At 71.5% G+C, this 57134-nt stretch carries 49 protein-coding genes and 2 pseudogenes (2 of these 51 cut by a window edge); 25 read left to right on the top strand and 26 right to left on the bottom strand.

Features of this window, described 5'->3' with window-relative positions; genetic code table 11:
- The 4 genes from AC067M_RS34825 to AC067M_RS34810 all read right to left on the bottom strand — a co-directional run.
- Positions 1-462: the start of a CitMHS family transporter gene (locus AC067M_RS34825; RefSeq protein WP_478701028.1), read on the bottom strand. It extends 990 nt beyond the left edge of the window; only the first 462 of its 1452 coding nucleotides appear in the window; its start codon is at positions 460-462; its stop codon lies off the left edge, out of view.
- 177 nt (positions 463-639) lie between these two features.
- The gene (locus AC067M_RS34820; protein ID WP_478701027.1) at positions 640-2871 is read right to left on the bottom strand and encodes a molybdopterin oxidoreductase family protein; all 2232 of its coding nucleotides are present in this window, start codon (positions 2869-2871) and stop codon (positions 640-642) included.
- Positions 2872-3028: 157 nt separating this feature from the next.
- Positions 3029-3682, bottom strand: a complete 654-nt coding sequence (locus AC067M_RS34815) for a TetR/AcrR family transcriptional regulator (protein WP_478701026.1) — start codon at positions 3680-3682, stop codon at positions 3029-3031.
- Positions 3679-4266, bottom strand: a complete 588-nt coding sequence (locus tag AC067M_RS34810) for a hypothetical protein (protein ID WP_478701025.1) — start codon at positions 4264-4266, stop codon at positions 3679-3681. The genes AC067M_RS34815 and AC067M_RS34810 overlap by 4 nt, the downstream gene beginning before the upstream one ends.
- Before the next feature lie 162 nt (positions 4267-4428).
- Between AC067M_RS34810 and hmgA the strand changes: the two genes are divergently transcribed.
- The 3 genes from hmgA to AC067M_RS34795 are packed head-to-tail and all read left to right on the top strand — an operon-like array spanning position 4429 to position 7703.
- Positions 4429-5757, top strand: a complete 1329-nt coding sequence (hmgA, locus tag AC067M_RS34805) for a homogentisate 1,2-dioxygenase (protein WP_478701024.1) — start codon at positions 4429-4431, stop codon at positions 5755-5757.
- A 28-nt stretch (positions 5758-5785) separates the two neighbouring features.
- On the top strand, positions 5786-6535 hold the full coding sequence (locus AC067M_RS34800) for a GntR family transcriptional regulator (RefSeq protein ID WP_478701023.1): 750 nt from the start codon (positions 5786-5788) through the stop codon (positions 6533-6535).
- A gap of 25 nt (positions 6536-6560) precedes the next feature.
- Positions 6561-7703 carry a type ISP restriction/modification enzyme gene (locus tag AC067M_RS34795; protein WP_478701022.1) on the top strand — a complete coding sequence of 381 codons (1143 nt, stop codon included), beginning with the start codon at positions 6561-6563 and terminating at the stop codon, positions 7701-7703.
- Between the two features lie 52 nt (positions 7704-7755).
- Here AC067M_RS34795 and AC067M_RS34790 read toward each other — a convergent pair whose 3' ends face one another.
- Positions 7756-8469 carry a TetR/AcrR family transcriptional regulator C-terminal domain-containing protein gene (locus tag AC067M_RS34790; RefSeq protein WP_478701021.1) on the bottom strand — a complete coding sequence of 238 codons (714 nt, stop codon included), beginning with the start codon at positions 8467-8469 and terminating at the stop codon, positions 7756-7758.
- 63 nt (positions 8470-8532) lie between these two features.
- Here AC067M_RS34790 and AC067M_RS34785 point away from each other — a divergent pair, with 63 nt between their 5' ends.
- From AC067M_RS34785 to AC067M_RS34775, 3 genes are read left to right on the top strand one after another with little or no spacing between them, the layout of a single operon-like run.
- Positions 8533-9477 carry an ATP-binding cassette domain-containing protein gene (locus AC067M_RS34785; protein WP_478701020.1) on the top strand — a complete coding sequence of 315 codons (945 nt, stop codon included), beginning with the start codon at positions 8533-8535 and terminating at the stop codon, positions 9475-9477.
- Positions 9474-10250, top strand: a complete 777-nt coding sequence (locus tag AC067M_RS34780; protein ID WP_478701019.1) for an ABC transporter permease — start codon at positions 9474-9476, stop codon at positions 10248-10250. Before AC067M_RS34785 ends, AC067M_RS34780 begins: the two co-directional genes overlap by 4 nt.
- A 55-nt stretch (positions 10251-10305) precedes the next feature.
- Positions 10306-11502, top strand: a complete 1197-nt coding sequence (locus AC067M_RS34775; protein ID WP_478701018.1) for a CaiB/BaiF CoA transferase family protein — start codon at positions 10306-10308, stop codon at positions 11500-11502.
- A 9-nt stretch (positions 11503-11511) separates the two neighbouring features.
- Here the strand turns inward: AC067M_RS34775 and AC067M_RS34770 are convergent, their stop codons facing one another.
- The 3 genes from AC067M_RS34770 to AC067M_RS34760 form a co-directional block, all read right to left on the bottom strand.
- Complete coding sequence (locus AC067M_RS34770; protein ID WP_478701017.1) at positions 11512-11778, bottom strand: hypothetical protein; 267 nt, start codon at positions 11776-11778, stop codon at positions 11512-11514.
- Between the two features lie 115 nt (positions 11779-11893).
- Positions 11894-12712: an anti-sigma factor gene (locus AC067M_RS34765; protein ID WP_478701016.1), complete on the bottom strand. Its 819-nt coding sequence runs from the start codon at positions 12710-12712 to the stop codon at positions 11894-11896.
- The gene (locus AC067M_RS34760; RefSeq protein WP_478701015.1) at positions 12709-13251 is read right to left on the bottom strand and encodes a sigma-70 family RNA polymerase sigma factor; all 543 of its coding nucleotides are present in this window, start codon (positions 13249-13251) and stop codon (positions 12709-12711) included. The genes AC067M_RS34765 and AC067M_RS34760 overlap by 4 nt, the downstream gene beginning before the upstream one ends.
- 205 nt (positions 13252-13456) lie before the next feature.
- Between AC067M_RS34760 and AC067M_RS34755 the strand changes: the two genes are divergently transcribed.
- From AC067M_RS34755 to AC067M_RS34740, 4 genes are all read left to right on the top strand, one after another.
- A complete protein-coding gene (locus tag AC067M_RS34755) occupies positions 13457-14971 on the top strand; it encodes a DUF4331 domain-containing protein (protein WP_478701014.1) in 1515 nt (504 codons plus the stop codon).
- Positions 14972-15101: 130 nt separating this feature from the next.
- Positions 15102-16895: a tetratricopeptide repeat protein gene (locus AC067M_RS34750; RefSeq protein WP_478701013.1), complete on the top strand. Its 1794-nt coding sequence runs from the start codon at positions 15102-15104 to the stop codon at positions 16893-16895.
- A complete protein-coding gene (locus AC067M_RS34745) occupies positions 16892-18622 on the top strand; it encodes an urease accessory protein UreH domain-containing protein (RefSeq protein ID WP_478701012.1) in 1731 nt (576 codons plus the stop codon). The genes AC067M_RS34750 and AC067M_RS34745 overlap by 4 nt, the downstream gene beginning before the upstream one ends.
- A 58-nt stretch (positions 18623-18680) precedes the next feature.
- Positions 18681-20273: a serine/threonine-protein kinase gene (locus tag AC067M_RS34740; RefSeq protein ID WP_478701011.1), complete on the top strand. Its 1593-nt coding sequence runs from the start codon at positions 18681-18683 to the stop codon at positions 20271-20273.
- A 3-nt stretch (positions 20274-20276) separates the two neighbouring features.
- Here the strand turns inward: AC067M_RS34740 and AC067M_RS34735 are convergent, their stop codons facing one another.
- Entirely contained in the window at positions 20277-21083 is an 807-nt protein-coding gene (locus tag AC067M_RS34735) for an SGNH/GDSL hydrolase family protein (RefSeq protein ID WP_478701010.1), read from the bottom strand.
- A 360-nt stretch (positions 21084-21443) separates the two neighbouring features.
- Between AC067M_RS34735 and AC067M_RS34730 the strand changes: the two genes are divergently transcribed.
- The 6 genes and pseudogenes from AC067M_RS34730 to AC067M_RS34705 all read left to right on the top strand — a co-directional run bounded on the left by AC067M_RS34730 (position 21444) and on the right by AC067M_RS34705 (position 29873).
- The gene (locus AC067M_RS34730) at positions 21444-21764 is read left to right on the top strand and encodes a hypothetical protein (RefSeq protein WP_478701009.1); all 321 of its coding nucleotides are present in this window, start codon (positions 21444-21446) and stop codon (positions 21762-21764) included.
- Position 21765: 1 nt separating this feature from the next.
- Positions 21766-22860, top strand: coding sequence for a GNAT family N-acetyltransferase (locus AC067M_RS34725; protein ID WP_478701008.1), 1095 nt, complete (start codon positions 21766-21768; stop codon positions 22858-22860).
- A 393-nt stretch (positions 22861-23253) separates the two neighbouring features.
- Positions 23254-24075, top strand: coding sequence for a glycosyltransferase family 2 protein (locus AC067M_RS34720; RefSeq protein ID WP_478701007.1), 822 nt, complete (start codon positions 23254-23256; stop codon positions 24073-24075).
- Positions 24072-25052 (top strand): annotated as a pseudogene (locus AC067M_RS34715) (glycosyltransferase family 2 protein); the annotation flags it as partial. The gene AC067M_RS34720 and the pseudogene AC067M_RS34715, both read left to right, overlap by 4 nt.
- Positions 25053-25378: 326 nt before the next feature.
- Positions 25379-26179 carry a polysaccharide deacetylase family protein gene (locus tag AC067M_RS34710; RefSeq protein ID WP_478701006.1) on the top strand — a complete coding sequence of 267 codons (801 nt, stop codon included), beginning with the start codon at positions 25379-25381 and terminating at the stop codon, positions 26177-26179.
- Complete coding sequence (locus AC067M_RS34705) at positions 26172-29873, top strand: lipopolysaccharide biosynthesis protein (protein ID WP_478701005.1); 3702 nt, start codon at positions 26172-26174, stop codon at positions 29871-29873. Before AC067M_RS34710 ends, AC067M_RS34705 begins: the two co-directional genes overlap by 8 nt.
- 25 nt (positions 29874-29898) lie before the next feature.
- Here AC067M_RS34705 and AC067M_RS34700 read toward each other — a convergent pair whose 3' ends face one another.
- Positions 29899-31314 (bottom strand): GH39 family glycosyl hydrolase, encoded by a 1416-nt coding sequence (locus AC067M_RS34700; protein WP_478701051.1) that lies wholly within the window; start codon positions 31312-31314, stop codon positions 29899-29901.
- 173 nt (positions 31315-31487) lie between these two features.
- Here AC067M_RS34700 and AC067M_RS34695 point away from each other — a divergent pair, with 173 nt between their 5' ends.
- Complete coding sequence (locus tag AC067M_RS34695; RefSeq protein ID WP_478701004.1) at positions 31488-32582, top strand: DUF5925 domain-containing protein; 1095 nt, start codon at positions 31488-31490, stop codon at positions 32580-32582.
- 29 nt (positions 32583-32611) lie between these two features.
- The gene (locus AC067M_RS34690; protein ID WP_478701003.1) at positions 32612-33385 is read left to right on the top strand and encodes a DUF72 domain-containing protein; all 774 of its coding nucleotides are present in this window, start codon (positions 32612-32614) and stop codon (positions 33383-33385) included.
- A gap of 92 nt (positions 33386-33477) precedes the next feature.
- Here AC067M_RS34690 and AC067M_RS34685 read toward each other — a convergent pair whose 3' ends face one another.
- Positions 33478-33849 carry a GntR family transcriptional regulator gene (locus tag AC067M_RS34685; RefSeq protein WP_478701002.1) on the bottom strand — a complete coding sequence of 124 codons (372 nt, stop codon included), beginning with the start codon at positions 33847-33849 and terminating at the stop codon, positions 33478-33480.
- Between the two features lie 71 nt (positions 33850-33920).
- Here AC067M_RS34685 and AC067M_RS34680 point away from each other — a divergent pair, with 71 nt between their 5' ends.
- Positions 33921-34850 (top strand): N-acetyltransferase family protein, encoded by a 930-nt coding sequence (locus AC067M_RS34680; RefSeq protein ID WP_478701001.1) that lies wholly within the window; start codon positions 33921-33923, stop codon positions 34848-34850.
- The gene (locus AC067M_RS34675) at positions 34831-35340 is read left to right on the top strand and encodes a ribonuclease FAU-1 family protein (RefSeq protein WP_478701000.1); all 510 of its coding nucleotides are present in this window, start codon (positions 34831-34833) and stop codon (positions 35338-35340) included. Before AC067M_RS34680 ends, AC067M_RS34675 begins: the two co-directional genes overlap by 20 nt.
- A gap of 22 nt (positions 35341-35362) precedes the next feature.
- On the opposite strand, the gene AC067M_RS34670 is transcribed toward AC067M_RS34675, so the two are convergent.
- On the bottom strand, positions 35363-35977 hold the full coding sequence (locus AC067M_RS34670) for a class I SAM-dependent methyltransferase (protein ID WP_478700999.1): 615 nt from the start codon (positions 35975-35977) through the stop codon (positions 35363-35365).
- Positions 35978-36140: 163 nt separating this feature from the next.
- On the opposite strand from AC067M_RS34670, the gene AC067M_RS34665 reads away from it, so the two are divergent.
- Positions 36141-36275: a hypothetical protein gene (locus AC067M_RS34665; protein ID WP_478700998.1), complete on the top strand. Its 135-nt coding sequence runs from the start codon at positions 36141-36143 to the stop codon at positions 36273-36275.
- A gap of 14 nt (positions 36276-36289) precedes the next feature.
- Here AC067M_RS34665 and AC067M_RS34660 read toward each other — a convergent pair whose 3' ends face one another.
- Positions 36290-36751 (bottom strand): GNAT family N-acetyltransferase, encoded by a 462-nt coding sequence (locus tag AC067M_RS34660; protein ID WP_478700997.1) that lies wholly within the window; start codon positions 36749-36751, stop codon positions 36290-36292.
- Positions 36752-36904: 153 nt separating this feature from the next.
- Here AC067M_RS34660 and AC067M_RS34655 point away from each other — a divergent pair, with 153 nt between their 5' ends.
- Positions 36905-37879, top strand: a complete 975-nt coding sequence (locus AC067M_RS34655) for a lytic polysaccharide monooxygenase auxiliary activity family 9 protein (RefSeq protein WP_478700996.1) — start codon at positions 36905-36907, stop codon at positions 37877-37879.
- A gap of 64 nt (positions 37880-37943) precedes the next feature.
- Here AC067M_RS34655 and AC067M_RS34650 read toward each other — a convergent pair whose 3' ends face one another.
- Together AC067M_RS34650 and AC067M_RS34645 are read right to left on the bottom strand one after the other, a co-directional pair.
- Positions 37944-38849: an esterase/lipase family protein gene (locus tag AC067M_RS34650; protein WP_478700995.1), complete on the bottom strand. Its 906-nt coding sequence runs from the start codon at positions 38847-38849 to the stop codon at positions 37944-37946.
- 173 nt (positions 38850-39022) lie between these two features.
- Complete coding sequence (locus AC067M_RS34645) at positions 39023-39466, bottom strand: MarR family winged helix-turn-helix transcriptional regulator (RefSeq protein WP_478700994.1); 444 nt, start codon at positions 39464-39466, stop codon at positions 39023-39025.
- A 91-nt stretch (positions 39467-39557) separates the two neighbouring features.
- On the opposite strand from AC067M_RS34645, the gene AC067M_RS34640 reads away from it, so the two are divergent.
- Positions 39558-39932: a cupin domain-containing protein gene (locus tag AC067M_RS34640; protein WP_478700993.1), complete on the top strand. Its 375-nt coding sequence runs from the start codon at positions 39558-39560 to the stop codon at positions 39930-39932.
- Here the strand turns inward: AC067M_RS34640 and AC067M_RS34635 are convergent.
- From AC067M_RS34635 to AC067M_RS34625, 3 genes are all read right to left on the bottom strand, one after another.
- Positions 39910-41055, bottom strand: a complete 1146-nt coding sequence (locus AC067M_RS34635; protein WP_478700992.1) for an NADAR family protein — start codon at positions 41053-41055, stop codon at positions 39910-39912. The two genes, AC067M_RS34640 and AC067M_RS34635, sit on opposite strands and share 23 nt — an antisense overlap.
- 134 nt (positions 41056-41189) lie before the next feature.
- On the bottom strand, positions 41190-42158 hold the full coding sequence (locus AC067M_RS34630) for a DNA polymerase Y family protein (RefSeq protein ID WP_478700991.1): 969 nt from the start codon (positions 42156-42158) through the stop codon (positions 41190-41192).
- Positions 42155-45589: a DNA polymerase III subunit alpha gene (locus AC067M_RS34625; protein WP_478701050.1), complete on the bottom strand. Its 3435-nt coding sequence runs from the start codon at positions 45587-45589 to the stop codon at positions 42155-42157. Before AC067M_RS34625 ends, AC067M_RS34630 begins: the two co-directional genes overlap by 4 nt.
- Before the next feature lie 153 nt (positions 45590-45742).
- On the opposite strand from AC067M_RS34625, the gene AC067M_RS34620 reads away from it, so the two are divergent.
- The gene (locus tag AC067M_RS34620) at positions 45743-46780 is read left to right on the top strand and encodes an ABC-2 transporter permease (protein ID WP_478700990.1); all 1038 of its coding nucleotides are present in this window, start codon (positions 45743-45745) and stop codon (positions 46778-46780) included.
- 49 nt (positions 46781-46829) lie between these two features.
- Here AC067M_RS34620 and AC067M_RS34615 read toward each other — a convergent pair whose 3' ends face one another.
- From AC067M_RS34615 to AC067M_RS34580, 8 genes and pseudogenes are all read right to left on the bottom strand, one after another.
- Positions 46830-47912 (bottom strand): S1 family peptidase, encoded by a 1083-nt coding sequence (locus AC067M_RS34615; RefSeq protein ID WP_478700989.1) that lies wholly within the window; start codon positions 47910-47912, stop codon positions 46830-46832.
- 244 nt (positions 47913-48156) lie between these two features.
- Positions 48157-48414 (bottom strand): annotated as a pseudogene (locus AC067M_RS34610) (slipin family protein); the annotation flags it as partial.
- Between the two features lie 136 nt (positions 48415-48550).
- Positions 48551-49456: a S1 family peptidase gene (locus AC067M_RS34605; RefSeq protein ID WP_478700988.1), complete on the bottom strand. Its 906-nt coding sequence runs from the start codon at positions 49454-49456 to the stop codon at positions 48551-48553.
- A 421-nt stretch (positions 49457-49877) separates the two neighbouring features.
- Positions 49878-51185, bottom strand: coding sequence for an NtaA/DmoA family FMN-dependent monooxygenase (locus AC067M_RS34600; protein WP_478700987.1), 1308 nt, complete (start codon positions 51183-51185; stop codon positions 49878-49880).
- On the bottom strand, positions 51182-52261 hold the full coding sequence (locus AC067M_RS34595; protein ID WP_478700986.1) for an LLM class flavin-dependent oxidoreductase: 1080 nt from the start codon (positions 52259-52261) through the stop codon (positions 51182-51184). The genes AC067M_RS34600 and AC067M_RS34595 overlap by 4 nt, the downstream gene beginning before the upstream one ends.
- An 85-nt stretch (positions 52262-52346) precedes the next feature.
- A complete protein-coding gene (locus AC067M_RS34590) occupies positions 52347-53108 on the bottom strand; it encodes an amino acid ABC transporter ATP-binding protein (protein WP_478700985.1) in 762 nt (253 codons plus the stop codon).
- 45 nt (positions 53109-53153) lie between these two features.
- Positions 53154-54908 (bottom strand): FAD/NAD(P)-binding protein, encoded by a 1755-nt coding sequence (locus AC067M_RS34585; protein ID WP_478700984.1) that lies wholly within the window; start codon positions 54906-54908, stop codon positions 53154-53156.
- Positions 54905-55759: an amino acid ABC transporter permease gene (locus tag AC067M_RS34580; protein WP_478700983.1), complete on the bottom strand. Its 855-nt coding sequence runs from the start codon at positions 55757-55759 to the stop codon at positions 54905-54907. The genes AC067M_RS34585 and AC067M_RS34580 overlap by 4 nt, the downstream gene beginning before the upstream one ends.
- 445 nt (positions 55760-56204) lie before the next feature.
- On the opposite strand from AC067M_RS34580, the gene AC067M_RS34575 reads away from it, so the two are divergent.
- A protein-coding gene (locus AC067M_RS34575; RefSeq protein WP_478700982.1) for an ABC transporter substrate-binding protein crosses the window boundary here: on the top strand, positions 56205-57134 show its 5' portion. It continues 21 nt past the right edge of the window; only the first 930 of its 951 coding nucleotides appear in the window; its start codon is at positions 56205-56207; its stop codon lies beyond the right edge, outside the window.

Genomic DNA, 57134 nt, shown 5'->3' with positions numbered 1-57134 from the left:
CGGCAGGGTGTTCATCACGCCGTTGGCCATGGCGGCGACACCGGTCATCACGACCAGGCTCATCTTCAGGCGCTTGTACAGCGGGTACATCGCCGAGACCGTGATCATGAAGGTGGTCGAGCCGTCGCCGTCGAGTGAGACGATCGACGCGAGCAGGGCCGTGCCGACGACGATGCGCAGCGGGTCGGCCTTGCAGAACTTGAGGATGCCCCGAACGATCGGATCGAAGAGGCCGACGTCGATCATCACACCGAAGTAGACGATCGCGAACATGAGCATCGCCGCGGTGGGGGCGAGGCTGGTGACGCCGTCGATGACGTAGTCACCGAGCTTGGCGCCCTTGCCGACGAACACGCAGAACAGCGCGGGGATCAGCACGAGCGCCGCGATCGGCGACATCTTCTTCAGCATGATCAGGACCAGGAAGGTCGCGATCATGGCGAAGCCGAGGATGGTCAACATGAGTGGATACCTAACGTTCGCCCTTGAACTCCCACCAGGGCCGGCGGTTCGACGACGTTAGGTCCGTTCGTTTGGCGTTAACAAGACGTTGACGTGCGAGCAATAAGCGCAAAACTGCTGGTCACGGCTTTGCTGAGGTCAGAGGCATGAGCATTTCGGCCATCGGAGCCGTATTTTTCACGTCACCGGGGCCAGTTCGACGGGTACGCCGTTGAGGACCGCGTTGCCCGAGAGGGGGTCGAGCAGGCTGCCGTCGAGGAGCTGGTTGACGTTGACGCCGGGGTCGGTGGCCGCGTGGCTCATCCGGGTGCCGGGCCGGTCGTGGCCCCAGCCGTGCGGCAGGCTCACCACGCCCCGGCGCACGCCGTCGGTGACCTCGGCCGGGGCGGTCACCTCTCCCCCGGCGCCCTTCACCCGGACCGGCGCCCCGTCGCGCACGCCGAGCCGTTCGGCGTCCTCGGGGTGGATGTGCAGGGTGCAGCGGTTGCTGCCGCCGGTCAGGGCGGGGACGTTGTGCATCCAGCTGTTGTTGGACCGCAGGTGCCGGCGCCCGACGAGGACGAGTCCGGCGGGGCGTTGCGCCAAGGCTTCACGCAGCCGCGGCAGGTCGTCCGCGATCGGCGACGGCAGCAACTCGACTTTGCCGCTACGGGTCTTGAGAGGCTGTGGCAGGCGGGGCCGCAGCGGACCGAGGTCGATGCCGTGCGGATGGGCCAGCAGCTTCTCCAGGCTCAGCCCGTCCGGTCGTACGCCGAAACCGTCGCCGTAGGGGCCGAGGCGCAGCATCATGTCGAGTCGCCGCTCGGGGCCGTCGTCGCCGGTGAGCAGGGACGCCAGCTCGCGGGGGTCGCGGCCGTGCACGGGTGAGTGGGGTTCCTTGACGGCCTTGCCGAGGGTCTGGTCGACGACCAGTGTGTCCACGGCGGACGGGTCGGCGCCGTGCATGCCGGTGACGGCCAGGATCAGCCGGGCGAAGATCTCCGTCTCCGCCATCCGGCCGGGCTCCAGCGGGAGGGCGGGGCGGGTGTAGCGGACCTGGTTGCGTACGGCGAGGGTGTTGAAGGCGAAGTCGTGGTGGGGGCTCTGCGAGGGCGGGGGCGGCGGCAGCACGACGTCCGCGTGGCGCGAGGTCTCGTTGAGGTACGGGTCGACGACGACCATGAAGTCGAGGGAGTCCAGCGCCTTGTCGAGGCGGTCGCCGTCGGGGGCCGACAGCACCGGGTTGGCGGCGACGGCGATCAGCGCCCGGATCGGCTCGCCCTCCTCGGTGGCGGTGTCGATCTCCTCGGCGAGTACGGAGAGCGGCAGTTCGCCCTTCGCCTCGGGGTGGCGGCCGACCCGGGAGTGCCAGCGCCCGAGCGCGAAGCCCCGGCCCGGTGCCGCGGGGCGGGGCGTCCGGTCCGTGGCGGCCAGCGGGAAGAGGGCGCCGCCGGGCCGGTCGAGGTTGCCGGTGAGGATGTTGAGGACGTCGACCAGCCAGCTGGCGAGGGTGCCGTGCGGGACGGTGCAGCTGCCGATGCGGCCGTATACGGCGGCCGTGGACGCGGCGGCCAGCTCGCGGGCCAGGGCACGGGTCACGGCGGCCTCGACGTCACAGGCCTCGGCGACGGCCTCGGGCGTGAACTCCCGTACGGCGGCGCGCACTTCTTCGACGCCCTGGACGTGTGGGCCCAGCTCGCCGAGGTCTACCAGGCCTTCCTCGAACAGCACGTAGGTCATCGCCGCGAGCAGCAGCGCGTCGGTGCCCGGCCGGATCGCGATGTGCCGGTCGGCGAGCTGCGCGGTGCGGGTGCGGCGCGGGTCGATGACGGTGAGGGTGCCGCCGCGGGCCTTGAGCGCCTTGAGCCGGCCGGGGAAGTCGGGCGCGGTGCACAGGCTCCCGTTGGACTCCAGGGGGTTGGCGCCGATGAGGAGGAGGTGGTCGGTGTGGTCCAGGTCCGGTACGGGGATGGCGTTCGCGTCGCCGAACAGCAGCCCGCTGGAGACGTGCTTGGGCATCTGGTCGAGCGTGGAGGCGGTGAACAGGCTGCGGGTGCCGAGGCCGGCGAGGAGCACCGCCGGGTAGAGGCCGCCGGCCACGGTGTGCACGTTGGGGTTGCCGAGGACGACCCCGACGGAGTGCGGACCGAACCGCTCGACGACCGGGCGGACGCCCGCCGCGACCGCCTCGAACGCCTCCTCCCAGCTCGCCTTCCGCAGCTCGCCGTCCCTGCGCACGAGTGGCGTGCGCAGCCGGTCGGGGTCACTGTCGACGGCCCCGAAGGAGGCTCCCTTGGGGCAGATGAATCCCCTGCTGAACACGTCGTCCCGGTCGCCGCGGGCGCCGGTGACCTTCGTGCCCTCAATGGTGAGTGTCAGCCCGCAGGTGGCCTCACACAGGGGACAGATACGCAGAGCGGTGCGGGACACGGGTCCTCCTGGGGGCAGCGGTGCCTCTTCCCGGATGAGCATACCGACCGGTATGCACGGAGGGGAGACCTCTCCCGGCCGAAACCGGGGGTTAGGCCTTCCGGTCGGCGCCGGTGCTTTCCTCCACCGTGATCGGCCGGACAGGTCCTGAGCGCTCTCAGTCCAGCACCCGCGCCAGATAAGCCCGCAACAGCTCCCGCGCCTCCCCGATGATCTTCTCGTCACCCTCCGGGTCCACCCGGAAGGAGAGGTGCACCAGGGTGTCCGCGGTTTCGACGGCGACGAGGAAGACGCGCTGCATGTCGTCGTCGGGTTCGCGGTCGAGATAGCCGGAGAGGAGCTCGGTGAGGCGCTCGGCGACGCGGTGGTTGGGTTCGCCGTCCCGGGCCCCGACCGGGATCTGATTGCCGAAGTCGACGAGGGAGAAGCCCGGCGCGGTGCGCTTCATCGCCAGGTACTCGTCGAGCACGGCGTCCATGGCGACCCGCCAGTCTCCCCCGCTCTCGGCTTCGCTCGAGCGGGAGGTACCCCCACGCCGGGCCTCCTTCAGCCGCTCGGTGACGCGTTCGGTGTAGCGCTCCAGGTTGCGCTGGGCGAGCGCGTCGGCCATCGCGCGCTTGTTGCCGAAGAAGCGGTACACCGAGCCGATCGGGACACCGGCGCGCAGTGCCACGGCCCGGGTGCTCAGGGCGTCGTAGCCGACCTCGTCGAGGAGGTCGGCGCAGGCGTCGAGGATCCTGGTCAGGCGTTCCGCGCTGCGCCGCTGCACGGGCGCGCGGCGGAGCGATGTCGCGTCGGGCACGGGCTTCATGATGCCTCTCCACCGCGGTCCGGTGAACCTCGCCCCCCGGTACGGGGCGAGGCGCTCCCGGTACTCACCGTGGACGTCGGCTCGGCAGCCGAGGCGGTGATGTCCGCCGTGCACTCGACCGGCTCGCCGTCCACGGCCCAGACCGTGCCGTCGTCGGCGTACAGGCGCGCGGTGACGTGGTGGGTGCCGTGCGGGAGATAGTCGGCCGCGAGGCGGTGGTCCGGGCCGCGCAGGGTGGCGACGGGGCGGCCGTCCACGAAGAGGCGGGCGATGCCCTGGCCGGCCACGGCCTGCGCCGCGGTACCGGCCGGTGAGAAGCGGAAGGCGGGGACGGTCAGCCGGACGTCCCAGCTGCCGTCGGCGTCGGGCTGGACCTCCATGGCGACCCGGGGTGCGCCCTTGTCGTCCACCTCCCGCAGGCGGTGCCCCTCCCCGTCGGTGTCGTCGAGGAGCTTGCCCACGGGCGGCGACGACTCTCCGGTCCCGCCCTGCCCGTAGGCATCACTGGAAGCGCAGCCCGCGGATCCGGTCAACATCAGGACACAGACGGCGAGCGCGGCGACGAACCCCCGCGTCCACGACATGCCGGGGAGCGTAGAACATTCGTCCGGCAGCTCGGATCCCCCTGTGGTCGGGTTCTCACCGCGCCCGCGTCGTCCTCCATGAGGAGATCACGTCGGCCTCTTGCGCCCGGGAAACCGCAATCCTACGGTGATACATAGGAATCGGACGGCAAGGGAGCGACCATGGGCAGCGGGGACGCACGCAAGACCGCCGAGGGGCTGACCTACCTCTCCGGTTTCGGCAACGAGCACAGCTCCGAGGCCGTCCCGGGCGCCCTCCCCGAGGGCCGCAACGCACCCCAGCGCGCTCCCCTCGGCCTGTACGCCGAGCAGCTCAGCGGTACGGCGTTCACCGAGCCCAGGGCCCACAACCGCCGCTCGTGGCTGTACCGGATCCGCCCGTCGGCCGCCCACCCGGCGTTCACGCACACGCACAACGGCCGGATCCGTACGGCACCCTTCACGGAGTCGGTGCCCGACCCGAACCGGCTGCGCTGGGACCCCCTGCCCGAGCCGCAGGACGGCACGGACTTCCTGGCCGGCCTGTGGACCCTGGGCGGCAACGGCGACGTCACCCAGCGCACCGGCATGGCCGTGCACGTGTACCACGCCGACTCCTCGATGGACCGCGTCTTCAGCGACGCCGACGGCGAGCTGCTGATCGTCCCCGAGCGCGGCGGTCTCCTGCTGCGCACGGAGTTCGGACTGCTGCACGCCGAGCCGGGCGAGGTGGCCCTGATCCCGCGCGGGGTCCGCTTCCGCGTCGATCTCCTGGACGCCACGGCCCGCGGCTACGTCTGCGAGAACTACGGCGCCCCCTTCCGTCTCCCCGACCTCGGCCCGATCGGCGCCAACGGCCTGGCCAACCCCCGCGACTTCCGTGCGCCGGTCGCCGCGTACGAGGACGTCGAGGGCCCGGTGGAGGTGGTGAACAAGTTCTGCGGCAACCTCTGGACTGCCCCTTACGACCACTCCCCGCTCGACGTCGTCGCCTGGCACGGCAACCACGTCCCCTACGTCTACGACCTGCGCCGCTTCAACGTGATCGGGACGATCTCCTACGACCATCCCGACCCGTCGATCTTCACGGTGCTGACGTCGCCGTCGGACACCCCCGGTCTGGCCGGCGTGGACTTCGTGGTCTTCGCGCCGCGCTGGCTGGTGGGCGAGGACACCTTCCGGCCGCCGTACTTCCACCGGAACGTGATGAGCGAGTACATGGGCCTGATCGAGGGCGCCTACGACGCGAAGACTGCCGGTAAGGGGGGCTTCGTGCCGGGCGGCGGCTCGCTGCACAACATGATGTCGGCGCACGGCCCCGACCGGGAGACCTTCGACCGGGCGAGCGCCGCCGAACTCCGGCCCCAGAAGGTCGACGACGGCCTCGCGTTCATGTTCGAGACCCGCTGGCCGATCACCCTCACCCCGCACGCGGCCCGCGCGGAGCACCTGCAACCGCACTACGACGACGTGTGGCAGGGCCTGGAGCGGCACTTCCGCCCCTTGCACTGAACCCTCCCTGCCGGTACGGATGACCCCCGTGACCTCCTTCGCCCCGGACTCGATCGTCCTCAACCGCAAGCTGCCGCTCTGGTACCAGGTGTCGCAGTCGCTGCGCGCCTCGATACTCGGCCGCTCGCCCCGGGACCCGCTGCGGCTGCCCACGGAGGAGCAGTTGGCGGGCCACTACGGGGTGAGCGTGCTGACCATGCGGCAGGCGCTGAAGGAGCTGGAGGGCGAGGGGCTGATCAGCCGCCATCGCAGGCGCGGCACATTCATCGAGCCGGGCGTGCAGCGGGGTGCGCCCGTGCGGCTGCTCGGCTCGGTCGACGCGATCGTGGCCCAGCAGTCCGGCATGGCGACGGAACTCCTCGGCCACGGGCGGGCTCCGGTGCCGGCCGAACTGGCCGAGTTCTTCCCGGACCTGGCCGAGGTGGCGACGTACCACCGGCTGCGCGGCGACGAGAAGACGGGCGAGCCGACCAACCACGCCCGCAACTACGTCCGTCCGGAGATCGCCGCCCGCATCGACCCGGACGACCTGCTGCGCTGGCCGATGACCAAGGTGCTGCGGGACGTCGTGGGCGCGGACATCAGCCGGATCACCGACACCGTGGAGGCCCGGCTCGCGGACCCGGAGACCGCCCAGCTCCTCCAGGTGCCACTGCTGAGCCCGATCCTGCACTACACCGGCGTGACCTACGACGGGGACGGGCGGGTCCTGGACGCCGCCGTCATCCACTACCGGGGCGACCGTTTCTCCTTCACGGTCACCCTCGACGCGACGTGACGTGCCGCGGGCAGTCCCACGTACCATGCCCAGCGTGACGCACGACGACGCTCCGCCGCTGGCGGACCTCATGCCGTGGTCCGTCGCACCGCCTCGGCTCGGCCGGGGCTGGCCGGCGGCCCCCGACCCGGTCTCCCTCAAGGCCCGCTGGGACGCCCTCATGAAAGCGGAGGGCCACGACCGCGAGGCCCTGTTCGAGCCGACGCGCGCACGCACCCCGCACACGGCGGTGGGGCAACTGCCTGGCCGGTCCGGCGCGGGCACGGAGAAACTGGCCCGCGCCTCGGGCCCCTGCCCGGATCCGGTGCGCGTCCTGACCGCGCCCTTCGACGAGCAGTGGCTCATCCCCGACCACCGCCTGATCGACGCGGCCCGCCCCGAACTGTGGCGGGTCGCGGACGAGCACCAGATCTTCGTGCTGGAGACCCCGGAGTCACCCCTCCTGGCGACCTCCCTGGTCCCCCTCCTGCGTCCCGGCCGCATCCGCCCGCTCTACCGCCGCCCCGGCGCCGAGGAGCCCAACCTGGCCCCGGGCCTGCTGGACGCGCTGGGCCACTCCCCCGATCCGGTGGACTTCCTGGCCTGGACCCTGACCGTCGCCCGCCCCGACCTCACCGTCCCGCTCACCCGGGACCCCGACCTCTGGTCGCGGGGCGTCGAGACGGGCCGCCGCGTCCTGTGGCTGCTGCGCCGCGACGGCGACCGCCCCAAACTCCCCGGCGGCCGCCGCCCCTACGTCCGTGCCCCGCTCCCCACCTTCCCTCTCGCCCTCCACTACGACCGCGACGAGGAGTCCCTCCACCTCGACGAGGGCCGCATCTCACCGGTGCCCCCGCAGGCGTGGGACTTCGAGGTGGGCGGAACCAGGGTCCTGGAGGCGTGGTTCACGGCGAGAACGGCCGAGACGGCCGCACCGGGCACCCTGTCCGCCATCCGCCCGACGACCTGGCCGCAGACCTGGACCTCGGAACTCCTGGAGTTGATCACGGTGTTGACCCTGCTGGCGGAACTGCGCCCACACCAGGAGGAGTGGGAGCTGACGGACCCGATCACGTCGGCGGAGTTGCGTGAGGCGGGCGTACTGCCGCCCCCGGACGCGGCCCGCAGGCCGGCGTCGGTGCTGGACCACCACGAGGAGGGCCCCGAGGGCCAGTTCACGTTGCTCTAGGGTCTTTCCTTTGGATCAGGCCCGCGAGCCCGGCATGATCCAACGAGAGGCCCTAGGTGCCGCGCTGGAAGCCGTCGAGCACCCGCTCCAGCATCCGTTCGAACACCGCCTCGAGATCGATCGGGCCCGCGTCCTCCGTGAACGCCGCCGCCATTCGCGGGTACGCCCCACTGGCGATCTGGCTGCCCAGATACGCGATCCGCACGGCGTTCTCCTGCTCCTCCGACCACGGCAGCGACCGCGTGCGCTCGGCGGTGGCCAGCTCGTTGCCGACGTACGCCGTCACGACCCCGTTCACCATCGCGATCAGCTCCATCTTGGTGCCGTAGGGCGCCTCCAGCGGATCGAGGCAGGTCAGGCAGTGCTCCAGATACCGCAGGGCATTGGGGCTGAACCCGTACACCGGTGACATCAGCCGGGGCAGCCAGGTGTGCTTGTACATCAACGCGCGTGTCTGGTGGGCGACGCGGACCATGTCCGCCCGCCAGTCCCCGCTCGGCTCCCACGGCTCGTGCTCGCCGCCGACCGCGTCCACCATCAGCTCGTACAGATCCTCCTTGCGGGGGACGTAGTTGTACAGGGACATCGTCCCGCACCCCAGCGCCGCCGCGACGTGCCGCATCGACACCGCGTCCAGCCCCTCCGCGTCGGCGATCCGCACCGCCGCCGCCGCGATGTCGGCCCGGGTGTACGCCGGCTTCGGCCCCCGGCCCGCCCGCTCGGGACGGGCCCAGATCACTTCGGGTACGGCCGCTCGGCCCGTCATCGATCATCACCTCGCCCACCATGCTAGTTACGTACAGCGTACGTAGTGCGCTATGGTCACCCCATGACTTCTACGTACGCTGTACTTAGTGAAGGTCTGGAGAAGCGTTTCGGCGATGTGCACGCGCTCCAGGGCCTCGACCTCGCCGTCCCCCAGGGCACCGTCTGCGGGCTGCTCGGACCGAATGGGGCGGGCAAGACCACGGCGGTACGACTGCTGACGACGCTGCTGCGGCCCGACGCGGGGTCGGCCCGGGTCGCCGGACACGACCTCGTCCGGGACGCGGCCGCCGTCCGCGGGGCCATCAGCGTGACGGGGCAGTACGCGTCGGTCGACGGCGACCTCACCGGCCGCCAGAATCTGCGCCTGTTCGCCCGGCTGCACCGGATGCACGACCCGGGCGGGAGGGCCGCCGAGCTGCTGGACCGCTTCGGGCTCACCGAGGCAGCCGACCGGCCGGCGTCCACCTACTCGGGCGGTATGCGGCGCCGCCTCGACCTCGCGGCGAGCCTGATCCGCCGCCCCGCGGTGCTCTTCCTCGACGAGCCCACGACCGGCCTCGACCCGGCCAGCCGCAACGACATCTGGGACGCCGTCCGCGAACTCAAGCAGGACGGCACCACGGTCGTGCTGACCACCCAGTACCTGGAGGAGGCGGACCAACTCGCCGATGACATCGCCCTGGTGAACCGGGGCCGGGTCGCCCACACCGGATCGCCCCGCGAACTCAAGGCGCTCATCGGCTCCTACGCGGAAGTGGTCGTCGCGGACCCGGACGTCCTGGCGAAGGCGGCAGGGGTCCTGGACCAATTGACCGGAACCGAGCCGACGTTCGACCACGAGCGCACGGCCGTCGGCGCGGTCACGCGGGACTCCACGCTGACGCTGCCCCGCCTGGTGCGCGAACTCGACGCGGCGGGTGTGCCGTTGCTGGACGCGACGCTGCGTCCCCCGACCCTCGACGAGGTGTTCCTGCGCCTCACCACCGACCAGGAGGTCGCCGCATGAGCACCCTCGCCTTCGACGGCACGGCCATGCTGGGCCGCCAGCTGCTGCGCGTGCGCAACAACCCGGCGCTGGTGATCCTCACCCAGACCATGCCGATCACCATGCTGCTGTTCTTCGGCTACGTCTTCGGCAGTGCCCTCGCGATGCCGGGCGCCGAGTACCGGTCGTTCCTGGTGCCGGGTCTGCTGGTCGCGACCGCCGCGAACGGGATCATGACCGGCATGTTCCAGGCGGCCCAGGACGTCCACCGCGGGGTGACGGACCGGCTGCGGACCCTGCCGGTGAGCCGGGCGGCCGTGCCGCTCGGGCAGGCGGTCGCCGACATCGTCGTCACGGCGGTCGGGACGGTGCCGTTCCTGCTGGTGGGCCTTGCGGTGGGCTGGCGTGTCGACGGTTCGGCCCCGGCGGCCGCGGGCGCCCTCGCCCTGTTGCTGCTGTTCCGGTTCGCCTGCACCTGGATCGGGATCTTCCTCGGGCTGCTGACCAAGAGCGAGGAGGCGGCCGGCCAGCTGGGCAGCGCGACCTTCATGCTGCCGCTGCTGTCCAACGCCTACATCCCCACGGACAACCTGCCCGGCTGGCTGCGAACGCTCGCCGAGTGGAACCCGCTCAGCGCGGTGTCCACGGCCCTGCGGGACCTCTTCGGCAACGCGCCCGTGCCCGACGGTGCCTCCTGGCCGGTCGCGCACCCGGTCGCCGGGTCGCTGGCCTGGAGCGCGGTTCTGCTCGCGGTGTTCGTGCCGCTCGCGGTGCGCAAGTACGCGCGGCCGTGACGGTCCGGTACGCGCGGCCATGACAGAAGGGGGCGGCGCGGGTCATGATCCACTCATGGATCAGCTCCCGCCGCCCCTTGAGGGCATCACCGTCGTCGCCGTCGAACAGGCCGTAGCGGCCCCCTTCGCCACCCGTCAGCTCGCCGACCTCGGTGCCCGGGTCATCAAGGTGGAGCGGATCGACGGCGGCGACTTCGCGCGCGGCTACGACACCGCCGCCCGGGGCCTGGCCTCGCACTTCGTGTGGTGCAACCGGGGCAAGGAGTCCATCGCGCTCGACCTGAAGGACCCGCGGGGCCTGGACGTCGTACGGCGGCTGGTCGCGGAGGCGGACGTTTTCGTGCAGAACCTCGCGCAGGGGGCCGCCGCCCGGCTCGGCCTGGACGCGGCCGGCCTGTGCGCGGCGCACCCGCGGCTGGTCGCCGTGGACATCTCCGGGTACGGGGCGACGGGGCCGTACGCGGACAAGCGGGCGTACGACATGCTCGTGCAGTGCGAGGCGGGTCTGGTGTCGGTCACCGGGACGCCCGAGCAGCCCGTCAAGGCGGGGATCCCGGCGGCCGACATCGCGGCCGCCATGTACGCGTTCTCGGGGGTGCTGGCGGCGCTGGTGCGGCGGGGGGCGACCGGGCGGGGCGGGCCGGTGGAGGTGTCGATGCTGGACGCGCTGGCGGAGTGGATGGGGCACCCGCTGCACCACGCGATGCACGACGGGACCGCCCCGGCCCGCACGGGTTTGGCGCACGCGGTGATCGCGCCGTACGACGCCTACGCGACGGCGGACGGTGGGCGCGTACTGCTGTCGGTGCAGAACGACCGGGAGTGGCGGAGGCTGGCGGAACAGGTCGTCGGTCGGCCCGAGTTGGGGACGGATCCGGCGTTCGCGACGAATGCCGCGCGGGTGGCCCACCGGGAGCGTACGGACGCGTATGTGGCCGAGGCACTGGGCGCGCTGGGCACCGGGGAGGCGCTGGCCCGGCTGGAGGGTGCGGGGCTCGCCTGCGCACGTCTGCGGGACGTGCACGAGGTGGCGGAGCATCCGCAGTTGGCGGCCCGGGAGCGGTGGCGGCAGGTGGGGACGCCGGTCGGGCCACTGCGGGCGCTCCTGCCGCCGATCACTCTGCCGGGCGGGGAGGAGGCGCGTATGGGGAACGTGCCCGCGCTCGGGGAGCACACCGAGGCCTTGCTGCGCGCCGTGGGGATGACGGACGACGAGGTCGCAGCACTGCGCCGGGACGGTGTGGTCGCCTGAGCGCGGACCTCAGTTCCCGCCGAACAGCGAACGGCGCAGCCGACGCAGGGGTGCGAAGAGGGAGACGCGGCGGACCCGCGCGCCCCTGTCACTGCGCCGCTGTGTGGTGTCACGAGCGGTGAGCTCACGCATCAGCGAGGTCGCCTCGGCCGCCTCCCGCTGCGGTACGGCGGGACCCGCCAGTACCGAGAGGTGGCGGTCCAGGCGCGAACTGGTCGCGCTGCTGCCGCAGGTGATCGCAGGGACCCTCGCCCTGCGCGCTGTTATCTGTTCCATGTCACTCCCCACCCGTACGAGTCCACCCGGCCCGGGCAGGTTAACCCTATCGCCCCGTCCGGGCACCCGTGTATCCCGGTCACAGGATTCACCTACCCCACAAGGGGGTTGACGATTACTCTCCGAATCCAACAGTTTTCAGGGCGAGTTGGACAATCGGCTGAGTAGTGGGCTTCGCTGATCCCCCGTCGGGTTCGACGGTTACGGCGAGTGACGTCGCTGCGGTGTCGAGACCGGTCGCGACCAGGGGCGTGTCGCCGTCGAAAAGTCCGAGGGAGCGTGGTTGCACGTCGGGGCGCATGAGCCACAGCTGGTGCACCTGTCCGCTGGGCAGGTGGTCGTATCCGCTCAGCGTCACGATCGCTTCCTTCTCCGAGGCGGAGGCGATCACTCCGATACTTCTTCCCTCGGCGTCCTTGCCGGTGGTCGCGCGGGCGTCCGGAGCCGCCAGAACGTGGGCGATCTCACGTGACTGGGCCCGCTCGGCGTTCAACTGGTCCTGGGTGCGGTTGGCCTGGACGGCGAAGAGCGAGGCGACGACGAGAGCCGCGGCGGCCGTGGCGGTGGCGAACGGCACGAACAGGGGGCGGCGGCGCTCGCGGGGCGCACGGGCGCGCGCGGGCGGCGGCTGGGCGCCCCACACGTGCGGCGGCAGTTGAGGAGCGTGCTCCCGCACCGGCGCCCGCTCCTGCGGAGTGGCCCGTACGGCGGCCAGCACCCGGTCGCGCATCGCGGCCGGCGCCGGGGCGGCCGTCGACCAGGCCAGCCGGACGGCGTCCTCGGACAGGGCGCGCACCTCGGCGGTGCACCGGGCGCAGCCCTTCAGGTGCTTCTCGAAGCGGCGGCGCTCCTCGGGGTCGAGGGCGTCGAGGGCGTAGGGGGCCGCGAGGGAGTGCGGGTCGTCGCGGCGGAAGAGGCGGTCGAGCAGACTCATGCGGCACCTCCCAGGCATTCGCGCAGCCGCGTGAGTCCGTCGCGCATCCGCGTCTTGACGGTGCCCAGGGGCAGCGAGAGCCGCTCGGCCACTTCACGGTACGTATAGCCGTCGTAGTAGGCGAGGGTGACGGACTGGCGTTGCAGGGCGGTGAGGCGGTCCAGGCAGCGGCGCACGTACTCGCGCTCCAGACCGGCCTCGACCTCCTCGGACACCTGGTCGAAGGCGGGGTGGTGGGCGCGCTGGGCCTCGCGCTGCTCGCGTTCGCCGGCCGCGCGTGCGCTGCGTACGCGGTCGACGGCGCGGCGGTGGGCGAGGGTGAGGACCCAGGACAGGGCGCTGCCGCGTCCGGGGTCGAAGCGGGCGGCGGAGCGCCACAGTTCGAGCAGCACCTCCTGCGCCACCTCCTCCGACTGCGCCGGATCCCTCACGACCCGCCGCACCAATCCGAACACCGGTCCTGACACCAGTCCGTACAGCTCCTCGAACGCCCGTTGGTCGCCACCTGCCACGAGCACCAGTAGCTCGTCCGCGCCCACGCGGTCCCCCTCTCTGCGGCCGCACCGGCCCCGTCCCGCCACACCAGGCATTCGCAACGAACACACCTCCGGACGGGGTTACGGATCAGCGTGCCCCAAACGCGGGTGGAAGAAAGAAAAAAAGTTTTTCGCCTCGGACCAATCCGATCGGCCTTCCGCTGCGTATCACTGTCCGTCAGGCAAGTTGGCAATGAGGACGGACGGCATGACACCTACTTCCAAGCGCGGCCCGGGACGCCGGAGCGTCGCAACTCTCATCTCCGGAGCGCTGGCCGCTGGAGGGCTCGCGGCAGCCGGCGTCTCCGCGCTGGAACCGCAGGCGGCCTCCGCCTCCAGCCACCGGGAGGCTCCGCTGATCTCGGGGACCCCCCAGTACGACAACACGGACGTGTACGCCTTCGTGAGCCCGGACAAGCCGGACTCGACGACGGTCGTCGCGAACTGGATCCCCTTCGAGGAGCCGGCCGGCGGCCCGAACTTCTTCCCGTTCGCCGAGGACGCCCAGTACGACATCAACATCGACAACAACGGTGACGCCAAGGAAGACCTGATCTTCCGGTACACGTTCAAGACGCACGTCAAGAACAAGAAGACGTTCCTGTACAACACGGGCGCGGTCGAGAGCCTGGACGACCCCGACCTGAACGTGACGCAGACGTACGACCTCGAGCTGATCAAGCTGAAGAAGGGGTACCAGGTCTCGAAGACGAGGGTCGCCTCCGACGTCCCCGTGGCGCCGTCGAACGTCGGCAAGGCGTCGATGCCTGACTACGCGAAGCTGCGTCAGCAGGCGGTGTACAAGCTGCACAACGGCACGCAGACCTTCGCCGGGCAGGCCGACGACCCGTTCTTCCTTGACCTGCGCGTCTTCGACCTGCTGTACGGCGGGAACCTCTCCGAGGTCGGCAACGACACGCTCAAGGGCTACAACGTCAACTCGATCGCGCTGCAGATCCCGACCCAGCTGATCACCGAGTCGATGCACCAGCCGATCGTGGGCATCTGGTCGACGACGCAGCGGCAGAACGCCCGCGGCGAGTACAAGCAGGTCTCGCGCCTGGGCAACCCGCTGGTCAACGAGGTCGTCAACCCCATCAAGGACAAGGACAAGTTCAACGCGTCCGAGCCGAAGGACGACGGCCAGTTCCTGAAGAACGTCACCAACCCCGAGCTGCCGAAGCTCATCGAGGCGATCTACAAGATCAAGGCGCCGGCCGAGCCGCGCAACGACCTCGTCGACGTGTTCCTGAAGGGCGTCAAGGGCCTCAACCAGCCGCCGTACGTGACGCCGTCGGAGCAGCTGCGTCTCAACACCTCGATCAAGCCGAGCGCCAGCCCCAAGCGGCTCGGCGTCCTCGACGGCGACAACGCGGGCTTCCCGAACGGCCGTCGCCTCACCGACGACGTGATCGACGCCTCGCTGCAGGTCGTCGAGGGTGAGCTGCTGGGCGCGAAGAACGACCTGGGCGACGCGGTCGACAAGAACGACAAGGAATTCGAGAAGTACTTCCCGTACGTCGCGCTGCCGACCGAGGGTTCGCGTGGTGCGCTCGCCAAGGGCACCGGCGAGGCCGCCACCCGCAGCCAGCTCGGCGACGCGCTGACCCCGGCCGGCGAAGACACCACGCTGATCGCCGCCTCGGCGGGCGCCGGCGCGGCCGGTGTCCTGCTGATCGGCACGGGCCTCATGTGGTGGCGTCGCCGGAACCGGGCGTACTAGAGCCGGATCCGCACGCCCGATGACTGGCGCGGCCCGCACATCCAATCCCCCACGGTGCGGGCCGCGCCGCAATCCCCCCACACACAGCAACCCAGCTCGTTGATCCACCCCAGGCGACCGAGGAGAGGGCATGTCCCCGCGCACCAACGACGACGCACCGGAGCGGGCTCCCGGCACCCCGCCGGCCACCCCGGCACCGGAAGCCGCGGAGAGCGTCGACATGCCGTCTCCGGAACACACCGCCGAACACGAGCACTTCGCGGCAGGGACGGCGGAGGCCGAGCCTGCCGCACGGGCCGAGGACGACGCCGCGGAGGCCGAGGTCGGGGCCGAGGTCGACCAAGACGCACAGGAGAGCGCCGCCGCGGCCGTCGAGGGGCGCATCGCGGCCGGTCACGCCGTGAGCGCCGGCGAACGTCCGGAGGCGGAGGCCGGTGCGGGCAGCGCGGCCCGCGTCGGTGGATACCCGGTCGCAGCCGGTGCGAACAGCGCGAACCGCGCCGACGAGCGCCCGGCCCCGGAGGCCACCGCAGCCCCCGAGTCCGCCGACGAGCGGGTCGTCGCCGTACGGCGGGTCGCCGCTGCCGGGCGGCGGTGGCGGCGGGCTCAGTTGTTCGGGTGTGCGGCTCTGTTGGCCGTGGGGCTCACGGCGGGGGCGATCGCGATCGGGGCCGCGCGGGACAGCGGGGGCGCCGTGCCGGTGTCCGCGGCGGGAGCCGTCTCGCCGGCGTTGCTCGGCAGCGGGGACCTGGACGCGAGCATCACCGCCCTGCAGACGCATCTCAAGGGCCAGCCGAAGGACTTCGGCGGCTGGGCCACTCTCGGTCTCGCCTACGTGGAGCAGGCCCGCACCAAGGGCGACCCCTCGCGTTACCCGCAGGCCGAGAAGGCGCTGAAGCACTCCCTGGAGCTGCGGCCCGACAACGACCAGGCCCTGGCCGGCCGCGCCGCGCTCGCCGCCGCCCGCCATGACTTCGCCGGCGCCCTGAAGTACGCCGACCAGGCCCTCGAGCAGAACCCGTACAGCGAACGCGCCCTGTCCTCCCGTATCGACGCCCTCGTCGAACTCGGCCGCTACGACGACGCCGCGAAGGCCGCCGACACCGCCGACGAACGGCGCCCCGGCGTCCCGGTCTTCACCCGGTACGCGTACGTGCGTGAACTGCGCGGCGACGTGAAGACGGCCGAGCGGGTCCTGAAGCAGGCGCTCGCCGGCTCCACCACCCCGGGAGACATCGCGTACGTCGCCTGCCAGCTCGGCCAACTCTCCTGGAACCAGGGCGACTACGACACGGCCCTCACCTACTTCGCGCGCGCCCTCGCCGCCGACGAGAACTACCTCCCCGCCCTCGAGGGCCGCGCCCGCGCGCAGGCCGCGAGCGGAGACAGCGCGGAGGCGATCAAGGGCATGGAACAGGTCGTCTCCCGCTACCCGCTCCCCGGCCCGCTCGTCGTCCTCGGCGAGCTCTACGAGGAGCGCGGCAAGGCCGGCGACAAGGACAAGGCCCGCGACCAGTACACCCTCGTCGACGCCTGGACGGCCCTCGCCCGGGCCAACGGCGTCAACGCCGACCTCGACACCGCGCTCGCCGCCGCCGACCACGGCGACCGGGCGACGGCCCTGCGCGCGGCCCGCGCCGACTGGGCCCGCCGGCACACCGTGCACACGGCGGACGCCCTCGCCTGGGCCCTGCACGTCAACGGCAAGGACGAGGAAGCCCTCCCCTACGCCCGGCAGGCCACGGCCACCGGTTACCGCAACGCCGCGTTCCTCTATCACCGCGGCATCATCGAACGCGCCACGGGCCACACCAAGGACGCCCGCACCCACCTCACGGCGGCCCTGAAGCTGAACCCCGGCTTCTCGCCCCTGGGTGCCCGCGAGGCCCGCGGCGCGCTGAAGACGCTGGAGGCGGACAAGTGAGCCCCCGTCGTTTGTTCACCTCCTGCGCGGCCGTCCTGACGGCCGGGTGCGCGCTCGTGCTCGTCCCTTCCGCGACCGCGAGCGCGCACCCCTTGGGCAACTTCACCGTCAACCGCTACGACGGACTCGTCGCCGCCCCCGGTCAGCTCCGCGTCCAGCACGTCGAGGACCTCGCCGAGATCCCCGCCACCCAGGCCCAGCCGGACATCAAGCGTCTCGGCATGACGGAGTGGGCGAAGCAGCGGTGCGCGAGCGCCGCTGAGGGCAGCGAGGTCACCGTCGACGGCCGCCCCGTCGCCCTCACCGTCACGAGCAGCGAGGCACAGGTACGTCCGGGCCAGGCGAGCCTCGACACCCTGCGCGTGGAGTGCCGGATGACGGCCCCGCTGCCCGAGGACGACACCGTCGCCCTCGGCTTCCACGGCGCGGGCGCCTCCTCGGGGCCGGGCTGGCGGGAGATCACCGCGCGCGGCGACCGGATGACGCTCACCGCGTCGGACGTACCGAAGAAGTCGGTCTCGCGCGAACTCACCGCTTACCCCGAGGAGTTGCTCTCCTCCCCCGCCGACACCGCGGCCGCGTCCCTGCGGCTGCGTCCCGGCGGTCCGGCCCTCGCCGAGGAGGACGGCGCGGCGCCCGCCGCGTCCGTGCTGCCGCGCGGCGCCGACCGCTGGACCCGCGCCCTCGACGACCTGGTCTCCCGGCAGGACCTCACCGTCGGCTTCGCCGCCCTGGCCCTCCTCATCGCGATCGGCCTGGGCGCGATGCACGCGCTCGCCCCGGGCCACGGCAAGACCATCATGGCCGCGACTGCGGCCGCCCGCGGCGGCAAGGCCCGCCTCAAGGACGTCCTGCCGATGGCCGCGTCGGTGACGGTCACCCACACCCTCGGCGTCGTCGCCCTCGGCCTCCTCGTGACGGCCGGTTCGGCGGCCGCCCCGTCGGTCATCGCCTGGCTGGGCCTCGCGAGCGGCGCGCTGGTCCTCCTGGCGGGAGTGACCCTCGTACGACGGGCCTGGCGAAGCCGGAGCCACGGGCACACCCATGGGCACGGCGGGCACGGGCACACCCACGACCACGATCACGACCACGGCGGGCACGGGCATGACCACCCGCACCCGCACGACCACAGCCACGACCACACACCCTCACGCCGGCCCGCCGACACCCCCGACCGCGACCTGGCCCTGGTCGGCGCCCACCCCCACGCCACCTCCACCACCACGCTCACAAAAGCCCCCGCGCCCACTCACGAGCACGACCACGATCACGACCACAGCCACGATCACGACCACAGCCACGATCACGACCACAGCCACCACAAGCACCCTCACACCGTCGAACACACCCACGGCGGCATCACCCACACCCACGCCACCGCCCCCACCCTCCGCGGCACGATCCTCCTCGGCTTCGCCGGTGGGCTCGTGCCCAGTCCCTCCGCCGTGGTCGTGCTCGTCGGCGCCGCGGCGATGGGCAAGGCGTGGTTCGGGCTGCTGCTGGTGCTCGCGTACGGCATCGGTCTCGCCCTCACGCTCACCGCGGCCGGAGTCGCGGTGGTGAAGCTGGGCACCACGATGAACCGCCTGCTGGACCGGGGCTCGCGCTGGAGCTCCGGCCGGGCGGTGACGCTGCTGCGCACGGGCACCCCCGTGGTGTCCGCGCTGGTCGTCGTGGCGCTCGGGGTCGGATTGGTGCTCAAGGGGGCGGCATCCGTCCTGGGCTGAGCTACTTTTGGGGAGGTATTGGCCGGGATGCGAACCGGAATGCGAAATGGGGGCGCCGGTGTCCGAAGAACCGGGCAGTGAACGTCTGATCGCGGGCCGCTACCGTCTCCTCACTCCGCTCGGCGAGGGCGGCATGGGGACGGTGTGGCGGGCCCGCGACGAGGTGCTGCACCGCGAGGTCGCCGTCAAGGAGGTGCGGGCCCCGGCCGGGCTGCCGATTTCGGACGTCGAGCGACTGTACGCCCGCCTGGAGCGCGAGGCGTGGGCCGCGGCCCGGGTCGCCAACCGCAACGTGGTGACGGTGTACGACGTGGCCACGCAGGACGGCCGCCCGTGGATCGTCATGGAGCTGGTCCGGGGTGTCTCGCTGGCCGATCAGCTGGACGCCGAGGGCCCGCTCACCCCGCAGCACGCCGCGCACGTCGGCGCCGAGGTGCTGGCCGCGCTGCGCGCCGCGCACGAGGCGGGGGTGCTGCACCGGGACGTGAAACCGGCCAACGTGCTGCTCTCGAACGACGGCCGGGTGGTGCTCACCGACTTCGGTATCGCGACGGTCGAGGGCACCTCCGCGCTGACCATGACCGGCGAGGTCATCGGCTCCCCCGAGTTCCTCGCCCCGGAGCGGGCGCTGGGCCGCACGCCGGGCCCCGAGTCGGACCTGTGGTCGCTCGGCGTACTGCTGTACGCGGCGGTGGAGGGCAACTCCCCGTTCCGCCACGACACCCCGCTCAGCACGCTGCGCGCGATCGTCGACGAGGAGCTGCCGCCGCCACGCCTGGCCGGTCCGCTGACCCCCGTCATCGAGGGGCTGCTGCGCAAGGATCCGGCCGAGCGCCTGCCCGGCGACCGGGCGGAACAGGAGCTGCGCGTGGTCGCGGCGGGCGGCCGGCCGAGCGCGGACACGGCCCGGACGGTACCGGCGTACGCGCCCACGGTCGCTGGTCCCTCCACCACCACGCGGCAGGGGCCGCCGACGCCATCGCGTCCGGTTCCCGCGGTCGGGCCGGACCGGCCGGAGCGCGACCGCCGCTCCGCCGTCGTGCTGGTCGCCGGGGTGACCGTCCTGGCGCTGGCGATCGCGGGGCTGACGTACGCGCTGCTGAACAGCGACGGCGACGGCGACGGCGGCCGCAAGGGCACCACCAACAGTCAGAGCGGTGGGGTCGTCTCCCCGACCCCGACCCCGACCCCGGAGAAGAGCACGGCGGACACGGAGAAGGCCAGTCCCACGCCCAGCCCGACCAGGAGCAGCGAGTCACCGGCGCCGCAGACCGTGAAGGTGAGCCTCGCGGGAACGCGCACGGACTACTCCGGCAGCTGTCCGCCCCCGAGCGGTGAGGCACCGTCGTTCACGGCCACCTTCACGGTCGGGCGGCTGCCCGCGGAGGTCGACTACCGCTGGGTGACGAAGGACGGCGAGGTCTCCGACCCGGGCTGGAAGACCCTGTCGTTCCCCTCGGGCGGCGGGAAGTCGAAGCAGGACACCGTGAGCGTGACGACGAACGCCGGGAGCGGGACGTTCCGCAACGAGATCAGTGTCGAGGTACGCGACCCGGTGCAGACGACGTCCACGTCGGTGCCGTTCTCCCTCACCTGCGAGACGGAGACCCCGACGGACGGGGCCTCCCCCTCGACGTCGCCCTCTGACTGAGGGTCAGGCGGCGTTCGTCAGGACCGGCAGGTAGCCGCCCGACTGCCCGGCGGCGGTCGGGTGGTAGGACTCGCCGACGCTGAGCCAGCTGACGCTGTGCAGCCAGGAGTTGCCCGAGCAGATCTCGTGCCCGGTGAAGGTGGTGCGCACGTCACCGAAGGTGAAGCCGTGGTCGGCGGCGCGCTTGGCGACGGCGGTGTCGAGGTAGTCGGCCGCGTCGTTGATGGCCTTGCGCTTGGTCTCGGACAGACCGAGGCAGGTGGTGCCGAGCTTGTAGAAGCGGGGGTAGCCGATGACGACCACCTCGGCGTCGGGGGCTTTGGCGCTGATCGCCGAGTAGACCTTGTCGAGCTTGCCGGGCAGCGTCGAGTCGACGTACGTCCGGGCGGTGTTGATGCGCGAGACACATGCGCTGTCGGACTGCAGGACACAGGTCGTCATGACGTCGGCGAAGCCGGCGTCGTTGCCGCCGATGGTGATCGAGACGAGACCGGTGGTGGAGTTGAGGCCGCCGAGCTGACTCGCCAGAACATCATCCGTTCGGGCGCCCGAGCATGCGGCGAACGTGAACGACGAGGGTGAGTGGGCGGCGTTCCAGAGGTAGGGGAACGCCTTCGTGCTGCGCTTGCAGTCACCGCTGGAGCTGATGTAGCTGCCGGAGCCGACTCCCGAGGAATAGGAGTCGCCGAGCGCCACATAGCCGCCGGATGCTGCGAGTTGGGATGCCTGCGCCGCGGTGGCCCCGGTGAGGGCGGTGGCGGCGGCGAGGAGGATCGAGCCCAGGAACAGGGCAAGTCGGGAACGTCTCATGGAGCCTCCCTTTAGCAGGATCTCTGCCCCAACTGTCGTAGCAACTACGCACATTGACGGGAAGTGTCCATGCCAATTATTTCCCTATGAACCGATCTGATGCCCGGTCGGCCGGGAACGAGCGGGGGCGTTCGCCGCATCTTGACGCCCGCCGCGGGGCTGCGCCACATTGAAGCCCGGCATCCGGCGCTTCGGGGGGCAAAGTCGCCAATGCAGACCATACGGTTCAAGACAGGTTCAACAGGCTCAACAGGTTCACCAGGTGCAACAGGTGCGAAAGCTGCACCGGATGGCGCCGCGAGGGCGCGACCGGGGCCGGGGAAGGACCTGTCGCCGCTTCTCGCGGGTGCCGCGACGGCCGTGGGGGCGGTCGGCGCGATCCTCGCGTTCACCGGCTCGGACTCTCCCCTGCGTGGCCCCCTCATCCTGTTCTTCCTGCTCGCCGCTCCGGCGAGCGCCCTCGCCGCCGCCCTGTCCGGGCTGGATCCGTTCGGTCGCCTGCTCGCCGCCGTCGCGGGCGCGGTCGTCGCCAACATGCTGGTGGCCCAGGGCATGCTGGCCGTGCACCGGTGGTCGGTACACGGCGGGATCGCGGCCGTGACCGCGATCAGCGCGCTCATTCTCCTGCTGGTTCTGGTACGGCGGCTGCGCGGCCGTACGGTGAGAAGACAGGGCTCCTGACGTGGACATCACCGTGTACCGCCCCGGCGAACTGGGCGCCGCGGACCGGGCGGCGTGGACGGCCATGCAGTCCAAGGCCCATCTGCACGGCTCGCCCGAGCTGGCGAACCCCTTCCTGTCCCCCGAGTTCGCGCTCGCGGTGGGACGCTGCAGACGTGGCGTGCGCATAGCGGTGGTGCGTGAGGACGGCGAACCGACGGCCTTCTTCCCGTTCCAGCGATCCCCCGCCGGTGTCGGCCGGGCCGTCGGCCTCGGCGTCTCGGACGCACAGGGCCTGGTGCACCGCCCCGGGTTCACCTGGGACGCCAGGGAGCTGCTGCGGGCCTGCGGCCTGGCCGTATGGGAGTTCGACCATCTGGTGGAGGGCCAGGAGCCGTTCGAGGCGGGAGCCTCCAGCACCTTCCCGTCCCCGGTCATGGACGTCGACCAGGGCTACGAGGTGTATCTGAGCCAACTGCGCGCCCGGTCGCCGAAGTTCACCCGCTCGACGCTCGCCAAGGAGCGCAAGCTGGGACGGGACGCCGAGGACGTGCGCTACGTCCACGACGAGCGCGATCCGGCCGCCCTGAGCACCCTGATGGACTGGAAGTCCGCGCAGTACCGCCGGACGGGGCGCAGCGACCGCTTCGCCCACGAGTGGATCACCCGGCTGGTGCAGCAGCTCTTCCACACCCGCTCCGAGCCGTTCGCCGGCATCCTGTCGGTGCTGTACGCGGACGGCAAGCCGGTCGCGGCCCACTTCGGACTGCGCACGGAGCGGGTGCTCGCCTGCTGGTTCCCGGCGTACGACCCGGCGTACTCGAAGTACTCGCCGGGGCTGATCCTGCATCTGCGCATGGCCGAGGCGGCCGCCGCCGACGGCATCGCGTACCTGGATCTCGGCCGGGGCCAGAAGGAGTACAAGGACTCCCTGAAGACACGCGAGATCGCCGTGTCCGAGGGGTGGGTGACGCGTCGTCACCCGGTCGCGCTGGGACACCGGGCACGCCGTGCCCCGGTCCGGGCGCTGCGCAACACGGTGCTGTCCCGTCCGGAGCTGTTCGCACCGGCGGACAGAATGCTCAAAAAGCTGGGAAAGATCCGTTCCCGGAACTGATCGACAACTCGGCTCAAACCGGCAAAAACGTGAGGCTTGATTCCAGGTCTTGCCATACAGGTTCAATCGTCAATACCGTCATACATCTCACCCGCATCGGACAGTTGTCACCACGGCCCAGGGGAGGGAAACCAAGGGGCCACGACGGCTTCTTCGGCGTGGGGCGCGGTAGGGGGGTGCCGTGCTCGGTGACCGCACATGGTGACCGGGCCGTGCCGCGCGACCGGCTGCCGTTTTCCGGGGCCGGCCAGCTTTGCCAACTCACCCGGCGTGCGCGCAGCGAGCAGTCGCGCCATGCCGCGTACGCGTTGGGTGAGAACCCCCCTTTCGAACCGGACACAGAACCGGACCGCCCGGGGGCGGGCGGTCCACCGGACGAGAGGGACCAGACTCATGAGCTCCGTTCTGCACCCGGCCGGTACCGGCCGGGATTCCATGACCGCCGGTCAGTACCGGCCGATCTCCTCGCACCTGGCCATCACTCCGCCGGTGAGCGTGGTGATCCCGGCCATGAACGAGGCGGAGAACCTTCCGTACGTCTTCAAGACCCTGCCGGACTGGATACACGAAGTGGTCCTGGTGGACGGCAACTCCACCGACGACACCGTCGAGGTCGCGCGTGATCTGTGGCCCGGCGTGAAGGTCGTCGAGCAGCGCGGCAGCGGCAAGGGGGACGCCCTGATCACCGGGTTCGAGGCGTGCAGCGGCGACATCATCGTGATGGTCGACGCGGACGGCTCGGCCGACGGCAACGAGATCGTGTCGTACGTCTCCGCCCTCGTCTCGGGCGCGGACTTCGCCAAGGGCTCCCGCTTCGCCAACGGCGGCGGCACCGACGACATGACCTTCATCCGCAAGGTGGGCAACCGCGCCCTGTGCGCGGTCGTCAACCGCAAGTTCGGCGCCCGTTACACCGACCTCTGCTACGGCTACAACGCGTTCTGGCGGCACTGCCTCGACAAGATCGACCTGGACTGCACCGGCTTCGAGGTCGAGACCCTGATGAACATCCGGGTGGTCAAGGCGGGGCTGAGGGTGCAGGAGATCCCCAGCCACGAGTACCTGCGCATCCACGGTGCCAGCAATCTGCGGGCGGTGCGGGACGGCCTGCGGGTGCTCAAGGTGATCCTCAAGGAGCGGTCGAACCGGCGGGCCCTGCGCCGGCAGGCCCACCAGGCGCGGATGCTCGCCTCGGTCCGGGGAGAGGTGTCTTGAGCGGTCCCGACATCTCCGTCGTGATCTGCGTCTACACCGAGCACCGCTGGGAGGACATCCTCGCGGCGGTCTCCTCGGTGCGGGCGCAATCGCGTCCCGCGCTGGAGACGCTCCTTGTCGTCGACCACAACCCGGCGCTCCTGGACCGGCTGGCGAAGGAGTACAAGGAGCACCAGGAGTCCGGCCAGGTGCGGGTGCTCGCCAACGCGGGCCCCCGCGGCCTGTCCGCCGGCCGCAACACCGGAATCGCCGCCTCCCTCGGTGACGTCGTCGCGTTCCTCGACGACGACGCCGTGGCCGAGCGGCACTGGCTGCGCCACTTCGCCGAGGGCTACGCCGACCCGCGCGTCATGGCGGTCGGCGGCCGTACGGTGCCGATCTGGGCGTCGGGTCGCCGACCCGCCTGGTTCCCCGAGGAGTTCGACTGGGTCGTCGGCTGCACCTACCGGGGCCTGCCTCCGGGCCGTGTCCGCGTCCGCAACGTCCTCGGTGGCAACGCCTCGTTCCGGCGTACGGCGTTCGACGCGGCGGGCGGCTTCGCCACCGGCATCGGTCGTGACGGCGACAAACGGCCGCTGGGCTGCGAGGAGACGGAGCTGTGCATCCGCCTCACCCGCGCCCGGCCCGACGCGGTCCTGCTGATCGACGACCGCGCGGTGATCCACCACCGGGTGCCCGAGGCCCGCGAGCACTTCGGGTACTTCCGCACCCGCGCCTACGCCGAGGGCCTGTCCAAGGCGCTGGTGGCCCGCAGCGTCGGCGCCGACAAGGGCCTGGAGTCGGAACGCCGGTACACCACCCGCGTACTCCCGGCCGGGGTGGCGCGCGGCCTGCGCGACGCGCTGCTGGCGCGTCCCGGGGGCGTACACAGGGCCGGTGCCATCGTCGCCGGCGTGCTCACGGCGGCCGGTGGGTACGTCGTGGGCACTGTCCGGGCCCGCCGCGGCGGGGCCACGTTCTCGGTGGCGCGTATCGAGGTGGCAACGGTGGCGGGCGAAGCAGTCACGGGGCAGTCCGACGCGAGGAAAACCTCCTCGCGACAGGGCAACACGTGGCAAGGCGACACAGAGGAAACCCTCGCGCGGCAGGCCCCCACGGCCGCGACAAAGCCCATCGCACGGCACGCCCCCACGACGCAAAACCTCGCCCGACAGGGCAACACGTGGCAAGGCGACACGGAGGAAAACCTCCTCGCGCGGCAGGCCCCCGCGGCCACGACGGAGCCCCTCGTGCCGCAGGCCGGTGCGGAGGATGCCCTCGTGAGGGAAGCCGACGCGAGGGGCGAGGATCGAGGGGGACGCAGATGAGCGACGCACCGGTGCCGATTCTCATGTACCACTCCGTCGCGGCCGACCCGAACGACGCCACCCGCGTCCTGTCGGTCGCGCCCGAGGCGTTCGCCGAGCAGATGGCGCTCATCGGGGACCTGGGGCACACCCCGCTGACCACGGCGGACCTGGCCGCGCGCTGGCGCTCCGGGCGGCCACTGCCCGAGCGCCCGGTGCTGATCACCTTCGACGACGGCTACGCGGGCGTGCACCGGCACGCCCTGCCCGTCCTCGCAAAGCACGGCTTCCCGGCGACCCTCTTCGTCTCGACCGGCTGGCTGCGGGGCGAGCACGACATGGGCGGCGGCCTGGACACCATGCTCGACTGGGACCAGGTGCGCGCCCTCGCGGCCGCGGACGTCGAGATCGGCGGACACAGCCACACCCACCCACAGCTCGACCAGCTCGGCGACGCCACGCTCCGCGCCGAGCTGACCCGCTGCCGGGACATCGTCGCCGACGAACTGGGTGCCCTGCCCGTGTCGTTCGCCTACCCGTACGGCTACTCCAGCCGCCGGGTGCGCCAGGCGGTGCGCCAACAGGGGTTCGCCCAGGCACTCGTCGTCGGCAACGACCTCGCCCGCCGCGGCCAGGGGCCGTACGCCCTGCGCCGCGTGACGGTGCGCCGCACCACCGGCACGGAGGAGTTCGAGCGGCTGGTCGAAGGCCGTTCGATCGCCCGCGCCTTCGCCCGGGACCGTGCCCTCACCCAGGGGTACGCCGTGGTCCGCAGAGCCCGCCAGATCCGCCGGAAGGCCGAACGATCCCGTGTCTGACACGACGACCACACCCCAGGCGGCGTCGAGCGTGACCGAGGCGCCCGAGCAGCGGCGGGGACGCCGGCTGCGCCTGCCCGGCCGGGGCAAGTCCCCGGGCCCCCAGGCCGGCGGCAACCAGTTGTTCCGCAACGCCTACGCCCTGATGCTCAACACCGGCATCTCGGCGGTGCTGGGGCTGGGCTTCTGGCTGGCCGCCGCCCGTTACTACTCCGAGTCGGCGGTCGGCCAGGGCTCCGCCGCGATCGCCGCGATGAAGCTCCTGGCGGGCCTGACCGCGGTGACCCTGACCGGCGCGCTGGCCCGCTTCATCCCCATCGCCGGGCGGGCCACGGGCCGCCTGATCTTCCGGACGTACGCCGGGAGTTCGCTGGTCGTGGCGCTGGCGGCGGGGGGCTTCCTGCTGACGCTGGACGTGTGGGGGCCGTCGTACCGCTTCCTGCACGGTCCGGTCAACGGCCTGGGCTTCGTCCTCGCGATCGTCGCCTGGAACCTGCTCACGCTTCAGGACGGTGTGCTGACCGGGCTGCGCAACGCGCTGTGGGTGCCGGTCGGCAACACCGTGTTCTCCGCGGTGAAGCTGGCGCTGCTGGTCGCCTTCGCGGTGGCGATCCCCACGACCGGTGTCTTCGTGTCGTGGGTCGCGGCGATCGCCTTCTCCGTGCTGCCGCTGGGCTGGCTGGTGTTCCGGCGCCTGGTGCCCCGGCACGTCGAGGCGACCGAGGACCACGCGAAGACGCCGTCCCTGAGGGAGATCGGCCGGTTCCTCGCAGGCGACTACACCGGCTCCCTGTTCTCGCTCGCGGTGGTCTACCTGGTCCCGGTGATCGTGGCCGCGCAGGTCAGTTCCGAGGACAACGCGTACTTCTACATCACCACCACCATCGGCGGCACGGTCAACCTCCTCGCCATCAACATGGGCGCCTCCCTCACGGTGGAGGGCTCGCACGATCCGGGCCGGCTGTCCGCGAACACACGGGCGGCCCTCAAGCGCATGGCGCGGATCATGCTGCCGGTCGCCGGGGTGCTGTTCGTCGGGGCACCGTGGATCCTCGGCGTGTTCGGCTCGGGCTACGCCGACGCGGCGACCCCGCTGCTGCGCTGGTTCGCGGTCGGCGCGGTGCTGCGGGTCGTCATGGAGACGTACTTCGCGGTGCTGCGCGCCCAGAGCCGCACCGGCGGACTGGCCTGGCTGCAGGGCCTGTTGTGTGTGCTGGTGCTCGGTCTGACGCTGCTGCTGCTCCCCCGCATGGGCCTGGTCGGCGCGGGCGTCGCCGAGATCTCCTCGCTCGCGGTGATCGTCGCGATCGCCGCGCCCAAGCTGTACCGGACCGTCCGGGCCGCACCGGCCGTCCCCGAGGACGCGCCGCCCGACGGGGACCTCGCCGACCTGGGGGCGCGCGAGGCCCCAGGGGGCCGGTCCGGCTGGGCATCCGACAGCGACACCCTCGCCCTGGGCGTCCACGTCGACTTCGAGCACCTGGAACGACGCCCCGACGTCCGCCCCGGCCCGGGCACCCCGCCCACCGGCGTCCCCGCGGTGCCCACCTGGGCACGGCGGGCCGAAACAGACGTGGACGCGCCCTTCGCGGACGAGCGGGAGGTCGTACGGGAAGACGCGCCCGTACCGGAAGAGGTACCGGTGTCCGAGGAGCCACCTCCTCCGTCGAGCGAGCGTCTGCTGCCCACCCGGCTCGGTGTGCTGCTCGGCTGTCTGCTGACGGCCGGGCTGCTGCTCTACTGGGTGCCCGCGTCACGCCTCGGTGACGCCGACCTGGACGGGATGGGCGGGCTGGGCCTGATCTCGGTGCTGCCGCTGCCGACACTGGTCGGGGCGGCGCTGCTGGTCGCGGTGTTCGCCTCGCTGCTGTGGCTGCGCCGGGAGCACCGGGCGCTGCTGCTGGTCACGCTGCTCGCGACGGTCGTGTCGCTGCATGCGCTGCCCGCCGTGATCGAGACCGAGCCGCGCTTCGCGACCGCCTGGCAGCATCTCGGGTTCCTCGACTTCATCGACCGGAGCGGATCCGCCGTACCCGATCTGGACGCCCGCTGGAGCTGGCCGGGCTTCTTCGCGGCGGCCGCGTTCGTGCTGAGGGCCTGCGGGGTCACCGACCTCGCCGAGGTGATCCGCTGGTGGCCGCTGACCGTCCAGTTGCTGTATCTCGCCCCGATGTTCCTCCTTGTACGCTCGATGCGGGCGAGCTGGCGGGCGAAGTGGACCGGCATCTGGGTCTTCGTGCTCAGCGGCTGGGTCGGCCAGGACTACTTCTCCCCGCAGGGCTTCACCTACCTGCTCTACCTGGCCTTCGTCGCGATCCTGCTCGTGTGGTTCCGTGCGCCGGGCGTGATCTGGACGAGGCGGCGGCCCGGCGAGGTCGAGGTCGAACCGACGAACCGGCGCCAGAAGGCCGTGCTCCTCGCCGTGGTGATCGGCCTGTTCGCGGCGAGCGTCCCGGCCCACCAGCTCACCCCGTTCGTGATGCTGGGCGTCCTCGCGGTCCTCGTCCTGGTCGGCCGGTCCGAACTGCGCGGTCTGCCCCTGCTGTTCGGCGTGCTGGTCGCGGTGTGGGTGGGCTTCATGGCCGAGCCGTACTGGTCAGGACACTTCGACGAACTCTTCGGCGGGGTCGGCGGCGTCGGCGGCAACGTGTCGTCGTCGGTGTCGGGCCGTATCGAGGGCGGCAGTTCGACGCACAAGCTGGTGCTGTACACGCGCGTGCTGCTGGCCGGCGGGGTGATGGCGTTCGCCTGCTGGGGGTGGTGGCGCCGCCGCTTCCACCAGTACCGAGAGCGGTCGCTGCTCGTGCTGACCTTCGTCCCGTTCCTGGGCTTCGGCATGCAGTCGTACGGCGGCGAGATGGCCCTGCGTGTCTTCATGTTCGCCCTGCCCGGCGCGGCCCTGCTCGCCGCCCTCGCGCTCTTCCCCCGCACCGGCGTCACCGCTGAGGAACGCGACAAGGACCGCGCGAGCCTCGCCCCGCTGGCCGCCCTCATGGCAGGGCTGATCCTCATGGGCGGCTTCCTGGTGGCCCGCTGGGGCAACGAGCCCTTCGAGCGGATCCGGCCCGGCGAGGTCGCCGCCATGGACTACGTGTACGCCCACGACGACCCGACCGTGCGCCTGCTGTGGCTGAGCAACGACACGGTGACCAACGTGACGCCGGCGATGCCGTGGGGCGCGAAGGACATGGAGAAGGTGCAGTACGTGCCCACGCTCGCCCCCAGCGACCCGGTGCTGGTGTCGGGCCTGGTCAAGGCGCTCAAGGACGCGGGACCGAACTCGTATCTGATGATCAACCGCAGCCAGGTCACCTATCTCCAGCTGGACGTGGGCTACTCGCAGGCGTGGGAGCCGCGGCTGGTGCGGAACCTGGACAAGCGGCAGGAGCTGAAGAAGGTTTTCGTCAACGACGACGTGACCATGTACGCGTTGCGCGAACAGCCCGAAGGCAAGGTGGCGAAGGCCGACCCCGGGCCGATCGGGCCGCAGGTCACCTGGACGCCCTGGTCGGTCGTCGGGGCGCTCGCCGCTCTCGCGCTGGTCGTGCTGCTGACGGCGCGCGAGGTGGTCCGGGTCGCGGCGCGGTCGGGTGTGCGGCAAGTGCGCTGGTTGCAGAGCAGCTTCTGGTTCTCGCTGCCGCTGCTGGCGGTGCTGTTGGCCTCACTGGTGCAGCGGTTCATGACCATGAAGTAGGCCGGTTGGCTGGTGGCTCACCGGTTCACCGGGTGAGCCACTTCACCTCGTACGCCTGCATCGCGAACCGCTTGCCGTCCACACGGGCGCTGATGGGCCGGCCCAGGGTGTTGACCACCAGCACCACCCGGCCCGTCGCGAGCACCCGGACGTTGGGGACGTCGTCCGCGGCGACGGAGACCGTCTCGTAGTCCGTCGCCGGCGGGAACTCCTCGCTGAAGCGCGAGACCAGGTCGTACATGGGCAGCTTCGTCCCGCCGTCGCCGCTGTCGGTGGGCGTCCACAGGCAGCCCGGGCAGGCGGGGCCCTGCTCCTCCTCCGGGTTCCAGTAGAAGCCCGAGGAGGCGCCGCCCTTCACCATGGCGATCATTCCGGCGGCCTGGACGGCGACGCGGCGGGACTCGGACCAGCCCTTGCGGTCGTCGTTGCCGTCAGCGGGCTCGACGTAGTACTCGGCCCACCACAGCGGCAGATCGCCCGTCTGCCGCCGCACCCACCGGCCGACGGCCGTGAGCTTGTCGGTGGCGGCGAACTCGTTCGGCAGCAGCTCGTCGTCCTTGGTGTAGCTGGAACCGTCGACGACGACGAAGTCGGCACCCGCCTTGTTCCTGTTCCAGTAGGCGAAGGCGTCGAGGACCCGCTGGTCCATCGCGCCCCAGGCGCCTTTGAAGGTCTTCGAGGCCTCGGGCGCGCGCGGGTCGAGACTGTCCATCACCAGGTACGGGCCGCCGACCAGGATGTCGGGGTTCACCTTCTTCAACGCCCGGTGGATCTGGTTGTACAGCCGGGTGTAACCCTCGTAGTCCCAGCGGCCCGCCGCGTTGTTCCAAAAGCCCTTGAACTCGTTCCAGACGATGAAGTGGCGCACGTCCGGATAGCGCTTGGCGACGGTCGCGGCGAGCGCCGCGAAGTCCGCGTAGTGCTCGGGCTCGGGCGCGGTCTCCAGCGCGGCCTGGCTCCAGTCGGTGCGGCCGGCGCCCGACCTGCCGCCCTTCATCCAGTCCGGTGCGCAGCACAGGGTGATGACCGGGGTGGCGCCGGAGGCCCGCATGAAGTCGACACGGCGGTCCAGGGCGGCGAAGTCGTAACGCCCCTTCACCGGCTCCGGGTTGTCGGCGCCCCAGCCCATGATGTGCTGGTTCTGCGGCAGCGGGACCTTCTTCAGCAGCCCCCCGGCCCGCTCGGTGGCCGGGCCGCTGCCCTCGTCGGCGCTGAACTGGGTGTGCGTGAAGCCCCAGCCCACGTCCGGTTCCGGCAGCTGGGTCGACGGGGTGACAGGTGTGCCGTGCACCTTGTCGCCGTCTCGCGTGGTGCCGGTGCTGTCGTCACCGGGCAGCATGTTGAGCAGCGTCACCAGCAGGGCGAGAGCGGCCACGCCGACACCGAGCAGCGCGGTGAGCCGCCACCGTCCAGCCCCCGAATTCCACCCATGACGTCCCATCATGGACAACAGTAGCGGCGGGCGGCGGCCAACGGCAGGGCGCGTGGGCGCACGGGTCGGTAACAGGGAGAGGACGCGGAGGAGGCGTGCGCGACGAGGGGAACACGCTCGACACGCCACAGGCAGCCGGGAAACCGGGTGCGCACGGGCGCCGCGTGCCGGATCATGGCCGCATGTCCGCGCACCCGCACGACGCCCTGCCGATCCGGCTCAACGTCGACGACTCCGACTCCCCGTCCGATGTCGTCGACGCCCTGTTCCTCGGCCGCTTCGCGACGGGCGAGCAGCCGTTCTCGCACGCGGCGAACATCGACCGCGTACGCTCCGGCGCGACCCTGGTGCCCCCACAGGCACGGGTGCTGCGCGTCGCCCGCGACGACGACCGCAGCGCGACCCTGGCGGAGGGCGACGGCTGGACGCTGCTGGTCTCCCGCTGGAACCGGGGCGCCGACGTCACGGTGACCGCGACCAGCGCCGAACTCGCCGCGAAGGTCCTCGACGAGGCGACGGACGGCGCGGCCGACGAGCCCGAACCGCAGCCGGAGAACGTGACGATGGGCTTCTGGTACGTGTCCCCCAGGCGGGGCCCGCACCGTACGACCCGTCAGATCTCCGCCGGCACCTGGGACGAGGTGCGGCAGAACTACACCGCCCCCGTCGCCGACGCGATGGACCACCTGATGGGGACCACCCCGGAGGACATCGCCGGCCGACTGCTCCTGCTGCACGGCCCGCCCGGCACCGGCAAGACCTCGGCGCTGCGCACCCTCGCCCGCTCCTGGCGGGACTGGTGCCAGGTCGACTGCGTACTGGACCCCGAGCGGCTCTTCTCCGACGTGGGCTATCTGATGGACATCGCGATCGGCGAGGAGGACGCCACGGGCAAGGGCCGCTGGCGGCTGCTCCTGCTGGAGGACTGCGACGAGCTGATCCGCGGGGAGGCCAAGCACACGGCGGGCCAGGCCCTCTCACGCCTGCTGAACCTGACCGACGGCCTGCTCGGCCAGGGCCGCAACGTCCTCGTCGGCGTCACCACCAACGAGGACCTGGAGCGCCTGCATCCCGCCGTCGTCCGCCCCGGCCGCTGCCTGGCCCGCATCGAGGTCGGCCCGCTGACCCGCCGGGAGGCGGTGGACTGGCTGGGCACCGAGGAGGGCGTCGGCCCCGAGGGGGCCACCCTGGCCGAGCTGTACGCGCTGCGCCGGGGCACGTCCCCGACGTCACTGCCGGAGCCGCGGGGCCGCGCGGACGCGGGGCTGTACCTGTAGGTGCCCGCGCACGGTGCTTTGATGGATGTATGACCCTGTTCGTCGGTACGTCGGGGTGGCAGTACAAGGACTGGCGGGACGTCCTGTACCCGGCCGGCACACCCCTGCGGCTGTGGCTGGAGGAGTACACGGCGCACTTCGCCACGGTCGAGATCAACAACGCGTTCTACCGGCTGCCGTCCCGCGAGACGTTCGAGTCCTGGCGGGACCGGGTGCCCGGAGACTTCGTGGTCGCGGTCAAGGCGAGCCGCTACCTCACCCACATCAAGCGGCTACGGGATTCCGAGGAGCCGGTGCACCGCCTGATGACCCACGCGGCGGGCCTCGGCGCCCGCCTCGGCCCGGTGCTGCTCCAGCTCCCGCCCAACCTCCAGGTGGACGCGGCACTGCTGGACACCTGCCTGTCCCACTTCCCCTCCGGCACCCGGATCGCGGTCGAGCCACGCCACGAGTCCTGGTGGACACCCGAGGTGCGGGCCGTCCTGGAGTCCCGCGGCGCGGCCCTGTGCTGGGCCGACGTCCGCGCCCGCCCCGCGACACCCCTCTGGCGCACCACCGACTGGGGCTACGTCCGCTTCCACCAGGGCCGCGCCCGCTCCTGGCCCCGCTACGGCCGCCGCTCCCTGGAAACCTGGATCGACCGCATCGCCACGACCTGGCCGGACACCGGCGAGGTCTACACCTACTTCAACAACGACCCCCACGGCGCGGCGGTGGCGGACGCGGTGGTGTTCGGGAGGGCGGCAAGAAGGGCGGGCTTGACAGTGACGAGGACACCGGAGTCGGTGCCGACGGCAGGTTGACCGTCCCTCTCCGCCGCAACGGCTCTCCACCACGACGACACACTCCGGCGGTGCCGAACCCGGCTCAGCCCCACCCGACGACGCACCGCACCTCACCCCTCCCGGTAAGCCGCCCGCAGGGCATCCCGCACAGCGGCAAGCGCCGCATCCTCCCCGAGCCCCAGACGCCGGACACGCTCGGCATATCCCTGTGCAGCCAGCGCGGCTTCCCGCTCCGCCGCCGACCCCGCCGCCGCGACGAACGTCCCGTTGCGCCCCCGCGTCTCGATCACCCCGTCGCTCTCCAGCGCCCGGTACGCCTTGGCGACCGTGTTCGCCGCCAGCCCCAGCGACTCGGCCAGACCCCGCACCGTGGGCAACCGGTACCCGACCGGCAGCGCCCCCGACCGCGCCTGCTCGGCGATCTGCGCCCGCACCTGCTCGTAGGGCGGTGCGCTGTCATTGATGTGGATCTTCAACGTCACGGACTGATTCTCCCGTACCCGCGGGAAAATGGGAGGCACCCGAGCACGCCCCCCACGTAACGTGCGCCGTCATGACCGTCATCGTGCGCGATCTGCGCCCCGAGGTACCGGCCGACGCCGAGGGCTTCGTCAGAGTCCGGCGGCTGGCCCTGCCCTTCATGGTGGCCACCCCGGAGTCCGTGGTCCACAACCTCACCCATGCCCACCCCGACGCCCGCTTCCGCCAGCTCCTCGCCGAGGCGGACGGCGAGATCATCGGCACGGCCCAGGTCGGTCTCGCCCATGACAGCCCGGAGCCGGGCAGGGGCTACCTGAACGTGTACACGCACCCCGGGCACCTTCGGCGGGGCGCGGGCAGCCTCCTGACCCGCGTCGGCGAGGAGCACCTGGCCGCGCTCGGGGCCACCCGGCTGTTCGCCTGGGTCCTGGACGAGCCGGGCAACCGCGCCTTCGCCGAAGGGCACGGCTACAAGGCAAGTCGCTCCGCCCACTTCCTCCGCCTCGACCTGGCGAACGGCACGCTGCCGCCGCTCCAGGACCCGCCGCCCGGTGTCGAACTGCGCATCGCCGCCGACTTCGCGGACGACCCGCGCCCCCTGTTCGAGCTGGACGCGGAGACGACATCGGACGAACCGAGCGACATCGGCGCCGAGTTCACGGACTACGAGGCGTGGATCGAGGAGGTTTGGAAGCACCCGCTCCTCGACCGCGAGCTGACCACGGTGGCCGTCGCCGAGGGCCGTCCCGTCGCCTTCACTCTGGCCCGGACGGACGGCGCGACCCGCTACTCCAGCGGCATGACCGGCACGGCCCGCGCCTACCGCGGCCGGGGCCTGGCCAAGCTTGCCAAGACCCACTCCCTGCACCGCGCCCGCGCCCAGGGGTACACGGACGCGTACACCGGCAACGACACCGGCAACGACCCCATGCTCGCCATCAACAAGTGGCTCGGCTACGAGATCTGCGCGACGGAGGTGCGCTATGCCCGCGAACTCGCCTGACCCGTCCGCCCCCGCCCCGCTCATCGACGTCGTCCTCGTCAAGGCCGGCCGTACGAAGATCCGTTACCCCGCGGAACTGCTCCGGGACGACGGCACGCGGATCGTCGTCCGCGCGCCCTTCGCGGGCGGCTCCGTCCGCGACTTCGGCTTCGTCCGCTTCGAGCCCGGTGACGTCTTCACGGAGTACTACTGGCGGGACCGCTGGTACGCGGTCATGGAGGTGCGCGACCCCGACGGCGTGCTGAAGGGCTGGTACTGCGACATCGCCCGCCCCGCCACCCTCTCCGGCGGCGAGCTGGTCGTCGAGGACCTCGACCTGGACCTGTGGCGCTCCGCCGACGGCACGGACGTACGACGGCTGGACGAGGACGAGTTCGAGGAGAGCGGCCTCACGGAGACGGACCCTGAGGCCGCGGCCGCGGCGGTGGCGGCCCTCGACGAACTGGAGACGCTGGCGCGCGGGACGGACTTCGAGGCACTGCTGGCGTAAGCCGAGGGGGCAGGGGGCACCCTCAGACCGTCGCCACCACCGCATACCGCTCGTCCTCCATCGCCTTCCCCCACAACCGCGCGTCGTGCGCCAGCGGCTCCACGCGCACGTCCTCGGCGAGCGGCGCGACCAGTTCGGTGAGCCGGTCGGCGGGTATGCCGACCGGGCTGACCGTCCCCCACACCCCCTCGACCAGGACGAGCCGCCCTCCCGGCCGCAACAGCCCGCGCCAGTGCCGGAGCACGCGGGCCGGGTCGGGCAGCGTCCACAGGACGTGCCGTACGAGCACCACGTCGAAGAGCTGCTCGCCCACCGGCGGTGCCGCCGCGTCACCGCACAGGAACACCGCGTCACGACCGGCGAGCTTGGCGCGGGCGAGGTCCACCATGGCGGGCGACAGATCCACTCCGGTCACCCGGTGCCCGCGCTCGGCAGCGAGGAGCGACAGGCTGCCGGTACCGCAGCCGAGGTCGAGGAGGTCGCAGGGGCGCTCGGGAAGCCAGGCCCGGAGCCGATCCGCCCAGGCGGCGCGCACGATCGGGTCGCGCAGACCGTGGTCGGGCTCGTCGTCGAAGGTGATGGCCTGGGCGTCCCAGTCCACACGCACCGTACTCGTTACATCACTGTCGTCACTCATACGACAAGAGTGCCTGCCACCACTGACAACCGGTTGAACCCCCGAATCCACAGCCTAATCGTGACAACCGCCACTGACAGAACAGGGGTCGATGAGGAACCCTCCCGGAAAGGGTCTACCTCCGTGACAGCGCGGAACCCGGTAGCCCCTGAAGGAGGCAGCCATGCGCCGCATGACAGTGCAGAAGCCCCTGAAGAAGACGGAGAGCCGCCGGGTCCGCGAGGAGGCCGACGAGCACCCCGCCGGGCGCCCCGAGGTGCGCAAGGACATCGCACGCACCTGGTGGCCGGACGGCTGACCCCATGAGACGGGTCAGCCCAGTCGCTTGCGGTAGTGGATCCGGTCGTAGGGCCCGTCCACGCGACGCTCCACGACCTCATAGCCGTACTTCGGGTAGATCTTCTGGTTTTCCCACATCATCGCGTTCGTGTAGAGCCTGACTTCAGGTAGCCCCGAGGCCCGCGCCCGCTCGTCCACGAACCCCAACAGCCGCCGCCCGACGCCCTTCCCATGGGCGTCGGGCCGCACGGCGATGCTGTCGAGGAACAGGTGGTCCTCGAACTCCTCCACCACGACGAGCCCGACCACGCCCCCGGCCGGGCCCTCTTCCGCGACGAACACCTTCCCCGCGGCCACGTTCGCCGCGTGGTCCGCCTCCATGGGCACCGGAACGCGCCCGATGCGCTCGATGTAGTGCCGGTAGGCGGCATCGGTGATGTCCTTGACGGCCTGCACGTCGGCGGCGACGGCCACCCGGATCTCCACGTCGGTCATGCTCAGCACCGTACCTACCTGAGGGCAGCCTGAGCCCTCCCTTAACGCGACCATAAGGATCTCCACCACCCGCCCTCAGCAGGCGATTTCGCGGCTCCCCGAGGCTAGTTTCGTCTCGCCCCTCCCGTATCGAAGCCGTCGAGGAGTCCCCGCATGCCCGCATCCCGCAAGGTCGCCGCTGTCGCCGTGCTCGGTGCCGTCCCGCTCGCGCTCGGTGTGTCGGCTGCCTGGCCGGCGTCCGCGCACGGGTCGATGGGGGAGCCGGTGAGCCGGATCGCACAGTGTTACGGGGAAGGACCGGAGAGCCCGAGGTCGGACGCGTGCAGGACGGCGGTCGCGGCCGGTGGGACGCAGGCGCTCTACGACTGGAACGGCGTGCGGATCGGCGACGCGGGCGGGCGGCACCGGGCGCTGATACCGGACGGCACGCTGTGCAGCGCGAACAACGCCGAGTTCAAGGGGCTCGACCTGGCCCGCGCGGACTGGCCCGCGACCGGCGTGCGCAAGGGCTCGTACACCTTCAAGTACCGCGTGACCGCCCCGCACAAGGGCACCTTCAAGGTGTACGTCACCAAGGCCGGGTACGACCCGACGAAGCCGCCGGCCTGGGACGACCTGGACCTGACGCACCCCGTGGCGACGGCCACCGACCCGGTCGCGTCGGGCGGCTTCTACACGTTCTCCGGCACGCTTCCCGAGCGCTCCGGCCGGCACCTGCTGTACGCGATCTGGCAGCGCTCGGACAGCCCGGAGGCGTTCTACTCCTGCTCCGACGTGACCTTCGGCGGAACCGGTCCCGCGGGCGGCTCCGCACCGGCCCCCTCCATCCCTTCCGCACCTTCCGCTTCCGCTCCCTCCGACGAGCAGATCGAGGCAGGCGCCGACAAGTCATCGACCGGGCACGGCGGTCACGGCGACGACGACACCCGTACGTCGGCGAAGCCCACGGCGACGGCCGCGGCGAACGCCCCCTCGGCGGCCGGCGCCGCCCACCTCGCCGAGACCGGTGGCGACGGCAGCACCCCGTACCTCGCCGTCGGCGGTGCGGCCGCGCTGGCGCTCGGCTCGGCGGCGCTGTTCGCGTCGGTGCGCCGACGCGCGGCAAGCGGCGGTCGGCGCGGTCGCTGAACGGACTCCGGGGCCTGACCGGCGGCTCAGGCCGGTCAGGCCCCGGCGATACACCGCCCGTCGGTCAGCCGACCGCCGACCCGCAGGTGGTGGGGGTGGCGTGTGCCGGATCGAGCGCGTTGGCCACCTCGTGGAAGGCGATCCGGTCGGTCAGGCCGATCAGCGCGTGCTCGGACAGGTCGAGCGGGCACAGGTCCTGGATCAGGACGTTCTTCACGCCGGGCCCACTCAGGAACTGTGTCCGGTACGGGGTGACCACCTCGTCGTACTTGGTGGCGATGACCGTGTAGTGGACGCCGGGCACGGTGTCGCCGCCCGCGTTGAGCCGGGTCATGAAGTCGGACCCGACGATCTGCTGGGCGAGCGCGGGCGTGGCGGCGGTGAGCAGGTCCTCGGCGCCGGGGAAGTACGGCAGCAGCTTGGTGAGGCCGGACAGGGTGGTGCCGTGGTTGTTGGGGGCGATGCCGACGAGGGCGTTCACCTTGGCGGCTCCGCCGAGGAACTTGAGGTAGTAGCGGGGCATCATGCCGCCCTGCGAGTGCCCTACGAGGTCGGCCTTGGCGGTGCCGGTGGCGGCGAGCACCTTGTCGACGAAGGCGGACAGCTGCTCGGCCGACTTGTCCATCGGGCCGAGGGCGTGGAAGAACGGCACGCCCGGCAACTGGCCGTAGTCGAGGGAGAAGACGCAGTAGCCCCGGTGCTCCAGGTACGGCGCGAGGGCCAGCCAGTTGTCGACGGAGTTGGCGAGGGTGCCGTGGACGAGGACGACGGGGCGGGGGTGCGCGGCGGACGGCTTGCAGGAGTAGTCGTTCCAGCCTCCCGCGCTCTCGGCGTCGCTCGAGCGGGGGGACCCCCAGCTGGGAGCGGCGGCCGCGTTGGCTGCGGTGGCGGTGGAGGGGACGGTGACGGCGGCGGCGGCGGTCAGCAGCAGCACGGCCAGGGATCTGAGCGCTCGTTTCCAGGGCAGCATCGGGTGATCTCCTTGCGGCTCAAGGGAGTGCGACGGCTCTACGCCCTGTGATCCGGATCACGAGGATGCTGTTCTCTCGTCAAGTTACGGACGAGTAGCTGACGGGGGAAGTTACGTGTCGGTAAAAACTTCCAGCGATAGGCAGGGACACGCCCGAGGCGCCTGACGAGCCATCACCAGGCGGGCCGGATGGGCCCGTGGGGCGCGATGCGCAGCAAATGCTCGCGCAACACCCGCACTTGCCCCTCCCCCAGCAGCTCGACCCACCCCCGCACCGCCTCGGCGGCCGCCTCCTCCGCCGCTCGCGTGCAGGCCCAGCCGCGTTCGGTCAGCACGATCAGCCGCGCCCGCGCGTCACCGGGATGCGGCCGCCGCTCCACGTACCCCTTGCGCACGAGTTCGTCCACGAGCTGACTGGCGGCCTGCTTGGTGACTCCGAGATGGGCGGCGACGTCGGTGACCGTCGCGCCGCCGGGGGCCAGCCGCGCGAAGACGAATCCGTACGCGGGCCGCCCCTCGAATCCACGGGCTTCGACACCGTCGTGAATGCGTTGCGTGAGCTCACCGGCGGTGGCGAGCAGGGCGGCGGTCAGGGCCAGGGCCTCGGAGTTCTGCACGACTGCATTGAAACACCCTTGACCGATTGGTCAAGCACCTGGACCATGTAGTCAAGTTACTTGACTACATGGTCCAGGGAGGCCCTCACACATGCCCGTCATCCGCGCGACCGACGCCGTGACCTTCGAGATCCACGGCGCCCGCTTCGTCTCGTACGCCAATCCCCTCCTCGGCAGCAAAGAACTGTGCGCCTGGCGGGGCGAGATCCCCCCGGGGACGAAGGCCCCCGTGCACACCGTCAACCGGGAGGAGATCTTCCATCTGCTCGTCGGTGAACTGGTCCTCACGCTCGACGGCCGCGCGGAGCGGATCAGGGCCGGCGACACGGTCATCGTCAACCCGGGAACGGCCCTAGGCGTCGAGAACCCGACCGATCACACGGCGCTGTCCTGGGTCACCACGTCCATCGGCCTGGAGGCGGAACTGGCCGACGGAACGCGGATCACTCCCCCGTGGGCCAACTGACCCTGTCGGCAAGGAGTTCGGCGCGGATCAGCTCCAGGAGCCGGCCTGTCCAGTTGCGGCCGCGGTCATCACGGGTGTCCCTCCAGTACGGGGACTCCTCGTAGCCGGTGTAGCTGAGTCTCGCGTCCCCGGTGGCGAGGAGGATCTCCGCGAGCCCGGGGTGCTGGGTGAACTTGGCGCGCAGCAGGCCGGCCATGACGGCGAGGCGTACGTCCGGCCAGTCGTCCCTGCGTGCGGCCCGGCCGCCCCTTTCCTGGGCCTCGTCGGCGCTCGGGGCGTCACGGACGGCGGTGCGGTCGGCCTCGTCGGCCGTGGACAGGGCCCAGTAGCCGTGCAGGACGGAGGGGTAGGTGTCGCCGGCGTAGCGGACGGGGGCGGGGAAGTCGTTGCGCAGGGCGGACAGGCCGGGGTCGGCGGGGCGGCCGTTCGGGAAGCAGGTCTGGTGCAGGACGACGGCCGGGCGTCCCGGCGCCGTCGGCTCGTCCGCGTGCCGTACGGCCCGCTGTTCCCGCTCGTGCGCGACGGCCTCGTCCCCGCGCCGGAAGTAGTCCAGCGCTTCCCTGTGCATCTCGGCCGTCACCACGGGCCCGTCGCCGTCGGCCTGTTCGCCGATCTCGGTGAGCAGGACGCGCAGGGGGCGGTCCTGGAGGTCCATGTCGCCGAGGCAGTAGACACGTCGGTGCGGCGGAATGGCCAGGTAGGCGTCCCGGAGCAGGGCCCGGTTGCCCTCGGTGGGCGCCTGCTGGAAGCTGCGGATCAGCTCCCAGCAGCGCTCGTCGGTTCTCGGGCAGCCCGCCAACTCCTCGATCACGTCCGCGACTTCGAGAAGGAAGCCCTCCGGGGTCAGCGGTTCCGGGTAGCGGGCGCTCCACTTGTTCTCGGGTGCCTCATGGGGAGGCGCCCCCGGGTCCGTGACCGCGATCCGGCCCGACTCCAGCATCCGCTCCAGGCCGGCCAGGTCCGTCGGCCGCCCGCAGGTGATCGTTCCGTCGGCGAAGACAAACAGGTCCTCGACGGAGTACGACGTGTCGGACAACAGCTCGTGCCGCCGCCAGACATGGCACCACCTGCCGTCGATCTTCTCCCCGTCCACCGTCCGATACGTCGGCCCCCGCCATGTCATGGTGTGACCCTATGCCATACGAGGCCGGCTTCCCCGGGGCCCAGGACGTGTTGTCCCGCAGCGTTTGACGCGGCTGATCGGGGGCTGGCCGCCGAGTGCGGTGGGGCAGCGGTGGTGGTGCAGGCCCCAGCACCTCACGCCGCCAACGCCCCCGGCTTCACCGCCCCCGGCCCGAACCTCGCTCGCGCGCGGTCCGCGGCCTCCTCGAGGCGGCGGAGCTTGTCGTCGGTGGGGTCGAAGGTGAGCTGGTGGGTGGCCTGTTCGGCGGGGGCGAGGCCCTCCGCGCGCAGGGCGATCGCGCGGACGCGGGCGCGCTGGAGGCCGAGGGCCTCGTACATGCCGTACGCCGTCCTGGTCAGCGCGGCGGAGTGCGCGGTCGCTTCCTTGAGGGTGCGGCTGCGGGTGGTGGAGGAGCGGTCGGCGTAGCGCACGGTGAGGGTGAGGGTGCGGCAGACCTTCTCCACGGCGCGCAGCCGACTGCCCAGTTCCTCGGCGGCGGAGAGCAGCGCGCGGCGATGCCGGTCGGGGTCCAACTCGTCGCGAGAGAAGGTGCGTTCAGCGGCGAGGGAGCGGGAGACGGCGTTCGGGACGACCCGGCCGCGGTCGATGCCGTTCGCCTTCTCGTGCAGCTCGCGGCCGGTCTTCGCGCCGACCAGGCGCTGGAGCGTGGACAGGGGCGCGGCGGCGACCCGGCCGAGGGTGTCGAGGCCGTAGTCGCCCAGTGTGCGGGCGGTCGTGGTGCCGACTCCGGGCAGCGCGGCGACGGGCTTCTCGGCGAGGAACTCCGCCACGGCGTCCTCGGGGACCGCGTACGTCGTCCCGGGCCGGGCGTCGTGCAGCGCCATGCGGGCCAGCATCGGGCCGGGCCCCGCGCCGATCAGGCAGTCGACCCCGTACAGCGCGAGGGATCGCACCCGGATCATGGACGCCAGCTCGACGGCGTCGCGTCCGAAGTACCGTTCGGCGCCGCGCAGATCGGCCAGCGCCCCGTCCGGCGGCAACGCCTGGACGACGGGCGTGAAGTCCTCCAGGAGCCCGAGCAGTCTGGGCAGGGCGGCCTCGTACATCGGAGGCAGCTGGAAACGTACGCAGAGGATGGTCATCCCGCACTCCCCGGACTCTGGTGCCACATCTTCCGTACCTTCGCGGGCTCGTCGCCCGCCGGGCACAGATCGGCCCAGGGGTGCATCTCGTACCCCGTGGACATACGAATCGTTCGAGCCGCCGCCGGGCCGCCGTCCCCGGCCCCCTCCGGGACGGGCTCCGCCAGCCGTGCCGCCACCTCGTCGAGCCCGCCCTCGACGCGCAGTTGGACCAGTTCGGCGAGGTTCCAGGCGGCGGACCCCACCACGCTGAGGCTGCGCGGGCCCCGGCGCTGCACCACTCCGCGCACCAGCAGCAGCCAGGAGTGGAAGACGGTGTGGGCGCAGGCGTCGTGGGAGTCGTCGAAGAAGGCGAGGTCGACCAGGCCGGTGCCGTCGTCCAGGGTGGTGAAGATGACCCGCTTGCCGGAGCGGATCGGCGGGGTCTGGGTGGCCGCCTTGGCGCCCGCGACCAGCACCGTCTCCCCGTGCCTGGCCTCGCGCAGCCGCCGCGCCGAGACCACGCCCAGCTCGTCGAGGAAGCCGCGGTGGTCGTCCATCAGGTTGCGGGAGGCGTCCATGGACAGCACGCCCAGCTCGGCGCTGAGCCGCTCGGCGGACGACAGGTCCGGCAGCCCGGCGGGAGCCGTCTTCCGCCCGTCGGCCAGCGGGAGTTGGCCCCCGCCGCTGCCCGCGCCCCGGGCGCCCCGGTGCAGTTCGGTCAGGTGCAGTTGCAGGTCACGCCGATTGGCGCCGAACGCGTCCAACGCGCCCACCTGGGCCAGCCTTTGAGCGATCGGACGACTGGGCCGCGCCCGCTGCCAGAAGTCGAGCAGCGAGGCGTACGGCTGTCCGTCGGCGATCCGCGCGGCCTCGGCCTCGCTGATGCCGTGCACGTCGGAGAGGGCCAACCGGAGCCCCCACACCTCCGATTCAGACACCAGTTCGATACGGTGGGCGACGCCCGACTCGTTCACGTCCAACGGCAGGATCGGCACTCCGCGCCGCCGCGCGTCCGCCAGCAGCAGCCGCTTCGGATACATCCCGGGGTCGTGCGTGAGCAGGCCCGCGTAGAAGGCGGCCGGGTGATGCGCCTTCAGCCACGCCGACTGGTACGTCGGTACGGCGAAGGCGACCGCGTGCGCCTTGCAGAAGCCGTAGCTGCCGAAGGCCTCGACGATCTCCCAGGTCCGCTGAATCGTTTCTGCGCTATATCCGTTCGCCGCCGCCCGCTGCGCGAACCACACCTTGATGCGCCCCTGCGATTCCGGGTCGGAAAGACCGCGCCGCACCCGGTCCGCCTCGCCGCGTCCGCAGCCGGTCATGATGGCGACGATGTCGATGATCTGCTCGTGGAAGACGACGACCCCGTACGTCCCCTTCAGCGGCTCCCGCAGATCGGGGTGCGGGTACCGGACGGGCGCCCGCCCGTGCCGTGCCTCGATGAACGGCCGCACCATGTCGGCGGCGACCGGGCCCGGCCGGAAGAGGGAGATGTCGACGACCAGATCGTGGAAGGTGGCCGGCTGGAGCCGTCCCACCAGGTCGCGCTGGCCCGGCGACTCGATCTGGAAGCAGCCCAGCGTCTCGGTGGAACGGATGAGTCGGTACGTCGCCGGGTCGCCCTCCGCGACCGAGTCCAGGTCGATCCGCTCGCCCGTCGCCCGCTCGACCTCCGCGACCGCGTGCGCCATCGCCGACTGCATCCGCACCCCGAGCACGTCCAGCTTGAGCAGCCCGAGGTCCTCCACGTCGTCCTTGTCGAACTGCGACATGGGCAGGCCCTCGCCGCTGGTCGGCATGACCGGCGTACGGGCGAGGAGCGAGGCGTCGGAGAGCAGGACCCCGCAGGGGTGCATGGCGACCCCGCGCGGGAGGGCGTCGAGGGCTTCGACCAGCTCCCACAACCGGCCGTATCTCTCCTTCTCCTCCGCCAGTCCCTTGAGTTCGGGCAGCTCCTCCAGCGCCGCGCGGGCGTCGCGGGCGCGGATGTGCGGGAAGGCCTTGGCGATGCGGTCGATGTCGGCCGGGTCCAGGGACAGGGCCGCGCCGACGTCCCGGATCGCGTGGCGCACCCGGTACGTCTCCGGCATCGCGACCGTCGCGACCCGCTCGGTGCCGAACCGGTCGATGATCGCGCGGTAGACCTCCAGGCGCCGCGCGGACTCCACGTCGATGTCGATGTCGGGCAGGACCACCCGCTCCTTGGACAGGAAGCGCTCCATCAGCAGCCCGTGCTCGATCGGGTCGGCGTGCGCGATGCCGAGGAGGTGGTTGACGAGGGAGCCCGCGCCGGAGCCGCGCGCGGCGACCCGGATGCCCATCCCCCTCACGTCGTCCACGACCTGAGCGACCGTCAGGAAGTAGGAGGCGAAGCCGTGGTGGGCGATGATGTCCAGCTCCTGGTGCATCCGCTCCCAGTACTCACGGCGCCCGTCGTAGCCGCGCAGCACCATCCCGGCCGCGACCCGCGAGGCCAGCGCGCGCTGGGCGGTGCGGTGGCCGGCGCCGACGAGGTGCGGCTCGGGGAAGTGGACGGTGCCGATGCCCAGGTCGTCCTCGGGGTCGACCAGACACGCGGCGGCCGTCGCCCGGGTCTGCTCCAGCAGGCGGTGGGCGGTGTCACGCCGGTAGCCCGCGGCCTCGACGACCCGCTCGGCCACATGCAGCATGGCGCCCGCGTCCTTCAGCCAGGCCTCACCGGAGTCCAGCCCCTTGGTGGGGTCGACCGGAACCAGCCGGCGGGCGGCGTCCAGGACGTCGGCGACCGGGCCGAGGCCGGGGTCGGCGTACCGGGCGGCGTTGCTGAGCACGGGCCGGATCCGCTGCTCGGCGGCGAAGCCGACGGTGCGGGCGGCCAGGCGCAGGGAGCCGGGTCCCGTGCCCTCGCGGCCGTGCCAGACGGCCTCCAGGCGCAGGGCGTCGCCGTAGACCTCTCGCCAGGGGGCGAGCAGCTTCACCGCGCGGTCCGGGCGCCCGGCGGCCAGGGCCCGGCCCACCTCGGAGTCGGGGCCGAGCAGGACGGTCAGGCCGTCCGCCGCGTTGTCCGCCCAGGGCAGCAGGGGTGTGGTCTCACTCGTGTGCGCCGCCGTGACGATCCGGCACAGGTCGGCCCAGCCGCGAGCGCCGTCCCGGGCGAGGAAGGTGGCCCGGGGTGTCGACTCGTCGATGAAGGCACCGCCCCGCACGGGGGTGCGACGCCTTTCCCGTCGTACGTCACCTTCCTGGCGTACGGGCCCGGCGACCGCCAGGTCCACTCCGAACAGCGGCCGTACGCCCGCCTTCGCGCAGGCCTTGGCGAAGCGGACCGTGCCGGCGAGGGTGTCGCGGTCGGTGAGGGCGAGGGCGTCCATGCCCCGCTCGGAGGCGCGTTCGGCGAGGCGCTCCGGGTGCGAGGCCCCGTACCGCAGGGAGAACCCGGAGACGGTGTGCAGATGCGTGAATCCCGGCACACGCACCTCCCGTACCCTGAGTCCCGCCGGACTCTCGAACATCAGTTCCCTACTCCCTCACCCCCACCATACCCCCATCCCCGAACATCTGTACGACATCCGTTCGAGCGCTCCCCACCTGCGCAAACGCCCGTCCACCAGGACCGTGGGGGCATGACGCAGACCGCCGGTGCCGGTACGCCCCGTACGTCCTTTCTGGACGAGGTGAAGGACGCCGTCACCCCGCGGGCCACGCTGCTGGTCCTCGGCGTGGTCGCGCTCAGCCTGCTGTTCATCGCCTCCTACGTGGGGGCGCTGCACGACCCGAAGCCCAAGGACGTGCCCTTCGGAGTGGTCGCGCCCCGGGCCGCCGCCCAGCAGGCGGTGGCCCGGCTGGAGCAGTTGCCCGGCGAACCGCTGGACCCACGCGCGGTGGCCGACGCGGCGACGGCCCGCCGGCAGATCCGGGACCGGGAGATCGACGGCGCCCTGATCGTCGACCTGGCCGGCACCACCGACACCCTTCTGGTCGCCACCGGCGGGGGCAGGGTCCTGGCCGCCACCGTGGAGACGCTCACCACCGGGCTGGAGAAGGTCCAGGGACGCACGGTGCGGACCATCGACGTGGCCCCGGCGGACAAGCACGACGCCAACGGGCTGTCGTCCTTCTATGTGACCGTCGGCTGCTGCGTGGGCGGCTATCTGTGCGCGTCGATCATGACGATCAGCTCGGGCTCCGCGCGCACCACCCCGAAGCGGGCGGTGATCCGGCTACTCGCCCTGGTCCTCGTCGGCATCGTCGGCGGACTCGGCGGCGCGCTGATCGTCGGGCCGATCCTGGGTGCCCTGCCCGGCTCCTTCGCGGCCTTCTGGGGGCTCGGCGCGCTGATCGTCTTCGCGGTCGGCGCCGCCACCCTCGCGCTCCAGGGGCTCTTCGGGCTCGCCGGCATCGGGCTGGTCATCCTGCTCGTGGTGATCCTGGGCAACCCGAGCACGGGCGGCGCCCTCCCGCCTCCGCTGCTCCCGCCGTTCTGGAGGGACATCGGCCCCGCGCTGCCGCCGGGCGCGGGAACGTGGTCGGCCCGCTCGATCGCCTACTTCGAGGGCAACGACATGACCACCTCGCTGCTGGTGCTGTCGGCGTGGGCGGTGGGCGGCGTGGTGGTCACGCTGCCGGCGGCGGTGCTGCGCGACCGACGGCGGACAGCCTGAAGTCCCGCCCCTCGCGCGCGGGACGGGACTTCAACCGTGGGGGGAAAGGTCAGCCGATCTTCGTACCCGTCGCCGACAGCGCCTCCGTCACCGGCTGGAAGAACGTCTCCCCGCCGGAGGTGCAGTCGCCGCTGCCGCCCGAGGTGAGGCCGATGGCGTTGCTGCCCGAGAAGAGGGAGCCACCGCTGTCACCGGGCTCGGCGCAGACGTCGGTCTGGATGAGGCCGTTGACGATGTCACCATTGCCGTAGTTCACGGTGGCGTCCAGACCGGTGACCTTGCCCGAGTGCACCTGGGTCGTGGAGCCGCTGCGCGTGACCGACTGGCCGACGGTGGCCGCGGCCGCGCCCGTGATCTGCTGCGCGGAGCCGTTGTAGAGGTTGACCTCGCTCGGGTGGTCCACGCCGGCGGCGTACTTGACGAGGCCGTAGTCGTTGTCCGGGAAGCTGGAGTCCTCGTTCGTGCCGACCTGCTTCCCGGAGGAGTCCGTCCAGGTGGAGATGGCCTCGGTGCAGTGACCGGCGGTCAGGAAGTAGGGCTCGCCGCCCTTGACCACGTTGAAGCCGAGCGAGCAGCGCCCGCCCGAGCCGTTGATGGCGTCGCCGCCGGCGACGAAGGGCTTGAACTCCCCCTTCGTGCGCTGGACCTCGGCGACGGAGCCGAGACCGTCGACGACCTTGGTGAGCTTGGTCCACTCGGCGTCGGAGACGGTGCGGTCGGCGGTGACGACGACCTTGTTGGTCGTCGGGTCGGTCACCCAGGAGGTGCCGGGGATGGTCGCGTCGGCCTTGAGCGTCGTACGGGCGCTCTTCAGCTGGGCGAGGGAGTGCTCGACGACTCTGGCCTTGGCGCCGGCCGCCTCGACGGTCTTGGCGGCGGCCTCGTCGAGCACGTTCACCACGAGCGCCTTGGTCTTTGCGTCGTAGTACGTTCCCGCCGCGTCGGTGCCGAGGTCCTCACCGAGCGCGGAGGCGAGCTTTCCGGCCGCCGCGATCGACAGGGTCTGAGGTGCGGCGGCCTTTACGGGCTCACTGGCGTTCGCAGTCTGGAAGGTGACTCCCGCGGCGACCAGTGCGGTGATGCCCGCTCCTGCCACGGCTATACGGCGCCTGGATATGCGTCGGTGCTTCAACTCGCGTCCTCCTGTGGGGGGTCGGCCCGGGGGATTGTGGGGATCTCCCGGACCGGAAGGCTCATTGACGAGCGCCTACTCTTCCGAACCCCCCAGGGAGCACACAAGGGTGACTTCAGGACGCGCGTAGAACGGCAGTTGTGCGCCCCCTTCGTCTTGACTGTCCACGGTCACACCAGGGGTCTTCACATTGCAAACACTACGTGTGGGTAACTCTTCACAGGCCGCCCAGGATCCGGGAGGACTAGTCCTGTCTTGAAATCACCCCTCCGGAATCCTGTGACAACAGAGGTTCGACGGGCACACGTTGCTCCCGCACCGGTTGCTGCCCCACCGGCTGCACCGGTTGCGGCGCCACCGGCCGCACCGATTGCTGCGCCTCCTCCAGGAACCGCAGCAACTCCACCGGGAACGGCGGCACCAGCGTCGAGTTCTTCTCGACGGCCACCGCCACCACCGTCTGCAGCAGGCGCAGTTGCAGCGCGGCGGGCTGCTCCGGCATTGCCCCGGACCGCTTCACGGTCTCGGGCAGAGAAGAGGGAGCCCCCGCACGACGGTTGTCGTGCGGGGGCTCCCGTCCGCTGTCGGCTGCTGCGTGGGCCGTGCGGAATCCGGTGTGACCGGTGGTGCGGACCGGCCTAGAAGACGCTGACGCCGTAGGCGTTCAGGGCCTCCACCACGGGCTGGAAGAAGGTCGTGCCGCCGGAGCTGCAGTTGCCGCTGCCGCCGGAGGTGAGGCCGTAGGCGACACCGTTGGTGCCGTACAGCGAACCGCCGGAGTCGCCGGGCTCGGCGCAGACGGTGGTCTGGATCATGCCGTAGACGATGTCACCACCGCCATAGTTGACGGTCGCGTTCAGGGCGGTGACGCGGCCGCTGTGGATGCCGGTCGTCGAGCCGTCACGGGTGACCGTGGTGCCCACGCTGGGCGTGCCCGCGCTGGTGATGTCCGTGTTGCCGGCGGTGCCCGACTTCGTGACCGAAGAGTTGGTGTAACGGACGAGGCCGTAGTCGTTCGTCGGGAAGCTGGAGCCCGCCGTGGTGCCGAGCGTGGTGGTGTGACCCGAGTTGGACCACCAGGTGCCCGCGCCGTCGGTGCAGTGACCGGCGGTCAGGAAGTAGTAGTTCCCTGACCTGTCACGCACGTTGAAGCCGAGCGAGCAGCGCCAGCTACTCGCATAGATGGCGTCGCCGCCCGCGATGTACTTCTGGAACTTGCCCGGGGCGCGCTTGATGGTGAGGGCGTCGGCGTTGGTGCCGGCCTGCTCCTTGATCTTGGCGATCTCGGCCTGGGAGACCGTGCTGTCGGCGGTGACGACGACGCGGTTGGTCTTGGCGTCGACCGCCCAAGCGGTACCGGGGACATCCGCCTTGAGCACCGAGGCGCTGGCGCTCTTGAGCTGGGTGGTGCTGAAGGTGGCTGCTTCGTTCGCGCTCGCGTGGGGGATCGCGATCGCGGCGGCGGCCACGAGTCCGGTGGAGACGGCGATCAGCCGGGTCCGTCTCGTGATGCCGCTGGTGGGGGTGGTGCGCTTGATCCTCACGTTTCGTTCCCTCCCAGGGGAAGTCGGGGGCCCCGCGTGGGGTGGGGGCCCGTGAGGCGCAGTCGAGGGAAACGGCCGTCCGGATTCCGGACGCGCCGTGCCCCTGACAAGCGCTGGTGGGAGTATTCGGCCGAACGGACGGTCGACACAAGAGCGCCTTTCGGCCGTCACCGGTTCCACAAAGTGCGGTACTTGGCCAGTTAGCGCCGATCTGTGACCGGATTCCGCCCTCGCTCTCCTCGCTCGCGGTGTTGAGCCGGTTGCCGGGCGGCGGTCATGGCCACCGTGGCGAAGGGTCACATTCCGGGCGGCCGCTCCTTCGCGCGGACGGCCGTCGGCGGGGAGCCGGGCATCACGGCGTCCCCGTCCGCCACCCCTGTCCCGTGGATGTCCGGAAGTCGCCCCTCCGGATGATCCTCCGTCAGCCTTTCCACACCGGGTCGGGAAGCCCGAGGTGTGAACGCAGCGTGGTCCCCGCGTACTCCGTGCGGAACGCGCCGCGTTCCTGGAGCAGCGGCACGACCCGGTCCACGAACTCGTCGAGACCGCCGGGCGTGAGGTGCGGGACGAGGATGAAGCCGTCGGCGGCGTCGTGCCGTACGAACGAGTGGATTTCGGCCGCGACCGCCTCCGGGGTACCGATGAAGGACTGCCGGCCGCTCGCCTCGATCACCGTCTCCCGGATGGACAACCCCTTCTCCTTCGACAGCGCCCGCCACTTCTCGGCGATCGCGACAGTGTCACCGCGCCGGGTGCGTCCCTGGGTGATCGACGAGTCGGCCACCGGGTCGATCTCGGGGAGCGGCCCGTCGGGGTCGTACGAGGACAGGTCGACGCCCCAGATCTGCTCCAGCGCGAGTATCGCGTTCTGCGGCGAGACCTGTTGCCGTCGGATCCCGGCCGCCCTCTCCTGCGCCTCGGCGGCGTTGTCACCGAGGACGACGGTGACCCCGGGCATGATCTTCAGGTCGTCGGGCGTACGGCCGTACTTCTCCAGGCGCCTCTTCACGTCGGCGTAGAAGGCCCGCCCCTCCGCCGGCCCACCGTGCCTGGTGAAGATCACGTCCGCCGTGGAGGCGGCGAACTCCCGCCCCTCGTCGGAGTCCCCGGCCTGGATCACCACCGGGTAGCCCTGCGGGGAGCGCGGCACGGTGAACTCGCCCGCGATGTCGAAGTGCTGTCCCCTGTGCGCGAACGGCCGGGGCACCCCGCCCGGAGTCCAGGAGTCCCACAACTCCCGTGCGGTCGCGACGAACTCGGCCGCCCGCGTGTACCGGTCGGCGCGGTCGAGGAAGCCGCCGCGCCGGAAGTTCTCCCCGGTGAAGGCGTCGGAGGAGGTCACCACGTTCCAGGCCGCCCGGCCCCCGCTGAGGTGGTCCAGCGTGGCGAACCTGCGGGCGGTCTCGTACGGCTCGTTGAAGGTGGCGTTGACCGTGGCGGCGAGGCCGAGCCGCTCGGTGACGGCGGCGAGCGCGTTCAGCACGGTGATCGACTCGGGCCTGCCGACCACGTCCAGGTCGTGGATGCGGCCCTTGTGCTCGCGCAGCCGCAGCCCCTCGGCGAGGAAGAAGAAGTCGAACAAGCCGCGCTCGGCGGTCCGCGCGAGATGCTCGAAGGAGGAGAACTCGATCTGCGACCTCGAGCCGGCGTCGGCCCAGACGGTGGTGTTGTTGACGCCGGGGAAGTGCGCGGCGAGATGGATCTGCTTACGCGGTGCTGCGGTTGTCATGAGGCTCCCCCTGCCACGGCGTACTGGTTGACGGGCTTGGCGAGGCCCAGGTGCTCCCGGAGCGTGCTGCCCGGGTAGAAGGTGCGGAACAGGCCGCGGTGCTGGAGCAGCGCCACGGTGCCGTTGACCAGCCGCTCCAGGTCGCGGCGGGGCTCGACGGGCCTGAGGTGGAAGCCGTCGGCGGTGCCGTCCGTGTGCCAGGTGGCGATCAGTTCCGCGAGGTCGACGGGTCCGCCCCGGTACAGCGGTCCCCGCGCGGTCTGCCGGGGTCCGCCCCCGCCGTGGCCGGGCTCGGCCGCGTGTTCGCCGTCGCCGAGGTCCACGAGGAGGCTCACCAGGACCCGCAGGGTGTCCGGGTCCCGACCGAACTCGGAGGCGAGGCCCCGCAGTTGGTCTCGTACAGCCGAGGCCTGCGCGGAACTCGCCGCGCGGACGAGGGCGACGTCGGCGTACCGGGCCGCGGTCCGCCGGGCGTGTCCCTCGGTGGCGTCGACGACCCGCACCGGGTGGCCCTGCGGGGGCCGGGGAACGATCGAGGGGCCCTTGACGGAGAAGGCCGAGCCGGTGAAGTCGACGTAGTGCAGCTTGTCCCGGTCGATGAAGCGGCCGGTCGTCACGTCCCGTATCTCGGCCTCGTCCTCCCAGCTGTCCCACAACCGCGCGGCCACGTCGGCGACTTCACCGGCCTCCTGCCACAGCGCGTCGGCGGGCGCCGCGTGCCGGCGGCCGAAGAGGCGGGCCTCGCCCTCGGTGGCCGACACGTCGATCCGCCAACCTGCCCGGCCCCGGCTGACCCAGTCGAGGGTCGCGACGGCCGCCTGGACGTGGAAGGGCTCGGTGTGCGTGGTGGTGACGGTCGGGACGAGACCGACGCGGTGCGTGGCGGGCGCCACCCGGGACAGCACGGCGAGCGCGTCGGGCCCGGGGCGGGCGAAGGAGTCGTCCAGCGTCACGAAGTCGAGGCCGCCGCGCTCGGCGAGCCGCGCCGCCTCGACGTGGGGGCCGGCGTCGAAGGCGGTCGGCTGATCGACGGCGGCGGCCAGGTGCAGCAGGCCCCGGCCGTTCGGTGCGGTCATGTGGCGAAACCTTTCAACGGTGAACCATTCAGAGAGCCTTGGGCGTTCAGAGGGCCTTGGACCTTCAGAGGACCTTCAGAGGACTTCAGAGGACCTTGGAGAGGAACGCCCGCGTGCGCGCCTCCCGCGGAGCGTCCAGTACCTCGCCCGGCGCGCCCCGCTCGACGATCCGCCCGTCGTCCATGAACACGACCGTGTCGGCGACCTCGCGTGCGAACCCGATCTCATGGGTGACGACGATCATCGTGGTGCCCTGCCGGGCCAGGTCCTTGATGACGTCGAGAACCTCACCGACCAGCTCGGGGTCGAGCGCCGAAGTCGGCTCGTCGAACAGCAGCAGCTTCGGTTCGAGGGCGAGCGCCCGCGCGATGGCGACCCTCTGCTGCTGCCCGCCGGACAGCTGCCGGGGATAGACGTCCGCCTTGTCTGCCAGCCCCACCCTGGCCAGCAGCCGGCGTGCGCCGTCCACCGCCTCAGCGCGTGGCCGCCTCAGCGCGGACACCGGTGCCTCGATGACGTTGTCCAGCACGGTGAGGTGCGGGAACAGGTTGAAGTTCTGGAAGACGAAGCCGATCCGCGTGCGTTGCCTCAGCACCTCGCGCTCGCGCAGCTCGTGCAGCTTGTCCCCGGAGCGCCGGTAGCCGACCAGGGCACCGTCCACGCTGATCGCGCCCCGGTCCACCTTCTCCAGGTGGTTGATGGTGCGCAGCAGCGTGGACTTGCCGGAGCCGGAGGGCCCGAGGATCACGGTGACCTCGCCGGCGCGGACCTCGAGGTCGATGCCCTTGAGCACCTCCAGCGGACCGAAGCTCTTGTGGACGGACCTGATGTCGACCATGACGCTCATCGCGTGAAATCCCTTGGTGAAGTGGCGTGGGGGACCCGAGTTGGCTTACGCGGCGACGCGACAGGCCAGGTCCCGCAGGAACGCCAGCGCGGCGCGCGCGGTGGCGTCGTTCTGCCGGAACGCGGGGCCTCCGGTGCGCGGCCGGGTGAAGGCGCCGGGGGTACGGCCGTCGGTGTAGGGGCCGAGCGCGAAGCGCCGGGGGTGCGGCCGCCCGGACTTGTCGAGGATCCGCCCGTCCGCGGGGTCCACGCGCAGCAGTCCTTCCGGCGTCTCTGCGGCTCCGTCGGCGTGCAGTCGGCGCAGCAGCGGGTCGCGGACGCGGCCGATCGTGGGCTCGGGCAGCCGCGCCTCGACCAGCGCCCGCGCCTCGACGAAGGAGCCGGGCACGGTGGCGCTCGACGCCCGGAAGACCCCGCCCCGCGTGGTGACGGTCATGTCGGCGCCGACGAACTTCAGCAGGCCCGCCCGGGACAGCGCGAGCATCTGCCGCAGCCGGGGCCCGGGCGGTCCGGAGGCGAGGTAGCTGAAGAAGCCGTGCCACCAGGGGCCCACGTCACCGAGCCGGATCAACTGCCCGTAGACGGACAGCAGTCCGAAGAACACCGACTGGTCGGCGCTGTGCGCGGGGTCGTGCCGACGGCTCAGGTCGTCCTCGATGTAACCGCGCAGCCCCTCCTGGAACTCCTCGTGCGTCGCGTACCGCACCCCGTCCAGCGGACGGTCGAGCGCGGCGAGGTCCAGCCGGTCGGCGGTGTCGGGCACGGCGGCGGCGACAAGTACCCGCCGCTCGACGGCGTCCGCGGTCGCGTACTTCCCCTCGAAGTCGACCCAGTCCATGGCGGTCCGCTCGGGGTGCGCCGTGAACAGCCGGTGGTAGTGCGCGAACCCCAGTTCCTTCTCCACCAGCGGCCACACGTCCCGCCGGAAGTCGAAGCCCTCCGGCCGGGCGAGCAGCCCGTCGACCTCGGCGGGCCCGAAGAACCGTGGCAGCGGGGGCCGTTCACCGCTGAGGTCGTAGCCGATCTTCGAGTGGTACGGCACGCCGCGCCGCGACCCGACATGGAGGACCGGCTCGCGCCCCGAGGGAACGTAGGTGTCGCCGTCGTAGCGCCCGCCCCGCCCCTCGAAGAGCAGCACCATCAGGTCGACGAAGGCGAGCCCGAAGCCGCGGACCAGGACGGGCTCCCCGGCCTCGATCGCGGACAGGTCGCTGTCGGCGGTGAAGTCCGGTGGGAGGTGGACCAGGTCGTGGGTGCGCGCATACGAAGCCAACTCACGTTGTTCGTCGTCGAGTTCGGCGTCGAGGTGGCCGATCGCGAGGACGACGAGGTCGGCCGGGAGCGGACGCGGACGCCCCTCCAACCACACCTGCTGCCGGCCCTCGCGGGGCCCGCTGACGCGCAGGGCGCGCCGGGGGTGGTGGTGGACGGTGACGCCCTCGGGCAGCGCCGCCACTGCCTGCTCGTGGACCCAGCGCAGATACGCGCCCTGCGTCTGTCGGTCGGCGAAGACACGTCCGTCGATGCCGGCCCACTCGTGCAGCGAGGGGCCCTCGCGCACGGGTCCGGCCATGCCCACCGTCTCGTCGGTGAACATGGTGGTGTCCTCGGCGTGCGAGTTCATCCACAGCAGCGGCGACTGGGCCGCGCGCCAGATCCGTCCGGCGCCCGGCGGATAGGGGTCGACGAGATGGATGTCGAGGCCCGAACCGGCGTACAGCTCTGGCGCATTGGCGCCGATCCGCTCGATCAGACCGGTCCCCCGCGGACCGGCCCCGACGATCACGAGCGAGCGCCTCATCGGGTGGGCTCCGAACCGCGCGCGTAGTGCCGCTCGACGTAGTACTGGCCGACGCCGAGAACGGAGGTGACGACGGTGTACCAGATCGTGGCGACCATCAGCAGCGGGATGACCTGGTAGGTCCGGTGGTAGATCAGCTGCACGGAGAAGAGCAGGTCGCTCACGGCGATGACGCTGACGATGGAGGTGCCCTTGAGGGTGCCGATCAGCATGTTCGCGGCGGGCGGCACGATCGAGCGCATGGCCTGCGGCAGCACGATCCGCCACCAGCGGCGCCACCGGCTCAGACCGAGCGCCTGCGCGGCCTCGATCTGACCGCGGTCCACGGAGAGGATGCCGCCGCGGACGACCTCGGCGGCGTAGGCGGCCTCGTGCAGCGTCAGGCCGATGATCGCGACGGTCACCGGGCCGAGCAGGTCGACCGTCTTCACGCCGAGGATCTGTGGATACAGCGCCCCGATGTTGAACCACAGCAGCAGCTGGACCAGGATCGGGATCGAGCGGAACAGCCACACGTACCCCCAACTCACCGCGCGCAGGACGGGGTTGGTGGACAGCCGGGCCGCCGCGAGCAGCGTGCCGAGGGCGAAGCCGAGGACCATGACGACGGCGGTCAGCCAGAGGGTGAGCCACAGCCCGCGCAGCACCGAATCGGTGGTGAAGTAGTCGGCGACGACATCCCACTGGAACGCCTCGTTGCGCACGACGGAGTTGACGGCGAGCCCGAGCAGGACGAGGACGGCGACGGCGGCGGTCCACTGGCCGTAACGGCGCCGGGGAACGATCAGCAGGGTGTCCGCGGGCTCCGGCAGGACGGGAGCGGCGCCTTTGGCGAGGGTGTCGGAGGACATGTGAAGGCTCCGTGACGGGTGGGGGCCCCTCCCGCTCGAGCGAAGCCGAGAGTGGGGGACAGTCGAACACGGTGACGCCTTCACACGGTCGCGCCCGGGGGCGCGGTGCGGCCGAGCCCCTCAGCAGGGCCGCTCGTCGACTGTACGGCGGCGTTTCCCCTCGCTGTCAAGGCTGTCCACAGTGTGAGCCGTACGTCTCAGGTCAGTTGACGCGGAACCGGGGACCTGTTCCACTTGGCCCATGCATCCACAGCAGTGGCTGGTCACGCGCTCCCACATCGACTTCGGTCGTGTGTGGTCCTCTTCCTGTTGAGCCTGTCGAACTGACCCCCTGCATGCTCCCGCCCACCGGCGGGCGCCTCGCGTTCTCCGCTTCGCCTTCACGCGCGCACCCTCCCCTCATTCAGCGCTCTCTCACCCTCCGCTCTTCAGGAGACCCTCCACCATGCCTCGCGCGCCCAAGCATGCCCTTTTTGCATCTTTTGCCCTGATTACTTCGGCCACTCTGCTCCTCACCGCGTGCGGATCCGGCTCGAACGACGCGGCCGGCGGCGGCACCGCGCAGGCCGCGGCCGCAGCGGACGGGATTCCCACCACGGATGTCGTCTCCGGTATCCAGAAGGACAAGGCGGCCGCCGAGCTGCTGCCCGCCGGCACCACGAAGCTCACGGTCGCGGTCAGCGTCGGCGGCACCCCGCCCGGCACCGGCTACCTCGACGACGGCAAGACCCTCACGGGCCAGGACGTCGACTTCACCAAGGCGGTCGCCAAGGTGCTCGGCATCAAGCTCAAGACGGAGCAGGCCGGTTTTGAGGCGATCCTGCCGGCGCTCGACAGCGGCAAGTACGACTTCGGCGCCAGCAACTTCGGCGTCACCGACGAGCGTCGAAAGACCATCGACTTCGTCACCTACATCAACGACGGCCAGGGCTTCGCCACCCGCAAGGACAGCAAGCTGACCAAGGTCACCGACCTGACCCAGCTGTGCGGCCTGAACGTCGCGACCGGCGCGGGCACCACCTTCGAGGCCACGCTGGAGGACAACAAGCACGTCTGCACGGACGCCGGCAAGAAGGCGTACCAGGTGCAGACGTACAACGAGCAGGGCGCCATCTGGTCCTCGATCCAGCAGGGCCGCAGCGATGTCGTGATGTCCACGATCAACGGTTTGCGTTACGCCGTCGCCCACCAGTCCGGCCTGAAGTTCCTCAACGAGTACCACCGCTTGGACGTCGGCTTCGCCTTCAAGAAGGGCACGAAGCTGGCCCCGGCCTTCCAGGCGGCGGTGAACAGGCTGATCGCGGACGGGACGTACGACAAGATCCTGAAGAAGTGGGGCACGACGGGTTCGGCGATCGACAAGTCGCAGGTCTCT

The organism is Streptomyces sp. NPDC043427 (genome assembly GCF_056436655.1).
Note: the sequence above shows the minus strand (reverse complement) of the source record. Positions and strands in the feature narration are given on the sequence as shown.

Excerpts from the sequence above, each read along its gene's own strand:
- AC067M_RS34720 (WP_478701007.1), top strand. The coding sequence starts at position 23,254 with ATGAGCTCCGTTCTGCACCCGGCCGGTACCGGCCGGGATTCCATGACC.
- AC067M_RS34675 (WP_478701000.1), top strand. The coding sequence starts at position 34,831 with ATGCCCGCGAACTCGCCTGACCCGTCCGCCCCCGCCCCGCTCATCGAC.
- AC067M_RS34580 (WP_478700983.1), bottom strand. The coding sequence starts at position 55,759 with ATGTCCTCCGACACCCTCGCCAAAGGCGCCGCTCCCGTCCTGCCGGAG.
- AC067M_RS34775 (WP_478701018.1), top strand. The coding sequence starts at position 10,306 with ATGGATCAGCTCCCGCCGCCCCTTGAGGGCATCACCGTCGTCGCCGTC.
- AC067M_RS34640 (WP_478700993.1), top strand. The coding sequence starts at position 39,558 with ATGCCCGTCATCCGCGCGACCGACGCCGTGACCTTCGAGATCCACGGC.
- AC067M_RS34700 (WP_478701051.1), bottom strand. The coding sequence starts at position 31,314 with ATGGGACGTCATGGGTGGAATTCGGGGGCTGGACGGTGGCGGCTCACC.
- AC067M_RS34595 (WP_478700986.1), bottom strand. The coding sequence starts at position 52,261 with ATGACCGCACCGAACGGCCGGGGCCTGCTGCACCTGGCCGCCGCCGTC.
- AC067M_RS34735 (WP_478701010.1), bottom strand. The coding sequence starts at position 21,083 with ATGAGACGTTCCCGACTTGCCCTGTTCCTGGGCTCGATCCTCCTCGCC.
- AC067M_RS34755 (WP_478701014.1), top strand. The coding sequence starts at position 13,457 with ATGACACCTACTTCCAAGCGCGGCCCGGGACGCCGGAGCGTCGCAACT.
- AC067M_RS34585 (WP_478700984.1), bottom strand. The coding sequence starts at position 54,908 with ATGAGGCGCTCGCTCGTGATCGTCGGGGCCGGTCCGCGGGGGACCGGT.
- AC067M_RS34590 (WP_478700985.1), bottom strand. The coding sequence starts at position 53,108 with ATGAGCGTCATGGTCGACATCAGGTCCGTCCACAAGAGCTTCGGTCCG.
- AC067M_RS34795 (WP_478701022.1), top strand. The coding sequence starts at position 6,561 with ATGCCCAGCGTGACGCACGACGACGCTCCGCCGCTGGCGGACCTCATG.
- AC067M_RS34690 (WP_478701003.1), top strand. The coding sequence starts at position 32,612 with ATGACCCTGTTCGTCGGTACGTCGGGGTGGCAGTACAAGGACTGGCGG.
- AC067M_RS34710 (WP_478701006.1), top strand. The coding sequence starts at position 25,379 with ATGAGCGACGCACCGGTGCCGATTCTCATGTACCACTCCGTCGCGGCC.
- AC067M_RS34635 (WP_478700992.1), bottom strand. The coding sequence starts at position 41,055 with ATGACATGGCGGGGGCCGACGTATCGGACGGTGGACGGGGAGAAGATC.
- AC067M_RS34650 (WP_478700995.1), bottom strand. The coding sequence starts at position 38,849 with ATGCTGCCCTGGAAACGAGCGCTCAGATCCCTGGCCGTGCTGCTGCTG.
- hmgA (WP_478701024.1), top strand. The coding sequence starts at position 4,429 with ATGGGCAGCGGGGACGCACGCAAGACCGCCGAGGGGCTGACCTACCTC.
- AC067M_RS34750 (WP_478701013.1), top strand. The coding sequence starts at position 15,102 with ATGTCCCCGCGCACCAACGACGACGCACCGGAGCGGGCTCCCGGCACC.
- AC067M_RS34680 (WP_478701001.1), top strand. The coding sequence starts at position 33,921 with ATGACCGTCATCGTGCGCGATCTGCGCCCCGAGGTACCGGCCGACGCC.
- AC067M_RS34770 (WP_478701017.1), bottom strand. The coding sequence starts at position 11,778 with ATGGAACAGATAACAGCGCGCAGGGCGAGGGTCCCTGCGATCACCTGC.
- AC067M_RS34655 (WP_478700996.1), top strand. The coding sequence starts at position 36,905 with ATGCCCGCATCCCGCAAGGTCGCCGCTGTCGCCGTGCTCGGTGCCGTC.
- AC067M_RS34660 (WP_478700997.1), bottom strand. The coding sequence starts at position 36,751 with ATGACCGACGTGGAGATCCGGGTGGCCGTCGCCGCCGACGTGCAGGCC.
- AC067M_RS34620 (WP_478700990.1), top strand. The coding sequence starts at position 45,743 with ATGACGCAGACCGCCGGTGCCGGTACGCCCCGTACGTCCTTTCTGGAC.
- AC067M_RS34670 (WP_478700999.1), bottom strand. The coding sequence starts at position 35,977 with ATGAGTGACGACAGTGATGTAACGAGTACGGTGCGTGTGGACTGGGAC.
- AC067M_RS34665 (WP_478700998.1), top strand. The coding sequence starts at position 36,141 with ATGCGCCGCATGACAGTGCAGAAGCCCCTGAAGAAGACGGAGAGCCGC.
- AC067M_RS34790 (WP_478701021.1), bottom strand. The coding sequence starts at position 8,469 with ATGACGGGCCGAGCGGCCGTACCCGAAGTGATCTGGGCCCGTCCCGAG.
- AC067M_RS34815 (WP_478701026.1), bottom strand. The coding sequence starts at position 3,682 with ATGAAGCCCGTGCCCGACGCGACATCGCTCCGCCGCGCGCCCGTGCAG.
- AC067M_RS34765 (WP_478701016.1), bottom strand. The coding sequence starts at position 12,712 with ATGAGTCTGCTCGACCGCCTCTTCCGCCGCGACGACCCGCACTCCCTC.
- AC067M_RS34600 (WP_478700987.1), bottom strand. The coding sequence starts at position 51,185 with ATGACAACCGCAGCACCGCGTAAGCAGATCCATCTCGCCGCGCACTTC.
- AC067M_RS34695 (WP_478701004.1), top strand. The coding sequence starts at position 31,488 with ATGTCCGCGCACCCGCACGACGCCCTGCCGATCCGGCTCAACGTCGAC.
- AC067M_RS34785 (WP_478701020.1), top strand. The coding sequence starts at position 8,533 with ATGACTTCTACGTACGCTGTACTTAGTGAAGGTCTGGAGAAGCGTTTC.
- AC067M_RS34780 (WP_478701019.1), top strand. The coding sequence starts at position 9,474 with ATGAGCACCCTCGCCTTCGACGGCACGGCCATGCTGGGCCGCCAGCTG.
- AC067M_RS34810 (WP_478701025.1), bottom strand. The coding sequence starts at position 4,266 with ATGTCGTGGACGCGGGGGTTCGTCGCCGCGCTCGCCGTCTGTGTCCTG.
- AC067M_RS34630 (WP_478700991.1), bottom strand. The coding sequence starts at position 42,158 with ATGACCATCCTCTGCGTACGTTTCCAGCTGCCTCCGATGTACGAGGCC.